This window comes from Microbacterium rhizophilum (genome assembly GCF_039605615.1).
Lineage (GTDB): Bacteria > Actinomycetota > Actinomycetes > Actinomycetales > Microbacteriaceae > Microbacterium > Microbacterium rhizophilus.
In genome coordinates, this window is record NZ_JBCNUN010000009.1 from 108651 (window position 1) to 164831 (window position 56181).

The 56181-nt window shown below is 71.1% G+C and carries 54 protein-coding genes (2 of these 54 running past the window's edge); 29 read left to right on the plus strand and 25 right to left on the minus strand.

All coding sequences use genetic code 11. The features are described 5' to 3' along the window. The 7 genes from AAD528_RS14235 to AAD528_RS14265 all read right to left on the minus strand — a co-directional run. Positions 1 to 73, minus strand: the 5' portion of a protein-coding gene (locus tag AAD528_RS14235; protein WP_345752738.1) for a hypothetical protein. The gene continues 1157 nt to the left of window position 1, outside the view; 73 of the gene's 1230 nt are visible here — the first part of the coding sequence; it begins with the start codon at positions 71 to 73; its stop codon lies beyond the left edge, outside the window. Beyond that, positions 70 to 945, minus strand: coding sequence for a glycosyltransferase (locus AAD528_RS14240; RefSeq protein WP_345752739.1), 876 nt, complete (start codon positions 943 to 945; stop codon positions 70 to 72). The genes AAD528_RS14235 and AAD528_RS14240 overlap by 4 nt, the downstream gene beginning before the upstream one ends. After that, complete coding sequence (locus AAD528_RS14245; RefSeq protein WP_345752740.1) at positions 942 to 1919, minus strand: glycosyltransferase family protein; 978 nt, start codon at positions 1917 to 1919, stop codon at positions 942 to 944. The genes AAD528_RS14240 and AAD528_RS14245 overlap by 4 nt, the downstream gene beginning before the upstream one ends. Before the next feature lie 5 nt (positions 1920 to 1924). After that, complete coding sequence (locus tag AAD528_RS14250) at positions 1925 to 3733, minus strand: glycosyltransferase (RefSeq protein WP_345752741.1); 1809 nt, start codon at positions 3731 to 3733, stop codon at positions 1925 to 1927. A 14-nt stretch (positions 3734 to 3747) separates the two neighbouring features. Continuing rightward, positions 3748 to 4800, minus strand: coding sequence for a glycosyltransferase family 4 protein (locus AAD528_RS14255; RefSeq protein ID WP_345752742.1), 1053 nt, complete (start codon positions 4798 to 4800; stop codon positions 3748 to 3750). Between the two features lie 67 nt (positions 4801 to 4867). Further along, positions 4868 to 6037 (minus strand): glycosyltransferase, encoded by a 1170-nt coding sequence (locus tag AAD528_RS14260; protein ID WP_345752743.1) that lies wholly within the window; start codon positions 6035 to 6037, stop codon positions 4868 to 4870. A 188-nt stretch (positions 6038 to 6225) separates the two neighbouring features. Further along, positions 6226 to 7023, minus strand: coding sequence for a CPBP family intramembrane glutamic endopeptidase (locus AAD528_RS14265; protein WP_345752744.1), 798 nt, complete (start codon positions 7021 to 7023; stop codon positions 6226 to 6228). 82 nt (positions 7024 to 7105) lie between these two features. On the opposite strand from AAD528_RS14265, the gene AAD528_RS14270 reads away from it, so the two are divergent. From AAD528_RS14270 to glmM, 7 genes are all read left to right on the plus strand, one after another. Next, a complete protein-coding gene (locus AAD528_RS14270) occupies positions 7106 to 7708 on the plus strand; it encodes an arsenate reductase/protein-tyrosine-phosphatase family protein (RefSeq protein ID WP_345752745.1) in 603 nt (200 codons plus the stop codon). A gap of 60 nt (positions 7709 to 7768) precedes the next feature. Then, positions 7769 to 9301 (plus strand): tyrosine-protein kinase domain-containing protein, encoded by a 1533-nt coding sequence (locus tag AAD528_RS14275; RefSeq protein WP_345752746.1) that lies wholly within the window; start codon positions 7769 to 7771, stop codon positions 9299 to 9301. A 7-nt stretch (positions 9302 to 9308) separates the two neighbouring features. Further along, a complete protein-coding gene (locus AAD528_RS14280; RefSeq protein WP_345752747.1) occupies positions 9309 to 10253 on the plus strand; it encodes a hypothetical protein in 945 nt (314 codons plus the stop codon). A 1-nt stretch (position 10254) separates the two neighbouring features. Beyond that, positions 10255 to 10932, plus strand: a complete 678-nt coding sequence (locus AAD528_RS14285; protein WP_345752748.1) for a hypothetical protein — start codon at positions 10255 to 10257, stop codon at positions 10930 to 10932. A gap of 142 nt (positions 10933 to 11074) precedes the next feature. Continuing rightward, positions 11075 to 11521, plus strand: coding sequence for a 50S ribosomal protein L13 (rplM, locus tag AAD528_RS14290; RefSeq protein ID WP_221858776.1), 447 nt, complete (start codon positions 11075 to 11077; stop codon positions 11519 to 11521). 23 nt (positions 11522 to 11544) lie between these two features. Further along, on the plus strand, positions 11545 to 12012 hold the full coding sequence (gene rpsI, locus AAD528_RS14295; protein ID WP_375339632.1) for a 30S ribosomal protein S9: 468 nt from the start codon (positions 11545 to 11547) through the stop codon (positions 12010 to 12012). Between the two features lie 16 nt (positions 12013 to 12028). After that, the gene (gene glmM, locus AAD528_RS14300; protein ID WP_345752749.1) at positions 12029 to 13384 is read left to right on the plus strand and encodes a phosphoglucosamine mutase; all 1356 of its coding nucleotides are present in this window, start codon (positions 12029 to 12031) and stop codon (positions 13382 to 13384) included. Between the two features lie 84 nt (positions 13385 to 13468). Here the strand turns inward: glmM and AAD528_RS14305 are convergent, their stop codons facing one another. From AAD528_RS14305 to AAD528_RS14320, 4 genes are all read right to left on the minus strand, one after another. Beyond that, positions 13469 to 14890, minus strand: coding sequence for a type II toxin-antitoxin system HipA family toxin (locus AAD528_RS14305; RefSeq protein WP_345752750.1), 1422 nt, complete (start codon positions 14888 to 14890; stop codon positions 13469 to 13471). Then, complete coding sequence (locus AAD528_RS14310) at positions 14883 to 15122, minus strand: helix-turn-helix domain-containing protein (RefSeq protein WP_345752751.1); 240 nt, start codon at positions 15120 to 15122, stop codon at positions 14883 to 14885. Before AAD528_RS14310 ends, AAD528_RS14305 begins: the two co-directional genes overlap by 8 nt. Before the next feature lie 108 nt (positions 15123 to 15230). Beyond that, positions 15231 to 16163 (minus strand): Ppx/GppA phosphatase family protein, encoded by a 933-nt coding sequence (locus tag AAD528_RS14315; protein ID WP_345752752.1) that lies wholly within the window; start codon positions 16161 to 16163, stop codon positions 15231 to 15233. A 4-nt stretch (positions 16164 to 16167) separates the two neighbouring features. Further along, the gene (locus tag AAD528_RS14320) at positions 16168 to 17412 is read right to left on the minus strand and encodes an MFS transporter (protein ID WP_345752753.1); all 1245 of its coding nucleotides are present in this window, start codon (positions 17410 to 17412) and stop codon (positions 16168 to 16170) included. Between the two features lie 56 nt (positions 17413 to 17468). Here AAD528_RS14320 and coaA point away from each other — a divergent pair, with 56 nt between their 5' ends. From coaA to AAD528_RS14370, 10 genes are all read left to right on the plus strand, one after another. Then, positions 17469 to 18425 carry a type I pantothenate kinase gene (coaA, locus tag AAD528_RS14325; RefSeq protein ID WP_345752754.1) on the plus strand — a complete coding sequence of 319 codons (957 nt, stop codon included), beginning with the start codon at positions 17469 to 17471 and terminating at the stop codon, positions 18423 to 18425. A 76-nt stretch (positions 18426 to 18501) separates the two neighbouring features. Further along, entirely contained in the window at positions 18502 to 20355 is a 1854-nt protein-coding gene (gene glmS / locus AAD528_RS14330; protein ID WP_345752755.1) for a glutamine--fructose-6-phosphate transaminase (isomerizing), read from the plus strand. A 5-nt stretch (positions 20356 to 20360) separates the two neighbouring features. Next, entirely contained in the window at positions 20361 to 20792 is a 432-nt protein-coding gene (locus AAD528_RS14335) for a holo-ACP synthase (protein WP_345752756.1), read from the plus strand. A 5-nt stretch (positions 20793 to 20797) separates the two neighbouring features. Continuing rightward, entirely contained in the window at positions 20798 to 21883 is a 1086-nt protein-coding gene (gene alr / locus AAD528_RS14340; protein WP_345752810.1) for an alanine racemase, read from the plus strand. Positions 21884 to 21930: 47 nt separating this feature from the next. Continuing rightward, positions 21931 to 22353, plus strand: coding sequence for a tRNA (adenosine(37)-N6)-threonylcarbamoyltransferase complex ATPase subunit type 1 TsaE (tsaE, locus tag AAD528_RS14345; protein WP_345752811.1), 423 nt, complete (start codon positions 21931 to 21933; stop codon positions 22351 to 22353). A 118-nt stretch (positions 22354 to 22471) separates the two neighbouring features. After that, the gene (locus AAD528_RS14350; RefSeq protein ID WP_345752757.1) at positions 22472 to 23353 is read left to right on the plus strand and encodes a hypothetical protein; all 882 of its coding nucleotides are present in this window, start codon (positions 22472 to 22474) and stop codon (positions 23351 to 23353) included. Positions 23354 to 23408: 55 nt separating this feature from the next. After that, a complete protein-coding gene (gene tsaB / locus AAD528_RS14355; RefSeq protein ID WP_345752758.1) occupies positions 23409 to 24047 on the plus strand; it encodes a tRNA (adenosine(37)-N6)-threonylcarbamoyltransferase complex dimerization subunit type 1 TsaB in 639 nt (212 codons plus the stop codon). Further along, on the plus strand, positions 24044 to 24541 hold the full coding sequence (rimI, locus tag AAD528_RS14360) for a ribosomal protein S18-alanine N-acetyltransferase (RefSeq protein WP_345752759.1): 498 nt from the start codon (positions 24044 to 24046) through the stop codon (positions 24539 to 24541). Before tsaB ends, rimI begins: the two co-directional genes overlap by 4 nt. Further along, on the plus strand, positions 24538 to 25620 hold the full coding sequence (gene tsaD / locus AAD528_RS14365) for a tRNA (adenosine(37)-N6)-threonylcarbamoyltransferase complex transferase subunit TsaD (protein WP_345752760.1): 1083 nt from the start codon (positions 24538 to 24540) through the stop codon (positions 25618 to 25620). Before rimI ends, tsaD begins: the two co-directional genes overlap by 4 nt. After that, positions 25617 to 25997: a hypothetical protein gene (locus tag AAD528_RS14370; protein ID WP_345752761.1), complete on the plus strand. Its 381-nt coding sequence runs from the start codon at positions 25617 to 25619 to the stop codon at positions 25995 to 25997. The genes tsaD and AAD528_RS14370 overlap by 4 nt, the downstream gene beginning before the upstream one ends. A gap of 259 nt (positions 25998 to 26256) precedes the next feature. Here the strand turns inward: AAD528_RS14370 and AAD528_RS14375 are convergent, their stop codons facing one another. After that, positions 26257 to 27459, minus strand: coding sequence for a class I SAM-dependent methyltransferase (locus tag AAD528_RS14375; RefSeq protein WP_345752762.1), 1203 nt, complete (start codon positions 27457 to 27459; stop codon positions 26257 to 26259). Positions 27460 to 27647: 188 nt separating this feature from the next. On the opposite strand from AAD528_RS14375, the gene groES reads away from it, so the two are divergent. The 3 genes from groES (at position 27648) to AAD528_RS14390 (ending at position 30583) form a co-directional block, all read left to right on the plus strand. Continuing rightward, positions 27648 to 27944, plus strand: coding sequence for a co-chaperone GroES (gene groES / locus AAD528_RS14380; protein ID WP_017203655.1), 297 nt, complete (start codon positions 27648 to 27650; stop codon positions 27942 to 27944). A 137-nt stretch (positions 27945 to 28081) separates the two neighbouring features. Then, positions 28082 to 29029 carry an EamA family transporter RarD gene (gene rarD, locus AAD528_RS14385; RefSeq protein WP_345752763.1) on the plus strand — a complete coding sequence of 316 codons (948 nt, stop codon included), beginning with the start codon at positions 28082 to 28084 and terminating at the stop codon, positions 29027 to 29029. Positions 29030 to 29257: 228 nt separating this feature from the next. Continuing rightward, positions 29258 to 30583 carry an ABC transporter substrate-binding protein gene (locus AAD528_RS14390; protein WP_345752764.1) on the plus strand — a complete coding sequence of 442 codons (1326 nt, stop codon included), beginning with the start codon at positions 29258 to 29260 and terminating at the stop codon, positions 30581 to 30583. 163 nt (positions 30584 to 30746) lie between these two features. Here AAD528_RS14390 and AAD528_RS14395 read toward each other — a convergent pair whose 3' ends face one another. The 5 genes from AAD528_RS14395 to AAD528_RS14415 form a co-directional block, all read right to left on the minus strand. Beyond that, positions 30747 to 31565, minus strand: a complete 819-nt coding sequence (locus tag AAD528_RS14395; protein WP_345752765.1) for an endonuclease domain-containing protein — start codon at positions 31563 to 31565, stop codon at positions 30747 to 30749. Positions 31566 to 31848: 283 nt separating this feature from the next. Beyond that, complete coding sequence (locus AAD528_RS14400; RefSeq protein WP_345752766.1) at positions 31849 to 32619, minus strand: ABC transporter ATP-binding protein; 771 nt, start codon at positions 32617 to 32619, stop codon at positions 31849 to 31851. After that, positions 32616 to 33590 (minus strand): ABC transporter ATP-binding protein, encoded by a 975-nt coding sequence (locus AAD528_RS14405; protein WP_345752812.1) that lies wholly within the window; start codon positions 33588 to 33590, stop codon positions 32616 to 32618. The genes AAD528_RS14400 and AAD528_RS14405 overlap by 4 nt, the downstream gene beginning before the upstream one ends. 10 nt (positions 33591 to 33600) lie before the next feature. Next, a complete protein-coding gene (locus AAD528_RS14410) occupies positions 33601 to 34581 on the minus strand; it encodes a branched-chain amino acid ABC transporter permease (protein WP_345752767.1) in 981 nt (326 codons plus the stop codon). Positions 34582 to 34590: 9 nt separating this feature from the next. Then, positions 34591 to 35898, minus strand: coding sequence for an ABC transporter permease subunit (locus AAD528_RS14415; RefSeq protein ID WP_345752768.1), 1308 nt, complete (start codon positions 35896 to 35898; stop codon positions 34591 to 34593). Positions 35899 to 36198: 300 nt separating this feature from the next. On the opposite strand from AAD528_RS14415, the gene guaB reads away from it, so the two are divergent. The 4 genes from guaB (at position 36199) to AAD528_RS14435 (ending at position 40236) form a co-directional block, all read left to right on the plus strand. Beyond that, a complete protein-coding gene (gene guaB / locus AAD528_RS14420) occupies positions 36199 to 37701 on the plus strand; it encodes an IMP dehydrogenase (RefSeq protein ID WP_345752769.1) in 1503 nt (500 codons plus the stop codon). 177 nt (positions 37702 to 37878) lie between these two features. Then, on the plus strand, positions 37879 to 38148 hold the full coding sequence (locus tag AAD528_RS14425) for a DUF2277 domain-containing protein (RefSeq protein WP_345752770.1): 270 nt from the start codon (positions 37879 to 37881) through the stop codon (positions 38146 to 38148). Positions 38149 to 38276: 128 nt separating this feature from the next. Then, a complete protein-coding gene (locus AAD528_RS14430; protein WP_345752771.1) occupies positions 38277 to 39401 on the plus strand; it encodes a GuaB3 family IMP dehydrogenase-related protein in 1125 nt (374 codons plus the stop codon). Next, on the plus strand, positions 39388 to 40236 hold the full coding sequence (locus AAD528_RS14435; RefSeq protein WP_345752772.1) for an SURF1 family cytochrome oxidase biogenesis protein: 849 nt from the start codon (positions 39388 to 39390) through the stop codon (positions 40234 to 40236). The genes AAD528_RS14430 and AAD528_RS14435 overlap by 14 nt, the downstream gene beginning before the upstream one ends. Positions 40237 to 40242: 6 nt before the next feature. Here AAD528_RS14435 and AAD528_RS14440 read toward each other — a convergent pair whose 3' ends face one another. From AAD528_RS14440 to AAD528_RS14460, 5 genes are read right to left on the minus strand one after another with little or no spacing between them, the layout of a single operon-like run. Further along, positions 40243 to 41562 carry an LLM class flavin-dependent oxidoreductase gene (locus AAD528_RS14440; RefSeq protein WP_345752773.1) on the minus strand — a complete coding sequence of 440 codons (1320 nt, stop codon included), beginning with the start codon at positions 41560 to 41562 and terminating at the stop codon, positions 40243 to 40245. Further along, the gene (locus AAD528_RS14445) at positions 41559 to 43472 is read right to left on the minus strand and encodes a dipeptide ABC transporter ATP-binding protein (protein WP_345752774.1); all 1914 of its coding nucleotides are present in this window, start codon (positions 43470 to 43472) and stop codon (positions 41559 to 41561) included. The genes AAD528_RS14440 and AAD528_RS14445 overlap by 4 nt, the downstream gene beginning before the upstream one ends. Beyond that, positions 43472 to 44371, minus strand: coding sequence for an ABC transporter permease (locus tag AAD528_RS14450; RefSeq protein ID WP_345752775.1), 900 nt, complete (start codon positions 44369 to 44371; stop codon positions 43472 to 43474). Before AAD528_RS14450 ends, AAD528_RS14445 begins: the two co-directional genes overlap by 1 nt. Continuing rightward, entirely contained in the window at positions 44368 to 45372 is a 1005-nt protein-coding gene (locus AAD528_RS14455) for an ABC transporter permease (RefSeq protein ID WP_345752776.1), read from the minus strand. Before AAD528_RS14455 ends, AAD528_RS14450 begins: the two co-directional genes overlap by 4 nt. Next, on the minus strand, positions 45369 to 47078 hold the full coding sequence (locus tag AAD528_RS14460) for an ABC transporter substrate-binding protein (protein WP_345752777.1): 1710 nt from the start codon (positions 47076 to 47078) through the stop codon (positions 45369 to 45371). The genes AAD528_RS14455 and AAD528_RS14460 overlap by 4 nt, the downstream gene beginning before the upstream one ends. 193 nt (positions 47079 to 47271) lie before the next feature. Here AAD528_RS14460 and AAD528_RS14465 point away from each other — a divergent pair, with 193 nt between their 5' ends. From AAD528_RS14465 to AAD528_RS14475, 3 genes are read left to right on the plus strand one after another with little or no spacing between them, the layout of a single operon-like run. Beyond that, on the plus strand, positions 47272 to 48786 hold the full coding sequence (locus AAD528_RS14465) for a GntR family transcriptional regulator (RefSeq protein WP_345752778.1): 1515 nt from the start codon (positions 47272 to 47274) through the stop codon (positions 48784 to 48786). Next, positions 48783 to 50609, plus strand: a complete 1827-nt coding sequence (locus AAD528_RS14470; RefSeq protein ID WP_345752779.1) for an ABC transporter ATP-binding protein — start codon at positions 48783 to 48785, stop codon at positions 50607 to 50609. The genes AAD528_RS14465 and AAD528_RS14470 overlap by 4 nt, the downstream gene beginning before the upstream one ends. After that, positions 50606 to 52444 (plus strand): ABC transporter ATP-binding protein, encoded by a 1839-nt coding sequence (locus tag AAD528_RS14475; RefSeq protein ID WP_345752780.1) that lies wholly within the window; start codon positions 50606 to 50608, stop codon positions 52442 to 52444. Before AAD528_RS14470 ends, AAD528_RS14475 begins: the two co-directional genes overlap by 4 nt. A 150-nt stretch (positions 52445 to 52594) precedes the next feature. Here AAD528_RS14475 and AAD528_RS14480 read toward each other — a convergent pair whose 3' ends face one another. Further along, positions 52595 to 53089, minus strand: a complete 495-nt coding sequence (locus tag AAD528_RS14480; protein WP_345752781.1) for a nitroreductase/quinone reductase family protein — start codon at positions 53087 to 53089, stop codon at positions 52595 to 52597. Between the two features lie 129 nt (positions 53090 to 53218). On the opposite strand from AAD528_RS14480, the gene AAD528_RS14485 reads away from it, so the two are divergent. Together AAD528_RS14485 and guaA are read left to right on the plus strand one after the other, a co-directional pair. Then, the gene (locus AAD528_RS14485; RefSeq protein WP_345752782.1) at positions 53219 to 53698 is read left to right on the plus strand and encodes a DUF3817 domain-containing protein; all 480 of its coding nucleotides are present in this window, start codon (positions 53219 to 53221) and stop codon (positions 53696 to 53698) included. Continuing rightward, complete coding sequence (gene guaA / locus AAD528_RS14490) at positions 53695 to 55314, plus strand: glutamine-hydrolyzing GMP synthase (RefSeq protein WP_345752783.1); 1620 nt, start codon at positions 53695 to 53697, stop codon at positions 55312 to 55314. The genes AAD528_RS14485 and guaA overlap by 4 nt, the downstream gene beginning before the upstream one ends. Before the next feature lie 189 nt (positions 55315 to 55503). Here the strand turns inward: guaA and AAD528_RS14495 are convergent, their stop codons facing one another. Both AAD528_RS14495 and AAD528_RS14500 read right to left on the minus strand, forming a co-directional pair. Continuing rightward, positions 55504 to 56094: a ClpP family protease gene (locus tag AAD528_RS14495; RefSeq protein WP_345752784.1), complete on the minus strand. Its 591-nt coding sequence runs from the start codon at positions 56092 to 56094 to the stop codon at positions 55504 to 55506. Then, positions 56091 to 56181 carry the final stretch of a ClpP family protease gene (locus tag AAD528_RS14500; RefSeq protein WP_345752785.1) on the minus strand. 530 nt of this gene lie beyond the right edge of the window, so 91 of the gene's 621 nt are visible here — the last part of the coding sequence; its start codon lies off the right edge, out of view; it ends in the stop codon at positions 56091 to 56093. Before AAD528_RS14500 ends, AAD528_RS14495 begins: the two co-directional genes overlap by 4 nt.

The following is a 56181-nucleotide window of genomic DNA, read 5'->3' on the forward strand; positions in this document are numbered from 1 at the left end:
GCTGCGCGACGCCGATGCCCTGCGAAGTAATCGACAGCAGTGGGGCAAGTGAGTGCGCCCAGTTCTTGATCACGAACGCCCGCCAACTGCGCGTCGAAGTCCACTCGAAGTCAGTATGCGAGTTACGCCATATGCCGCACCCCGGATGATGGCACCAGCCTTCGCTAGACGATTGTTCTCGTAGAGAAGAATCAGGGCAGTCTTCCGCGCGAGAACCATGGCCACGCCGAAAGGGCTGGTGCGGGGAGGTCGCAGGCCCGGCGGAGTCCGGCGATGCTTGATCGCGAAATGCACCATGTCGCGTGCCATGTGCTCAAGGCGCTGCGGCGGATAGTTGTAGATCACTCCGAGCCGACGCTTCTCTGCGCGGCCGATTGTGTGTGAGATCGCGGCGCGGTCGCTCCGCACGATCCGGTGTCCAGCGATGCGGAGTCGAGCGCAGTAATCGAAGTCGACGAAGTCGATGAACATGTCCTCGTCGTAGCCTTCCAAGTCCCGCCATGTCGACAGCCGTAACAGCGAGCCGGAGGAGATGCAGTAGTTCACGTCGACCTGTCCCCGCTGCGTCGTGCCGGTGCGCCGTTCCTGGACCGATGCGGTCGCAATGCCCACCGCGGGTTGCAACGTGTTCGAACGGAGGGCTTCGACAGAGCCGGCGCGGAGGACGGAGTCCTGGTCGAGCAGAAGCGCGAAGTCCATGCCGAGGCTCGACAGGTTCTCGAGGCCGGTGTTCAGCGCCCGGGCGATGCCGTGATTGCTGCCGAGTTCGACGAGCGTCGCGTCATGTGCGACGCAAAGACGCCGGACGTCAGCCACATTCGCGGAGCCATTGTCGACGATCAGCAGGGCAGACACCTCCCGCGCCGCGTGGCCAAGACACTCATCAAGGAGATCGATGTCGGGGTTATAGGTGACCACGACCGCGCCGGTATCGGGGCGAGTCATGCGTCTTCCGATCCCCGCGCAGGCGAAGCGTCCGGGAGGAGCTCGTTGAGAATGACGGCGAGTCGCGACATCAGGGCACGTCGCGAGTAGTGCTTTTCCCAATACGCGCGGATCGCCGAGCGGTTGTGCTTCTCGTCGATCACGTGGACGAGCTGCTCAAGTATGTCGCGATCACTGTCGGCCCAACGGACGTAGGTACCGTCGATGTATTCGCTCATGCCGACGTTGAGCGAGGCGACAACGGGAATTCCCAGCTGGAGGGCGCCGACAGTGAGCATGTGCCCCGCGGCGCGGCCGCCCTCCACCAGCGGCAAGTAAGCGACGTCGGCCGCGCCGAGGAGGCGGCCGAACTGCTCCTGAGGGAGGCGGCCATGGCTCACAACGCTATTGCGGCCACGCGCCATCTCACCAGGCTCTGTGCCGACCGCGATATCAAGACGGGTCGGCAACGGAGAGTTGAGCACTTCTGTAATGAGGTGATCTATGAGAGCGCCGTCCCGGTCGGAAGAGCCGCCGATGAATATACGTCTCTGCTCACTTGGCTTCCGAAGCGGAGCGAAGTCATAGGGGAAGGTGTTGCCGTAATGCGTGAAGGTGGCTATTCCGCCCTCGGCCGCCCACGCTTCGGCTTCGACCCCCGTCCAGGTGATCACCGGTGTGCGACGCAGGATGTTGCGTAGCATCTCCCACTGCCGGGTACCGGACGCCGCGTATAGGCCGGTGACGACGAGCGGGCCGCGACGGATTGCGCGTAGCGCGACGCCGATCCACGGATTGGTCGCGAGGGTGAGGTCGGTGCGTCGATGGAAGAGCGACTTCGCCGTGACAAAGACTGCGTCTGCGCCGAGGCCGAGGGCCCGGCTGCCAAGACGACGGCCGTCGGGCCGCGCGCGATCCAGGGTGACGATGTCGCTGACCTGCTCGATTTGGTGCCACTCCGCGGCCGCCGCGCGGGGGCCCAGGGTCACCACCATGACACTCATCTTCTCTGTCCGATCAGATCCGACCAGCTCTCCCGGCTACGAGTCCGATACTCGGTCCGCAGCGCGGCAACATCCTCGGCGGACATTTGCAAGGCGGCTCTCACTGCCCGGACCCACGATTCCACGGAGTCGGCTGCCAGCAACGACTTCGCATCCCCCAGGAGATCCGCTAGCGCGGAGGAGCGCGGGCCGACGACGGGCACCCCGTTCTCCAGTGCCCTCACAGCGACACCACTCTGATAGAAGCGGCGATACGGGATGAGGACGACGTTCGCGTCGCCGATCTCGCGCGTGAACTCCGCCTCTGATAGGAAGCGCGCCTCGACGTCCCAGCCCGGCAGCTCAGGCCAGCCCTTTCCGGCAATCCGCAGGTCGACGGCGTCATGCATCTGCTTTGCCAGTTCGAGGAGGAGCTCACTGTCGCGCTCGGACTTGTACTGTCCGAGCACGGCGATCCGCGGACGCGCATTTCGTTCTGGGCCGACGACTGCCGCCCCGAAGCGAATCGGATGCAACACCTGCCCGACGCGATTCGCCGGCAGCGTCCGCGTGACTTCTTCGAGGGCGCGTTTGCTGTGCGCGATGACAGTCACGCCCCGTCCGAACAATCGCGCAACGGCCTTCGCCCCTGAGCCGTAACCGACAGCGCGCACCAGTGGCGTCGGATCGTGCATGATCAGCGCTCCTCGTCCGCAGATTGCTTTGAGCAGAAGGACATCGAAGAAGCCGAGGACCGGCCAGAGGACAATGATCTGTCCGCCTGGCTTCCGAAGGCGACGCGCCTGCGCGAGAGCTCTTACGTGATTCGTCAGCCACTTGGCACGGCTGATTCCGCCGAAGGAGGGCTCCGCGTACGCGATCTCTCGGACCTCGCCGAAGTCCGGCCCGATGGTCTCACGCAACTCGATGCCGTAGTGGGCGAGCGCCCCGCGGAGCGGATTCACGATGACAGTCGCAGCTCGGCGATCAGGTAGCGGAGCACGTGCCCCCTCCCATAGGCGCCGAATCCCATGGATGTCTCGGGAACGGACCAACTGGAGCATGCGGCGCGCCAGCCCATAACCGACCCCCAGCGTGCGCCTCGCGATGTTGCCATGCTTGCGAGCAAGCAAGCGTGTGTTCCTCGCAAAGTAGAACGGAGGGGTGCCCCCCGTGCTCTGCCAGGCGCTTGCACGGTGCACGCTCAGAACACGCCATCCGGCCGCGGCGAGGCGGAGATGAAGATCTACTTCTTCCACGTACATCACAAACGTCTCGTCGAACATCTCAGCGGGAAGCGCCTCATCGCGGTACATCACCAACGCGCCATCGACCCACTTACTGATCGAGACCTCCGATACCGCGTGCGCTCCTCGATGATGGAAGGGAAGTCCGCTCAAGGGACGGAGGCCGCCGCCGGTTGACCACACTGTGGCCTGACCTGGCTGGTTTTCCGTATGAAGTGTGGGACCCGCGGCGGCAGCAAGAGGATCTTCAGTCAGCGCTGCCTTGAGCAGCGAGATGCAGTTCGACTCGAGGCGCACTTCGTGCGTGCTGATCACGAGAAAGTCGTATGTGAGTCCTCGTTGCTTTAGGTAAGCTCGCCCGGCATTCGCAGCAGCACCGTATCCGTGATTCTCGACGAAGAGGACCTCGGTCGCTGACGGGAGCGCGCGGACGAGATCGTCGTCACGGTCAGGCATATCCGAGTTGTCGACCACGACGATATGGGCAGGCGCAACGCCCTGATCGACGAATCCGGCGACAACTGCCCCGATGCCGGAATGCCGTCGATGATGGACGACAACTACCGCGACGTCCCGCATGTGCGGTTGCTCCTTCACTCTCGTAGCCAATCGTGCGCGACGCGCCTGCCATCGACGACAGGGAGCGCCCTCCGAACGACCTGCGGATCGAGTGGAGCCTGCAGCGCAGATAGCATTGCTTCGGCGAGCTGGCTCACGTATTCGATCACTACGTGCCCCTGGTCGTCGAGCCACGCCGCGAGGCCAGTCTCCCTGGTGGTGACCACTGTGAGTCCGTGCTGGAGTGCCTCCTTGATGGGAAGTCCGACTTGCTCTCTCCAGCGACCGTCCCTCACCGAGGGGGCGGCGAGCACCCGATGGTTTGCGTAGATTTCCGGTAGCTCGATGTGCGGAACATGGCGGCGATACGTGCGTCGCGTCGGATTTCGCTCGGCCCACTCCTGCACGGCCGCACGTTCCGGCCCGTCGCCGATCACCGTGATGCTCGCGTGGCATCGCGCCTCGATCGCTTCCCACGCGGCAAGCAGCTCGTGGATGCCCTTACGGTGCTCGAGCCTGCCGACAAACAGCGCATCCGAGGCGCTCCCGGAAGCAGAGCGCGCTGCGGGGGCCGCGAGCTCGAGGAAGAGGCGAGTCCGCGGGCGGGCGCCACGCGTCAGAGCCGCGTATGTCCGTTGCGCGTCGGGGGTGCCGTAAGCGAGTCGGTCGAACAGCAACGCGACCATCGCGGCAAGAGGCTTCGTCAGCGCCCACCGAAGTGAACGCCCGCGATATGACATCAGGGTGCTGAGCTCGCTGTTCTCGATGCAATACGAGACGACGAGAGGGCGGGCCCCCGGTACGATCCGTGCCGCGGCGCCTGCCACTGCCGTGAGCGGTAGGGCGCGCAGCCACAGTGGCTCGGGCAATTCGACCACGGTCGGTCGGAGGTGACGCAATGTCCGGGCCACGGACCAGAGAGTCACCTGTCGGCAGTAATCGGGCATGGCCTCGCGCAGGTCGGGGTTGGTGTGCCGGTAGAGCACTATCTCAGTGGGGTCCCAGACATGGCGTGCGAGGTGTGCCGCCCGAAGTTCCGGTATGACTCGCACCGACAATCGACGATCGCTATCGGTGTGCATACTCATTGACCCTTGGGTGGTTCGAGCTCGGAATGACAAGCCCGCGTGCGTAGTTAGCTCCTGAATCGCGTACTCAGCGAAGAGGGGCGCTCGCGTGTCCCTCGGCTCGATGATCGATCCGTGCCTCCGCCAAGTTCATCAGCGAGTTCTCGTACAGCGCGTTGACCACGTCCCACGTATACACGCCGACGGCGCGCTCAGCGGCGCCTTCGGCCAGCGCGGTCTGGAGTTCGGTGTCGGTCAGCACCTGACGAACGGCGGCGGCGATCGCGATGGCGTCGGGCTGCGTGAAGACCGCCGCCTCGCCGAGCACCTCACGGTTGTAGACCGTGTCGCGCGCGATCACCGGGGCGCCCAGAGCCATCGCCTGCACGAGTGCGGGGTTCGTGCCGCCGACGCTGTGGCCGTGGAAGTACGCGCCGGCGTGCTGCCACAGCGCGTGCAGGCGGTCGTCGTCGCTCACGTGGCCGAGCCAGCGCACGCGCGGCTCGCGGGCCGCCAGCTCGCGCGCGTGGTCATCGAAGTCGCTGCCGTATCCGCTCGACCCCACGATCACGACGTCCGTGTCGACCGCGAGCCGCTCGGCGGCGTCGAAGAACTCGGCGACGGAGTTCTCGGGCACGAAGCGGGCGACGTAGAGCGCGTACTCGCGCGAGGTTAGGCCGGGCTCGACCGGGAGCGGGTCGCGGGTGTCGCCGCCATATGGGATGAAGTCGCCGTCGCGACGGAACTCGGCGTGCCAGCGGCGCGCGATCTCCTCGGAGTCATAGACCAGTCGGCTGCCCCAACGGGCGGCGGCGTGCGCGCCCAGCTTGAAGACGGCCTTGGCGATGCGGCCCCACTTGGCGCGCTCCCACTCGATGCCGTCGACGTTCACGAGCGTGGGGATGCCGCGCATCGCCAGCAGCGGCAGGATGAAGCCGTTGGCCACGTTCATCACGATCGCCAGATCGGGCTTGCGGCGCATCGCGTCGAGTGCGGAGAAGAACCCGTAGGAGAGGGTGCTGAACGACTTCGTGTCGATGCCCCGGGTGATCACCGAGCGCACGCGCGGATCCAGGTCGATGTCGTCCGGCGCGACCGCGCCCTCGCGGCCGTAGACAGTGACGTCCCAGCCGCGGTCAGCGAGGTAGGGAGCGAGCTTGCGGACGGCCGTCTCGAAGCCGCCGTAGTAGCTCGGGTAGCCTCGCGTGCCGATGATCGCGACCGATCTCGTAGTCGAGCGGTGGTCGGCCTGAGGCATTTGGGGCATCCTTCGGGGGAGAAATGCATACGCCGTGGTTGCGGCGGGTATCAGCGGGGGGAGCGGGGCCGTCCTCGTTGAATGCCCAATCATGAAGGTTAAACGCTCGTGACAAACGCCGTGTCCCTATTCTGATATGTTGCCCGCTGCCCGGGCACTTTGACGCGATGATGTCCCACTTATCGAGATCACGCGAGCATTGTCCCGATGAGCGCAAGGCCGACGGCGCTCGCGTTGAACACGACATGAGTCAGCACCGCGCCCCAGATGCGACCCGTCAGCAGGACGAGCAGCGCGCACGTGAGCCCGACGAACGTGAGCGATACGGGCTCGGCCCACGACGCCATCCCGCTGATCGCGTGGAGCGCGACGAATGCCGCCGTCGAGGCGACGAGGGCCAGCGCGCCGCCGTCGAGGCCGCGGCGCGCGAGGCGGAACACCGCGACGAGGACGACACCGCGGAAGAGGAACTCCTCGAGCAGGGGCGCGATCGCCACGGGCCCGACGAGCGAGGTCAGCCACCAGAGGTCGGGGAGTCGCCCGTCGACAAGCGGATACGTGGGAAAAGCGCCGCTGTCACCGGCGGCGACCGCGAACCAGCCCTGGATGATCCTGAGCGCACCGCCGAGCACGATCGCGTAGAGCACGTCCACCCAGCGGAATCGCAGCAGCCCGCGCGGGCGGCTGCGGCGGAAGGCGAGGACGACCGGCGCGGCCATGCCCGCCCACATCGCCAGCGCGCTCATCAGCGATCCGGCAGTGGTCGGGATCAGCGTGCGCAGCAGGATGGATGCGATGGCGCCGCCGCCCACGCAGAGGGCCGCCCATGCCAGCAGCTCGGTGTCCCAGCGACGTGCCGTGCGGCTTCCATCCCGCCACGTGCGAGTGCTCGAGACGTGCGAAGAACGGCGCGAGGGCGGATCGATCTTCGCAATGCGAGCCTGGATATCGGCACCGCCCGGTTCGCTCGCATTCTGCGGATTCATGGGACCTCGATTCGAGCGATAACATCGCGGGACAAGCAGGATTAAACGTAGCCGGGAGGCGGTGATGTTGCGGATTCTCACGGTGTGCACCGGCAATGTCTGCCGTTCTCCGCTGGCCGCGCTGCTTCTCGCGGAACGGCTGAAGGGCCTTCCCGTGATGGTGGAAAGCGCCGGAATGCGCGCGCTCGTCGACGAGCCGGCGACCGAGGAGACCGGCCGCATCGCGCTCGAGAGCGGGGTCGCCCCCGAAGCCCTCGAGGCGCACCGCGCCCGCTTGGCCGTCGAGTCGGTCCTGGGTGACGCGGACCTGATCCTGGGCATGGCGCGCGAGCATCGGCACGCGATCGTCGACCTCGTGCCGAACCGCCTCCGCGCCACGTTCACGCTGCGCGAGCTCGCGCGCCTCGGCCGCGAGGCGACCGACGCCGAGCTCGAGGAGGCCGTGGCCGGCATCGCCGATCCGCAGGAGCGACTGCGGCGCGTGCTCGCATTCGTCTCGAGCCTGCGCGGCGTGATCGACCCGCCGCCCGCGGCCGTCGACGACGACGTGATCGACCCGTACCGCCGCCCGTGGGAGACGTATGTGCTGAGCGCGTCCCAGCTCATCCCGGCCATCGAGGACGTGGCCCGCGTCATCCGCGTCGCGGCGGGAGGACCGGCCGCCTCCCACACAGTGGCGGCGTGAGATGACCACCCGCCGCGTCAGCGGCACAGCGCCCGGGCACTCCCGTTCCCGTGTGGGAATATGGGCGTCGATCGAAAGGCACTCGTGGAACTGAGCGACTACATCCGGATCCTTCGAAAGAACTGGATCATCATCGTCGTGATCGCCCTCGTGGGCGTCGGGGCCGCGGCGGTGTACTCGTTGACGCGTACGCCACTGTACGAATCGACGAGCGAGATCTTCGTCTCGTCGCAGGCGGGTGCGACGATCGGCGAGCAGCAGCAGGGCAACATGTACACGCAGCAGCGTGTGACCTCCTACGTGCAGCTCGCGACCGCGCCGAAGGTGCTCGATCCCGTGATCGCCGACCTCGGGGTGCCGGTGACCGCCGCTGAGTTGGCGGAGGCCGTCGCCGTGAGCAGCCCGCTCGACACGACGATCGTGCGGATCACCGTCACCGACGCGTCCGCCGCGCTCGCCGCGGACGTCGCCAACTCCATCGCCTCCGAGCTCACCGCCGCGATCGACGAGGTCGAGACCCTGCCTGGCACCGAGACGAGCCCGGTGAAGGTGACCCCCATCACGTCGGCTGTTCCCGCCGAGACCCCGGTGAGCCCCAACGTGCCGCTCAACCTCGCTCTCGGTGCGCTCGTGGGCCTCGCGCTCGGTGTCGCCTTCGCGGTCCTGCGCACGGTACTCGACACCCGCATCCGCTCCAGCCGCGACATCACGGCGCTCACCGACCGTGCGATCATCGGCGCGATCCCGCTCGACCCGCGCGCCAAGGAGCGGCCGATCATCCTGCAGGCAGATCCGCTCAACCCGCGCAGCGAGGCGTTCCGCGCGCTGCGCACGAACCTGCAGTTCCTCGACTTCGAGGGCGGCAAGAGCTTCGTGATGACCTCCAGCATGCCGAGCGAGGGCAAGTCGACCACCGCCGTGAACCTGGCGATCGCGCTCGCGGATGCGGGCAAGCGCGTCGTGCTGATCGACGCGGATCTGCGCAAGCCGAAGGTGGCCGAGTACCTCGGCATCGAGGGCGGCGTGGGCCTGACCGACGTGCTGATCGGCCGCGCCGAGCTCACCGACGTGCTGCAGAAGTGGGGCCGCAGGTCGCTGTACATCCTGCCGTCGGGCAAGATTCCGCCGAACCCGAGCGAGCTGCTCGGCTCGGCGCAGATGGCCCAGCTGCTCGAGGACTTCAGCCGCGACGCCGACATCGTGATCCTGGATGCGCCGCCGCTGCTGCCCGTCACCGACGCGGCCGTGCTCGCCAAGCGCACGAGCGGCGCGATCCTGGCGGTCGCCGCGAACTCGACGCACCGCAACCAGCTCGCCGGCGCCCTGGACGCGCTCGAGACGGTCGACGCGCGCGTCGCGGGTCTCGTGCTGACCATGGTGCCCACGCGCGGTCCGGATGCCTACGACTACGGCTACGGGTACGGCTATGGCTACGGGTACGCCGCCGAGGAGGCGCCGCAGTCGGGCCGCGAGCGCCGTCGCGCGGCGAAGGCCGCTAAGGCGGCGCTGGCCGCCCAGACTGCGCACCACGCGGCCCCCGAGGGCGCTCGACGCCGCTCGAACGCGGCTCAGAACGTCCGAGACTCGGCCTGACCCGACCGTGGTCCGTCAGCCTTCCGCCCGAGCGTGGACGGGCATCGCGGTCGTCGCGGTGCTCGCCGTCGTCGTGGGCGCGCTCGCCGTGATGGCGATGCAGCGGGTGTCGGCGCCGCCGTCCTCCGAGCCCGCCAGCGATGCCGACGGGACCGCGCCCCCGACGCCCGCGCAGAGCGCGCTGCCGACCCCGGTCGGCTCGGCCACGGCCCCGGCCGTCGTGCCGCGCGAGGCGGAGCGGTTTCTCGCCGCCGGGGTGAACGGCGTGCTGTGGCGCGTGACCGCCGGCTCGTGCCAGCTCGACATCCCGCCCGTGCTCGAGCGCTCGGGCGACGACGGCGTCACGTGGGCCGACGTCACGCCGGCGTACCGCGGCATCACCCAGGTGATGAGCCTGGAGGACTTCGCCGATGTGCAGGCCGAGGCGGTGGCGACCGTGCTCGACGACGCGTCGGCGGGTGATCCGTGCGATCCGCGGGCGATGCGCACGTTCAGCGACGGCTCCTTCTGGAGCGACTATCCCGAGGTGCTCGCGGCGCGCAGCTACCTGACCCCCGACGGCGTCCTGGTCACGCCCGGCGGCGAGACGGAGGCTCCGTGCGCCGAGCCGCGCAGCGTGCGCAGCTCGGGCGCCGTCGTCGCGCTCGTGTGCGACGGGCAGGTGTCGTGGTGGGACGGCGCGACGTGGACCGCGGAGGCCGTGCCCGCGTCGATCGCCGTGGCGGTCGGCGCGGAGGGCCTCTACATCGCGCACGTGGATCCGGAGTGCGACGGGGTGCAGCTGTCCCTCGTCGCCCCGGATGAGGAACCGGTTGCGGTCGTCTGCGAGACGGGTCTGGACCCGGCGCTGCCGCTCGCACTGGACGCCACCGACGCCGGATCGCTGTGGCTGTGGTCGGGCGACGAGGTGCGCTCATCCGGATCCGCCGTCGCGTCCGCCGGAGCGAGCTGACATGTCTCGCATGATGGTTCTCGGCCGCTGGGTGCGGTACGCGCTGCTCGCGGTCGTCGGCATCGCGGCGATCGCCTGGATCGTCACGATCCCGATCCGCGCAGAAGTCGTGAGCGCGCCGGCTCCCGCGGCGAGCGTCGAGCCCGCCGTCGTGGTGACGCCGACGCCGACCGCGACGGCCGACCCCCGCCGACGGTTCCTCGCGCTCGACGGCGGCGGTGTGCTGTGGCGCGGCACCGCCGGGTCGTGCGCCGAGGGCATCGCTCCGAAGCTCGAGCGCACCGCCGACGCCGTCACGTGGCGCGTCGCGACTCCCGGCGACGCGGCCGAGCTGCTCGCGCTCACCCCGGGTGACGCGGTCGACCAGGCGTCCGTCGTGATCGCGACCGGCGACGGATCCTGCACCGTCGCGGGGCGGCACACCAACTCCGAGGGCGACGCGTGGGAGGAGAGCCCGAAGGTGGACGTCCCGACCCTGCCCGAGGGGGCGCTCGCCGTCACCGAGGGCGGCTACGTCGCTCGCGAGACGGAGGGCTGCGACGGTGTCGCGTTCTCCGGCGATTCTTGGGAGACGTGCGAGACGGGGATGGACCCGGCGGATCCGATCGCGATCGACTACGCCGATGGCCGCCTGTATGTGTGGAGCGGCGACGTGCTGGCCGCCCTCGAGGTGGGTTGAGCGCCGCGGCCGTGTTAAGGTAGATCCTTGGTGCCCACTGCGGGCCCAGCGAACGTGAGCCCTCCACCGGCTGGTTCTCATCGAGAACCGCCCCGGAGTGGGATTCACGAACGACTCCGTTCGATAAGAAAGCAGCACTACTGTGACGCGCACTTACACCCCGAAGGCCGGTGAGGCCCAGCGCGAGTGGCTCGTGATCGATGCCACCGACGTCGTCCTCGGACGCCTCGCCTCGCACGCCGCCGCGCTCCTGCGTGGCAAGCACAAGGCCACCTTCGCTCCCCACATGGACATGGGCGACTTCGTCATCATCGTGAACGCCGACAAGGTCGCGCTCACGGGCCAGAAGCTCGAGCAGAAGAAGGCCTACCGTCACTCGGGTTACCCGGGCGGCCTCAAGGCCGTCTCGTACTCCGAGCTCCTCGAGAAGAACCCCGTCCGCGCCGTCGAGAAGGCCATCCGCGGCATGCTCCCCAAGAACTCGCTGGGTCGCCAGCAGCTCTCGAAGCTGAAGGTGTACGTCGGTGCCGAGCACCCGCACGCCGCGCAGCAGCCCAAGACCTTCACCCTCGACCAGGTCGCCCAGTAAGCGCCGGCATCCAAGGATTCAACGTGACTGACATCGACACTCAGAACTACTCGACGGAGACGCCGGCCACCGAGGCCGTCGACGCCCCCCGTCCCGTCCTCAACGTTTCCGGCGCCGCCGTGGGCCGTCGCAAGCAGGCCATCGCCCGCGTGCGCGTCGTCCCGGGCTCGGGCACGATCACGGTCAACGGCCGCACGATCGAGGACTACTTCCCGAACAAGCTGCACCAGCAGCTGATCAACGACCCGTTCACGGTGCTCAGCCTCGGCGGCGCCTACGACGTCGTCGCGCGCATCTCGGGCGGCGGCCCCTCGGGTCAGGCCGGCGCGCTGCGCCTCGCCATCGCCCGTTCGCTGAACGAGATCGACCGTGAGAACAACCGACCGACCCTGAAGAAGGCCGGCTTCCTCACGCGCGACGCGCGCGTCATCGAGCGCAAGAAGGCCGGTCTCAAGAAGGCCCGCAAGGCGTCGCAGTTCTCGAAGCGCTAAGGCGCACGAGGCTTCTATGCCCCTCTTCGGCACAGACGGTGTGCGAGGGCTCGCCAATGGCACCCTCACCGCCGACCTGGCTCTGTCCCTGGCCCAGGCGACCGCGGTCGTCCTGGGCCAGGGCCGTTCGGCCGAGGCCCGCCGGGCCGCGGGTCGCCGTGCGGAGGTCGTCATCGGCCGCGACCCTCGTATCTCAGGGCAGTTCCTGTCGGCTGCCGTGTCGGCCGGTCTGGCCGCATCCGGCATCGACGTCTACGACGCCGGCGTCATCCCCACCCCGGGTCTGGCGTTCCTCGTCGCCGACCGCGACGCGGACTTCGGCGTCATGGTGTCGGCGTCGCACAACCCCGCGCCCGACAACGGCATCAAGATCTTCGCCCGCGGCGGCGTGAAGCTCCCCGATGAGGTCGAGCAGCGCATCGAGGCCGCGCTGGACGCGCCCAAGCTGCTCCCCACGGGAGGCGACGTCGGCCGCATCCGCGTCTTCGCCGACGCCGAGGACCGCTACGTCCTGCACCTGCTGCAGTCGCTGCCGCACCGCCTCGACGGCATCCACGTCGTGCTCGACTGCGCGCACGGCGCCGCCGCCGGCGTCTCGCCCGAGACGTTCCGCGACGCGGGCGCCCGCGTGACCGTGATCGGCGCGGAGCCCGACGGCATCAACATCAACGACGGCGTCGGATCGACGCACCTCGACCAGCTCGCCGAGGCGGTCGTGCGCGCCGGCGCCGACATCGGCATCGCCCACGACGGCGACGCGGACCGCTGCCTCGCCGTGGACGCGCAGGGTCGCGTCGTCGACGGCGACCAGATCATGGCGATCCTCGCCGCCTCCATGCAGGAGCGCGGGGTCCTCAAGGACGACACTCTCGTCGCCACCGTGATGAGCAACCTCGGCCTGCTGATGGCCATGCGCGAGCGCGGCATCGCGGTGCTGAAGACCGCGGTCGGCGACCGGTACGTGCTCGAAGAGATGAACGCCGGGGGCTACTCGCTCGGCGGCGAGCAGTCGGGCCACGTCATCATGAGCGACTTCGCCACGACCGGCGACGGCCTGCTCACGGGCCTGCACCTCGTTGCCGAGATGGCGCGCACGGGCAAGTCGCTCGCCGAGCTGGCCTCGATCATGACCGTCTACCCGCAGGTGCTGATCAACGTCCGCGACGTGGATCGCACGCGCGTCTCCGACGAGGGCGTGCAGGACGCCGTCCGCGCCGTCGAGACCGAGCTCGGCGACAGCGGCCGCGTGCTGCTGCGCGCCTCCGGCACCGAGCAGCTCGTGCGCGTGATGGTCGAGGCCGCCGACGAGACGACGGCCCAGCGAGCGGCCGAGCGGCTGGCGGACATCGTGCGGGAGCGGCTCTCGCTATAGGGCTCTGGGCGGCCGGGTGGTTCGACTCCCTCGGTTCGGTCGATCGCTCAACCAGTGCGACACTCGTCGCTCAACCGGCGAGAGTCACGAGGGGCGGCGGCGGGACCGCCAGTGTCCGTCCACCTTTCGCCCCCGCCGGATGTGGGGGCCCACCCAGACCTCGCCGGGGCGCGATTCCGGCACCGGTGCGCGATCCTGAACCGGGTTCGCCCACGCCCATCCCCCACGGTCGGCGCGCTCCGTGCGGAGAGGCGCATGAAACGTCCCCGACCCGTCGTCGCCTGCTGCGCGGCCGGCGAGGAGGTTGTCGATGATGCCGATCACGACGTGTTGCAGCCCGGGATGCGCGGCGGGGTGAGGCCGCTCCTCGTCCGCGATGCGACGCGCGTCGACGAGCACCTCGGAGATGAGCTGCATGGGGCTCCGCATTCCCCAGCCCGCGAGCTCCGCGACGAGATGCTCCCGGGTGAGCAGGCGGTGCTCGAACTCACCGTTGATCGAGAACGCCATCTCGCCATCATTGGGCTGGAACGTCTGGGGGACGACGTCGTACATCGGAGCGAGCTCCACTCGCCCGTCGAGGAGGTGCAGCAGCGAGATGTTCTTGGCGTGAAGATCGAGGTTGCCGAGCGCCACGGACAGGACGACCATGCGGGCAAGGGTCCGCCGGTCCTGCCTGCCCAGGTGCGAGGCGACCTCGCCGAGGCCCCGTCTGCGGTCCGGGGCGTACCTTTCGTACTTCTGATTCTTCGAAAGCCCGAGGACCTGATTGAAGTCCTCCTGGTGAACGCGGTTCTGGGGGATGTCCGGGGACCGGTCGTACCGCTCGATCACGAGCGCCGTGAGGCCGGCGAACGCCTCGAGGGTCGTCGCGAAGCCCGCGAGCTGCAGTCGTCGGGCGAACCTGCTGCCGTACTCCTCATCGAAGATCATGCTTGGATACCGCGGCACGATGGGCTTGACGATGTGCGTCGACGGATACCCGTCGAGAGCCTGCGCCCATCCGTCCGGAGTCCTGACGAGCACGATCTTCGTCTGGACTCCGGGGAGCGAGGTCTTGCCGCGACGCCCGTGCGCGTCAGCGGGCTTGTTCCCCAGGGGAGTGCGCGAGACGTCTTCGAGAAGCGTGCGGACGTCCGCCTCGCTGAGAGGCTGCAGTGCAGGCGTCGAGGGCTCGCCCGGTGACTCGGGATCCCAGATCTGGAGGGCCCCCGCGACGTCGCGTCCGTACACGCGCAGCAGGCCGACCACGTCGTCCTCGGCGAGTCCCGCCTGTCGGGCGAGCGCTTCCCGCTGGTCTCCCTCCGGCAGCAGCTCAGAGAAGAAGTTCCTGGCGCGCTGGCGCGACGCCGTCGTAGCCGGCGAACCGAGAGGGATGGCGAGCGAGAGGATGGTGCTGTTCAGGCCGAAGCGCTTGATGGCCGCGTCGTGCGCGACGAAGTCGCCCGTCGCGGCGACGAGCGTGCCGACGAGTTCTCCGTAGAGCTCGACCCGCAGGTCACCCACGGTGCGCAGCCTCGTCTGGGACGTCGACGTACATGACCGCGCCGACTTCGTCGAGAAGTTCAAGGATGCGGACGAGGACCTTCGCGTTCTTGCCCGACTCGAGCTCCCAGATGTACCGCTGACTGATCTCGAGCCGCTCCGCGAGCTCTTCCTGCGTCAGGCCCGCCCGTACCCGCGCCTCGCGCAAGGTGAGACCGAGGATGCGGGGATCGGTGATTCGTGCCCTGTCCATCGGCTCCCGCCTCACTACGTTTTTCTCATTGTAGCTCAAAACTACGAAAATGTAGTCACATGCTAGAACTACGTTTTCGTAGTCCAGCCGAAGCTCGGCGTTGCGCTCCTACGCCCAGCCGAGCTCCTCGATGTAGCGGAGCATGACGCCCTCGCGGAGCGCCCAGGGTGAGACCTCGAGCTCGTTCACGCCGAGGGCCTTCATGGCCTCGTGCAGCACGACCGCGCCCGCCGTGATCTGCACCGTGCGCTCGGGCGTGATGCCCGGCAGCTCCTTGCGGACAGCCGCGGGGATCTTCGCCAGGCGCGGGATCCACTGACCCAGCGACTGGCGCGGCAGCACCATGCGCTCCACGCCCGACCAGCCGGGACGCGGATGCCCCGCGAGCTTCGCGAGCGAGCGGATCGTCTTCGACGACCCGACCACGTGATCCGGCTTCGGCCGGCCCTTCAGGTGCTTCGCGACCGGCGCGAGCGTCTCGGCGGCGTGCTCGCGCAGCTTCGCGACAGCCTTCTCGCCCGGCGGATCCTCCATCAGGTACGCCAGCGTCATCCGGCCCGCGCCGAGCGCGACCGATTCGGCGTAGTCGGGGAGGTCCTCGTCGCCCGCGGCGATCTCGAGCGATCCGCCGCCGATGTCGAACAGCAGGATGCGTCCCGCCGACCAGCCGAACCAGCGTCGCACCGCGAGGAACGTGAAGCGCGCCTCGGTCTCGCCGCCCAGCACCTGCAGCGGCTGGCCGAGAGCCTCCTCGATGCGCGCGATGACCTCCGGGCCGTTCGCGGCCTCGCGCACGGCGGAGGTCGCGGTCGGCAGCAGCTCTTCGACGTTCTCGGCCGCGGCGAGGTCGCGGGCGAGGGTCACGGCGGCCACGAGGGCCGTGACGCCCTCCTCGGAGATCGCGCCCGCCGGCGTCAGGTACCGCATCAGGCGCAGCACCGTGCGATGGCTGGACGCGGCGAGCGGGCGGCCGCCGGGATGCGCCTCGGCCACCAGCAGGTGGACCGTGTTGGATCCGATGTCCAGAACTCCGAGGCGCATGGGGTCAGGGTATCGGCGCGGGCTTCTCGACCTGCACGCGCGGCAGTCGCCAGACCGCGGGCACGCACAGCGCGGCGAGACACACGACGAGGTAGACGACGGCGCTCGTGCCGAAGACATTCGCGGCGCCGAACGCCACCGCGAGGGGGCCGTACGCGAGCTGTCCGACCGGCATCGCGGCGAAGGATCCGAGCGCATCGTAGGACGACATCCGCGACAGCATCTTCTCGGGGATGTTCTCCATCATCGCGAGGTTCCACCCGAGGCCGAACACCTGCATCCCCGCCCCCGCAGCCGCCATCGCGAGGATCAGTGGGATCCGCTCGGGCCAGACGGACAGCATCAGCAGCGGGACGGACATGAGCGCCATGCCGATCATCCCCGCCCGCAGCGGATGCCGCAGCGTCATCCGCATCAGGACGAGCGTCATCAGCAGCAGTCCGACGGCCTCGGCGGAGGCCGCGAGGCCCCATCCGCCGATGCCGATCGTCTCGGTCTGCTTCGCGAACGCCGGAGCGAGCACGCCAATGGCACCGGTGTGGATAGCGTTGAGCACGAAGAACGCCGCGACGATCACCCAGAGCCACGTGGTGCGGCGGAACATCGTCCAGCCCTCGCGCAGCTCGCGGACCAGGCTGGGTGACGCGGCCGGCTGCTCGCGCGACGGGATCCGCACTCCCGCCAGCAGCACGGCCGCGATCAGCCAGGTCGCCGCGTCGATCGCGAGGGCCCAGCCGCCGCCGACCCCCACCACGAGCGCCGCCGCGACCGACGGTCCGAGGATCGTCAGGGCGCCGCGGCTCATCGACAGCAGGAGGTTCGCCTCCTTGAGGTGGGCCGGAGTCACGAGCTGCGGCACCAGTCCCTGCATCGCGGGGAACGTCGCCGCTGAGGCCACGCCGTGGATCGTCGACAGGACCACGAGCATCCAGATCTCCGCGACGCCCGTCAGGACCAGCGCGGCGAGCGACGCCTGCACGAGACCGCTCAGGACGTTGCCGAGCTGGATGACCACGCGACGCGGGAAGCGGTCGGCGATCACGCCGCCCACCAGCAGCAGCGCGACCATCGGAATCGTGTGCGCGGCGATCACCTGGCCGAGCGCCGTAGGGGAGTCGGAGACCTCGAGCAGCGCAAACGCCAGGGCGATGTGCGACATCGCACTGCCCGCCATGTTGACGAAGCGGCTGGCGAAGAACCAACCGAAGTTGCGCTGGCGCAGGATCGCGGCGCTCTCGCGGAAGCCCATCCGCCCATCCTCGCCGACGCGGGAGCGCTCGGGTCGTCGCCGCGGCGGCCGATACCATGGGTCCGATGAGCGCTGCATCCTTCCTCCCGACACAGCTCTCGCTGTACGGCGAGATCGCGCGCGAGGACTGGTCGCGCCTCGCGGCGGGCATGGATCAGCCGCTCACCGAGGCCGAGGTCGTGCAGCTGCGGGGCCTCGGCGACCGCCTCGATGTGACCGAGGTTCGCGAGGTGCACCTGCCGCTCAGCCGGCTGCTGTCGATCTACGCGAAGACGACGCGGCGCCTCGGCAGCGAGGTCAGCGGCTTCCTGGGCCGCGACGACTCGACCACGCCCTTCGTCGTCGGCGTGGCGGGATCCGTCGCCGTCGGCAAGTCGACCATCGCCCGCCTGCTGCGCGAGCTGATGAGCCGCTGGTCGGACACGCCCCGCGTCGAGCTCGTCACCACCGACGGCTTCCTGTACCCGAATGCCGAGCTCGAGCGGCGCGGGCTGATGGAGCGCAAGGGCTTCCCCGAGTCGTACGACCGGCGCGCGCTGGTGGACTTCCTCACGAAGGTGAAGAGCGGCGTCGAGGAGGTGCGCGCGCCCTTCTACTCGCACATGAAGTACGACATCATGCCCGACGCGCACGTGGTCGTGCGCCGGCCCGACGTCGTGATCGTCGAGGGCCTCAACGTGCTGCAGCCGCCGCCCGCGCCCAACGACGTGGCGATCAGCGATCTGTTCGACTTCTCGATCTATGTCGACGCCGACGCGGCGCACATCGAGCAGTGGTTCATCGACCGGTTCAAGGCGCTGCGCGCCGCCGCGTTCTCGAACCCCGCGTCGCACTTCAACGTGTTCGCGCACCTCACCGACGCCGAGGCCATCGAGACCGCGCGCGGGTACTGGAACGACATCAACTTGCCGAACCTCATCGAGAACGTGCTGCCGACCAAGCACCGCGCGTCGCTCGTGCTGCGCAAGGGCGCGGATCACTCCGTCGAGTCGGTGCTGTTGCGCAAGCTGTAAGGGCCAGGGCGTCGGCGCGCGTGACCAGCGGCGGCCGCGCGCGCTTCTCTCAGAAGTGCGCCATAGGATCGACCACATGTGCGGAATCGTCGGATACGTCGGTCCTCGGGACAGCCAGGACATCCTGATCGCGGGCCTCGCCCGTCTGGAGTACCGCGGATACGACTCCGCGGGCATCGCGATCATCGACGGCGACGGATCCCTGCACTCGGCGAAGAAGGCCGGCAAGCTCGCGATGCTGCGCGAGGAGCTCGCCGAGCGGCCCATCGCCGCGGGCACGACGGGCATCGGCCACACCCGCTGGGCCACGCACGGCGGCCCCACCGATACCAACGCTCACCCGCACCTGGCGGACGACGACAAGCTCGCCGTCATCCACAACGGCATCATCGAGAACTTCTCGGCGCTCAAGGCCGAGCTGGGTGGCGAGGGCTACACGTTCCGCAGCGAGACCGACACCGAGGTCGCCGCGGTGCTGCTGGGCCGCGAGTACCGCGCGCACGACGGCGATCTCGTCGCCGCGTTCCGTGCCGTCGTGAACCGCCTCGAGGGTGCGTTCACGCTGCTCGCGATGCACGAGGACCAGCCTGGCCTCGTGGTCGGCGCCCGGCGCAACTCGCCGCTCGTGATCGGCCTCGGCGAGGGCGAGAACTTCCTGGGATCGGACGTCGCGGCGTTCGTCGAGCACACGCGCAACGCGCTCGCGATCGGCCAGGACCAGATCGCCGCGATCACGCCCGAGGGCGTCACCGTCACGGACTTCGCCGGCAACCAGGTCGAGCCCGAGCCGTTCGAGGTGAAGTGGGACTCGAAGGCCGCCGACAAGGGCGGCTGGCCGAGCTTCATGGCCAAGGAGATCTCCGAGGAGCCCGAGGCCGTCGCCAACACGGTGCTCGGCCGCGTGCACGACGACCAGGTCGTCATCCCCGAGCTCGACGGCATGGACGAGCTGTTCCAGGGCATCTCGCGCATCGTGATCGTCGGCGCCGGCACCGCCGCGTACTCGGCCTTCGTCGGCAAGTACGCGATCGAGCAGTGGGCGCGCATCCCGGTCGAGGTCGAGCTTGCGCACGAGTTCCGCTATCGCGACCCGCTGGTCGGCCCCGACGTGCTCGTGATCTCGATCAGCCAGTCGGGCGAGACCATGGACACGCTCATGGCCGTCAAGGAGGCCACGCGCCTGGGCGCCAAGACCCTCTCGATCTGCAACACGCAGGGCGCCACGATCCCGCGCGAATCCGACGCGGTCGTGTACCTGCACGCCGGCCCCGAGGTCGCCGTGGCATCGACCAAGGCGTTCGTCGCCCAGATCACCGGCCTGTACCTGTTCGCGCTGCACGTCGCCCGCGTGCGCGGCACGGTGACCGCCGAGATCCAGGCGGACGCGATCCAGGAGCTGCACGACCTGCCCGAGAAGATCCGCTGGATCCTCGACAACGAGCAGGAGCGGATCACGCAGCTCGCGCACTGGATGGCCGACACCCGCTCGGTGCTGTTCCTCGGCCGCCACGTGGGCTACCCGATCGCGCTCGAGGGCGCGCTCAAGCTCAAGGAGATCTCCTACATCCATGCCGAGGGCTTCGCCGCAGGCGAGCTCAAGCACGGCCCCATCGCCCTGGTCGAGCCGGGTCTGCCCGTGTTCGTCGTGGTGCCGTCGCCGATCGGCGCACCCGAGCTGCACTCGAAAGTCGTCTCGAACATCCAGGAGATCCGCGCGCGCGGTGCCCGCGTCATCGCGATCGCGGAGGAGGGCGACGCCGCCGTGCTGCCGCACGCCGACGAGGTGCTGCGCATCCCGCTCGCGTCGCCGCTGTTCGAGCCGATCCTCGCCGTCGTGCCGCTGCACATCTTCGCGATGGGGCTCGCCAACGCCAAGGGCCTCGACGTCGACCAGCCGCGCAACCTCGCCAAGTCGGTCACGGTCGAGTAGGCCGGATGATCGTCGGCATCGGGGTCGATCTGGTCGACATCCCGCGGTTCGAGCGCACGGTCGAGCGCACGCCGAAGCTGCTCGAGCGCCTGTTCACGGCGCACGAGCGCGAGCTGCCGCTGCGCTCGCTCGCGGCGCGCTACGCGGCGAAGGAGGCGCTGATCAAGGCGCTCGGCGGATCCGACGGGATCCACTGGGTCGACATCGAGATCGCGCGCCTCGGCGAGAGCCTGCCGCCGCGCTTCGCGCTGTCCGGATCGACCGCCGAGGTCGTCGCGGCCCGGGGCATCGGCACGCTGCACCTGTCGCTGTCGCACGATGCCGGCCTGGCGATCGCGTACGTCGTGGCGGAATCGGGCGGCGCCGCGGACGACGCCGAGCCCGTCGAGGGCGGCCTCGACGTGCCCGAGCCCGAGGACCCGGAGGAGCCCCGGTGACGGGGATGCGCGAGGCGCGCATCGACCTGACCGCGATCGAGCACAACGTCCGCACGCTGCGGGAACTCACCGGCACGCGCGAGTTCATCTCGGTCGTCAAGGCCGACGGCTACGGCCACGGCGCCGCCGACGTCGCGCGCGCCGCGCTCGCTGGGGGAGCGACCCGCCTGGGCGTCGCCGACCTCCGCGAGGCCGTCGCCCTGCGCGAGGCGGGCGTCGCGGCGCCGGTCATCGCGTGGCTGCACGCGCCCGACGAGACGTTCGCCGCGGCCGCGGCGCACGACATCCAGCTCGGCATCTCGAGCCTGGACCAGCTGAACGCCGCCGCGACCGCCGGACCGCTGACCGTGCACCTGAAGCTCGAGACCGGCCTCAGCCGCAACGGCATCGCCCCGCAGGACTGGGCGACGGTGTTCGCCGAGGCCGCCCGCCTCGAGCGCGACGGGCTCTTGCGCGTGGACGGCGTCTTCAGCCACCTGTCGAACACCACGCCCGACGACGACCGCGTGCAGGTGCGCCGCTTCGAGGTCGGCGTCGCCGCGGCCGAGGCCGCGGGCCTGCGCCCGAGCGTGCGCCACCTCGCGGCGACCGCCGCGGCGATCGACCTGCCCGAGGCGAGGTTCGACGCCGTGCGCGTCGGCATCGGGATGTACGGCCTGTCGCCCTTCGCCGACCGCCCCCCGGCCGACCTCGGCCTGCGCCCCGCCATGACGCTGCGCGCCCGGGTGGCCGCCGTCCGCCGCGTGCCGGGCGGCCGGGGCGTGTCGTACGGCTACGCGCACCGCACGAGCGGCGACACCACGCTCGCGCTCGTGCCGCTCGGGTACGGCGACGGCGTGCCGCGGCAGGCATCCGGATCCGGTCCCGTCCTGCTCGCGGGGGAGCGCTTCCACGTCGCCGGCCGGATCGCCATGGATCAGTTCGTCGTCGACGTGGGCGATCATCCGGTGTCGGTGGGCGACGAGGTCGTGCTGTTCGGCGACCCCGCGACCGGCGCTCCGTCCGCGGATGAGTGGGCCGACGCCGCGGGCACCATCAACTACCAGATCGTCACCGGCATCGGCGCGCGCGTGCCGCGGGTGGTCGCGTGATCCCCGACGCGCTGCTCGGCCGCCACGAGATCGCGACGTCGGCCGACATGGAGGCGCTGGGCGAGCGGATCGGATCGAGTCTGGTCGTCGGCGACCTGATCGTGCTGACGGGGCCGCTGGGCGCCGGCAAGACCACCCTGACTCGCGGCATCGCGGCGGGCCTCGGCGTGCGGGGACCCGTGCAGAGCCCGACGTTCGTGATCGCCCGCACCCACCCGTCGCTCGTCGGCGGAGCGCCCCTGGTGCACGCCGACGCGTACCGCCTCGGCTCGGCCCTGGAGCTCGACGACCTCGACGTCGACGTGGACGGCTCGGTCACGATCGTGGAGTGGGGCCGCGGCAAGGTCGACGGCCTCCGCGACACCTGGTTCGACATCGAGATCGAGCGCCCGGTCGGCGCCGCCGGCTCCCCCGAGGACCTCGACCTCGACGCTCCCCGCGTGGTGACGATCGCGAGGGCGCAGGCGTAAGGCTTCCGGCCGGTCCTGTCCCCCGAACGGCTGCCAGCCGAAAGGCCGACAGACGGCATGTATGCCCGCACGCCATCCTGATCCTGCGCGGCGTCGCGCGGAGATCGGGGAGTCGGACATGGGCACCATCACACGTTCCATCGCCGTGGTCGGCGTCGTCGTCGCGGCGCTGCTCGCGTCGGGCTGCGCGGTTCGCGACCCCGCGCCCGCGGGCGATGCGGCGGCGGCGGTCGAGCTGCCGGATCGCGACCTGCTCGAGCTGATGCGCGTGGCGGCGGCGATCGACTCGTGTCTGGCGGCCGGTGCGGACACACCGGATACCGGCGTGGACATCACCTGCCGACCGCGCGACGTGGAGGTGTCGGTCATCAGCCCGGACGCCGAGATCGCGCGGATGCCGCAGCGGGCGCTGGGTGGGGCGGTGGCGATCCTCGCCGACCAGTCGACGTGCACCTGGTACCTGCCGGTCGACGATGACCACGTCGTGTCGTTCTCGAACGGCGGGCCGATGATCACCGACTGCTCACCCGCCGAGGAGGCCGCCGCCGCGTTCGCCGAGCGAGCGCTGGCCGGCGACGAGACGCTGCTGCGCCCGGTGGCCGCGGAGCGCGTGACGGCGTGCGACGTCGTGGCGGCGGCCGGCTATACGCCCGTCGCCGACGACGACCTGATCGTGAGCTGCGGCGCGCAGGGGCAGGACTGGAGGCTCTCGCGCCTGTCGTCGATCTCCCCCGGACCCGCTGCCGATCGGGATCGCGACGTCCGGATCGACGGCACCGTCGTCTCCGTGCAGGACGTCGGCCTGGGCGGGTGCACGACGGTCTGGACGGGTCCCGACGAGGCCGGCGTCGGCCGGTACCCGATGGGCGGCCTCGCCGTGCCCGGTCGGTGCACGCCCGCGATCGACGAACTGCTCGCCGAGCTCGTGCCCGCGTTCGTCGCGGTCCGGCCCGCCGACGTCGACCTGTCGTCGTACCTGATCCCCGCTCCCGCGCAGTGACGCCGCGCGTCGGCGTCCCAGGCTTCCCGTCAGCATGCGTCGATACCCTGGATCGGTGATCCTCGCCATCGACACCTCGATCGGGTCGACCGTCGCGGTCGTCGAGCCGGACGGTGCCGTGCGCGCGGTCGCCCAGAGCGAGAACACCCTCGGGCACGCCGAGATCATCGGCACGCTGCTCGAACGCGCGCTGGATGAGGCGGGCGGCGGGATCACGCATGTCGCTGCGGGCATGGGCCCCGGCGCCTTCACCGGACTGCGGATCGGCATCGCCGCCGCGCGCGCGTTCGCGCTCGGCCGCGGGCTCCCGGTCGTGCCGGTGCCGAGCCACGACGCCGCGGCCCTGGGGCACCTGGACGCCGGGGCATCCGGCCCGTTCGCGATCGTCACCGACGCCCGCCGCCGCGAGAACGCCGTCACCGTGTACGACGGCGTCGACGGGCGCGGCCTGCCGCGCCGCGTCGCCGGGCCCGAGCTGCGCCCGCAGACGGCCGACCTGTCCGCCGACCCGCTGACGTCCGGCGCGGAGATCGTGCACGCCCCGTCGATCCGCGCCGCGGACGTCGGTCGCGTCGCGGCGCTCATGCTCGCCGCCGGATGGCAGCCCACGGGCGGGCTCGCCGAGACCGAGCCGCTGTACCTGCGCTCGCCGGATGTCACCGTCGGCCACGCTCCGAAGAAGGTGCGCGCGTGAGCATCCGGCCGGCGACTCCGGACGATCTCGGTGGGATCATGGCGCTCGAGCGCGCCTCGTTCCCGACCGACGCATGGTCGGAGCCCATGATGCGCGAGGAGCTCGCCGCCGAGCACACGCGCTACTACGTCGACGAGCTCGCGGGCCGCGTCGTCGGGTACGCCGGCCTGCGGGCGCTCCCCGGATCGCGCGACGCCGACGTGCAGACCATCGCCGTCGCCGAGGCCTCCCGCGGGCGCGGCCGCGGGCGCGCGCTGCTCACCACGCTGCTCGAGGACGCCGCGGGTCGGCGCGTGCGCGAGGTGTTCCTCGACGTGCGCGCGGACAACCCCGTGGCCCAGGCGCTGTACGCGTCGGAGGGCTTCGCCGAGCTCGGCCGCCGCCCCGGCTACTACCAGCCCGACGACGTCGACGCCGTCGTGATGCGCCTCGACCTCGAGGCCTGGGCCGCCGCCCGCACCCCCGACCCCGCCGACGCAGGAGCGTGCACATGACCGGCCCCCTCGTCCTCGGGATCGAGACGAGCTGCGACGAGACCGGCATCGGGATCGTCCGCGGCCGCACAGGCCCCGGCGAGCGGAACATCCTGCTCAGCAACACGATCGCCAGCAGCATGGACGAGCACGCCCGCTACGGCGGCGTCGTGCCCGAGGTCGCCGCGCGCGCCCACCTCGAGGCGCTGCAGCCCGCGATCGAGCGCGCGACCGCGGAGGCCGGCGTCACGCTGCAGGACGTCGACGCCGTCGCCGTGACGAGCGGCCCGGGCCTCGCCGGCGCGCTGATGGTCGGCATCGGCGCGGCCAAGGCCCTCGCGGTGTCGCTCGGCAAGCCGCTGTACGCGGTGAACCACCTCGTCGGCCACATCGCGGCGGACATCCTGGACGCGGATGCGCCGCCGCTGGAGTACCCGACCGTCGCGCTGCTCGTGTCGGGCGGCCACACGTCGCTGCTGCTCGTGCGGGATCTGACCGGCGACGTCGAGCTGCTGGGAGAGACCATGGACGACGCGGCGGGCGAGGCGTTCGACAAGGTCGCGCGCATCCTGGGCCTGCCGTACCCCGGTGGCCCCGAGATCGACCGCGCGGCGGCCGACGGCGATCCCGCCGCGATCCGGTTCCCGCGCGGCCTGTCGCGCGCGAGCGACATGGCCAAGCACCGCTACGACTTCTCGTTCTCGGGGCTGAAGACCGCCGTGGCGCGCTGGATCGAGCAGCGCGAGGCCGCGGGCGAGCCCGTGCCGGTCGCGGACGTCGCCGCGTCGTTCCGGGAGGCCGTCGTCGACGTGCTCGTCACCAAGGCGCTCGACGCGTGCGCGCAGCACGGCGTGCCGCGGCTGCTGCTCGGCGGCGGCGTGATCGCGAACAAGCGGCTGCGCGACGTCGCGGTGGCGCGGGCCGAGGCGGCAGGCGTGACTGTGCGGATCCCGCCGCTGAGCCTGTGCACGGACAACGGCGCGATGATCGCCGCGCTCGCCGCGGAGCTGATCGCGGAGGGACGGACGCCGTCCACGCTCGCGTTCGGCGCCGACTCGACCCTGCCGGTCACGCGGATCCAGGTGGCGGGAACGTCATGACGGACCCCGCGGTGCTGCACCCCGCCGATCCGGACGCCCAGGCGAGCTCGGTGCGTCCCGCGCGCACGGTTTCGCGCGACGCGGGGGCGGCGTCCATGCCGGTCGCGCCGCCCGCCGCCGCGCGTCGCTCGCGCGGGCGGCTCGCGACGTGGGCGCTCGCGATCGCGATGATCGGCCTCAGCCTGTCGTGGTTCGGCGCGTGGGCGCTGCCCGTGGCGATCGTCGCCATCCTGCTCGCGCTCGTGGCGCTCATCGCGCGCCGGGCGCAGCCGGGCCTGGCTTGGTGGGCGCTCGGCCTCGGCCTCGGCGCCGTGGCGTGCAGCGCGTTCTGGATCGCCTGGGGCATGCAGCGGGCGGCGGAGGCCGTGGGGGTCTGAGCAGTTCTTTCTAGGCCGCGCGTGATCGATCGCGTGTTTTTTTCTTGGCCGCGCGTATCGATCGCTCGACCGACGCTTCGCGCCGGCGCTCGCGATCGATGGCTGTCGCAGGCTCCATCCGCGCGCTGGTTGGCCGCATCCGCGGCACGGTCGCTTCGCTCCCCCATGGGGGACACCGGCCGACCCGGTTATCGAGCGGGCGCAGCGAGTCGAGATGACTCGCGTAGCCTCGCCCGCGCGCGGCCGAGAAGAGAACGCCTCAGGCGCGGGGGACGCGGTCGGCGAGGATCGCCAGGCGCTTGCCGCTCACGCGCGTGAGCAGCAGCGTCGCCGACTCCGGCCCCTTCAGCGCGAGGCGCTTGCGGAGCGCGGCGGGATCGATGTCGACGCCGCGCTTCTTGATCTCGAGCGTGCCGATGCCGCGGGCGCGCAGCGCCTTCGCGAGCAGCTTCGGATCGGCCGGCAGCACCTCGCGCACGCGGAAGGACGACACGAACGGGCTCGTTGTCGCCGCGTCGCCCGTGAGGTAGGCGATCCCGGGGGCGATCGGGCCGGCGTCCAGGGCGCGGGCGACCTCGCCCACGAGACGCGCGCGGATGACCGCGCCCTCGGGCTCGTGCACATACGCGCCGAGTTCCCGCACCGGCTCGTCCGGGGCATCGGCGGGCGCGGTGAGCTCGTGCGCCGCGTCGCCACGCAGCACCAGGGCGGACCGTCCCACGCCCGGCCGCGCGAGCGATCCGGTCCACACGACCAGCTCGACGGTCGAGCCGTCCACGCTGATCCACTGCGTCTCGACGTCGTCGCCCACGGGGAGGGCGTCGCGGTCGTGGCCGGGACCGAGTTTGACGCCCGCCGGCATCTGCGCCGCGAGCGCGAACACCCAGTCCAGCGGAGGGGAGTAGTCGGACACCGCGATCCGCGCGGTCTCGGAGTGACCGGCCGTGCGGCGCGCGGGATCGAGCCACACGGCGTCGACGCCCTCGAGGTCGACGTCCTGGGCGAGCGCCGAGCGCACCTCGACGTCGCTCCCGAACGGCGCGAGGTTGTACGCCGCGAGGGCCGCCGTGACGGGATCCGCGTCCACCGCCAGGACGCGCAGGCCCACGGCCGCGAACGCGAGGGAATCGCCGCCGATGCCGCATCCGAGATCCGCGACGCGGCCGATCGCGGCGCCGCGCATCCGGTGCGCGTGATGCGCGGACACGGACATCCGCGTCGCCTGCTCGAGGCCCGCGCGCGTGAAGAGCATGCGCGAGGCGAACTCGCCGAACTTGCCCGCCGCGCGCCCGCGCAGGCGCGCCTGGCCGACCACCGCCGACACCAGGTCGGGGGAGTGCCCCGCCGCTCGCAGCCGCGACACCGTGCGGGCGACGTCGTCGGCCGAGTCGGTCGCCTCGAGCGACTCGAGCAGCGCGAGCCCGTCGCGCGTGAGCAGGGCGTCGAGCTCGGCCGAATCCATCCGTCCAGCGTAGGCGGGTCGCGGGGGGGCGCTTCGGCTCGCTTCGCTCGCTCGGCGGCCGGGAGATGACGAAGGTTGGCACTCGCGTTGCGTGAGTGCCAGCAAGCCTCATACACTGCTCTTGGCACTCTCCCCAGGAGAGTGCAAACAGTCTTCCCGTACGAAGCACACGAAAGAAGAGGTACACCGTGTCGGTTTCCATCAAGCCGCTCGAGGACCGCATCGTCATCAAGCAGGTCGAGGCCGAGCAGACCACCGCGAGCGGTCTGGTCATCCCCGACACCGCGAAGGAGAAGCCCCAGGAGGGCGAGGTCGTCGCGGTGGGCCCGGGTCGCATCGATGACAACGGCAACCGCGTTCCGCTCGACGTCGCCGTCGGCGACCGCGTGCTGTACAGCAAGTACGGCGGCACCGAGGTCAAGTTCGGCGCCGACGAGTTCCTCGTCCTGTCGGCCCGCGACGTCCTGGCGGTCGTCGTCCGCTGAGACGCTGCAGTCCTCGAAGGGCCCGGATCCTCGGATCCGGGCCCTTCTGCGTCGGCGGAGTCGCTTGGCAGGAATGCCGCGATGGATGGCAGAGCCCGCGGCGCTTCGGGCCTCCGGGCCGGGCGTAGGCTGACTCGGTGACCCAGACTCCCCTCGCCCGCTCGAACCAGGGGGAGACCGCCGGCACCCTGTACGCGCTCGGTGCGTACGTGCTCTGGGGCATCCTGCCGCTGTACTTCGTGGCCCTCGCTCCCACCGGCTCGTGGGAGGTCGTCGCCTGGCGCGTCGTCCTCTCGCTCGTGTTCTGCGCGCTGCTGCTCACCGTCACGCGCGGCTGGGGCCGCTTCCTCGCCGTGCTGCGCCGTCCGCGCCTGGCGCTGCTGATGGGGCTCGCCGGCGCGCTCATCTACGTCAACTGGCAGGTCTTCGTCATCGCGACGCAGAGCGACCAGGTGCTCGAGGCCAGCCTCGGCTACTTCATCAACCCCATCACCACGGTGCTGCTCGCGGTGCTCGTGCTGCGCGAGCGCCTGCGCGTCCTGCAGTGGACGGCGATCGGCGTCGCCGCGGTCGCGGTGATCCTGATCATCGTGGCCTACGGTCGCGTGCCCTGGTACGCGCTGCTGCTGACGGCCTCGTTCGGCCTCTACGGCCTGGTGAAGAAGCAGGTCGGCGGCACGGTCGACGCGATCAGCGGCCTGGCGCTCGAGACGCTGTGGCTCGCGCCCCTCGCGATCGCCCAGCTCGGCGTCGTCGCCGCGACCACCGGCATCACGCTCGGCACGGCCGGCGCGTGGCACACGATCCTGCTGCTGTCGGCGGGCGCCGTCACCGCGATCCCGCTGCTGCTGTTCGCCGCGGGCGCGAGCCGCGTCCCGCTCGCGACCATGGGCCTGCTGCAGTTCGCCGGCCCGATCCTGCAGTTCATCGTCGGCGTCGCGATCCTGCACGAGCCGATGCCCGCGTCGCGCTGGATCGGATTCGCGATCGTCTGGGTCGCGTGCATCCTGCTCACGATCGATCAGGTGCGCTATGCGCGCCGCCCGCGGCCGGTGCCCGTCGTGGCGATCGACGGGGGCGTGTAGCCCGGATCGAGGGCCCCGCGAGGTCACCATGCGTCGCAGGATGACAACCGCGGTAACGATTTGATCGCGAATGTCTGTGCAGTCTGCTCAGAAGGGCATCCGAAAACACAGACGTAACAAATCGCAGGTAGATTTCCGTCCATTACCCGCGGCCGTCGTCTCGCTCCCTGGGCGCGTCGGCACCAGTCCCCCTCATCCGCGGGTCCTTACCGAAAGGACGGAACCACAATGGTTCGATCCCGGAAGCTGATCGGCGCCTTTGTCCTCACAGGCGTCGCAGCTCTGACCCTCGCCGGCTGTGCCGGCGGCAGCGGAAGCGGCTCCTCGGCCGCCCCCAGCGACGAGTCCGAAGAGTCGCCGGTCGCCGAGGCCCCGGTCTGCGAGCCCGCGACCGAGCCCGTCGGCGAGGTCGGCGGCGACCTGTCGCTGAAGATCGGCACGGCCCTGCCCGTGACCGGCACGCTCGCCTTCCTCGGCCCGCCCGAGATCGAGGGCGTCAACTACGCGACGTCGCTCATCAACGAGTACACCGAGACGTCGGGCCTGTCGCTCGACGTCGTCCACGGCGACTCGGGCGACACCGACAACAAGGCGTACGAGACGGAGATCCCGCGCCTGCTCAGCGAGGACGTCTCGGCCATCGTCGGCGCCGCCTCGTCGGGGACGTCGCTGCAGTTCATCGACCAGGTCGTCGGCGAGGGTGTCATCCAGTTCTCGCCCGCCAACACCTCGGACGCCTTCACGACCTACGACGACGACTGCCTCTACTTCCGCACCGCTCCGTCGGACGTGCTGCAGGGCGCCGTGCACGGCAACTTCATCGCCTCCGAGGGCTACCAGACCCTCGGCCTCATCGTCCTGAACGACGCGTACGGCACGGGTCTGGCGAAGTACATCACCGAGGCGTTCGAGGGCGCCGGCGGCGAGGTCGTCGCGGCCCCGACGTTCAACACCGGTGACACGTCCTTCGACGCGCAGATCTCCGAGGTCCTCGCGCAGGACCCCGAGGCCATCACGGTCATCAGCTTCGACGAGGCGGAGACGCTGCTGCCGAGCCTGATCGAGAAGGGCTTCGACCCGGCCGACCTGTTCCTGGTCGACGGCAACATGGCCGCGTACACCGACCTGGAGCCGGGCCTGCTCGAGGGCGCCCGCGGCACCTACCCCGGCCCCACGCCGGACGACGTGCAGGCGTTCATCGACGGCCTGAACGGCTTCGTGGAGGAGTCGGGCACCGACGCGCTGAAGGACTACACCTACGCGCCGGAGTCGTTCGACGCGGTGAACCTGATCGCGCTGGCCGCCCTGGCGAGCGGATCGACCGACCCCGAGGCGATCTCCGGCAAGCTGCAGGAGGTCTCGGGCGGTGTCGACGGTGGTGAGAAGTGCACGACGTTCGCGGACTGCGCCGACATCATCCTCGGCGGCGGCCAGGCGGACTACGACGGCGTCTCGAGCCCCGTCACGTTCGACGAGGTCGGCGACCCGACCGAGGGCATGATCAACATCTACCAGTACGGCGCGGACAACACCTACGCGCCGTACGAGGGCTGATCCCCTTCACCCCGTGAAGCGCCCCGTCTCCCTCGGGAGGCGGGGCGCTTCCGCGTCCGGCCGTGGCGTCCCGTCTCGGCGCCGGGTTCTCCGGAGATTCCGGGTTCTCAGGATCCGGATCCGCCCTGTCGCCCTGAGAAGTCGGCATCTCCTGAGAAGCGGCTCACGCCAGGTGCAGGCCCTGCGCGACCGCGCGGGTGATGAGATCCTGCACCGTGGCCCAGTCCTCGAAGAGCTGCCAGTAGCCGATGCGGATCACGTGGTAGCCCATGAGCTTCAGCTGCGCGTCGTGGCGGTTGTCCGCGAGGCGCTGCGCATCGACGTGGTGGCCGCCGTCGATCTGGATCACCAGGCGGTCGCCGATGAGGAGATCCACGGGACGCCCGGCGATCACGATCTGCCGCCGCATGGGGAGCTTCATCCACCACAACCGCGTCGTGATCACGGTCTCGGTGCCCTGATCCGCGAGCGGCCGGGCCTCGGCGAGCAGGCGGCGCGCAGCCGGACCCAGCGGCAGACGGCGCATCACGTCTCGGTCGAGCAGCCCGAGCCGCAGCGCGGACTCCCAGATGGCGAGTGACTCCTCGTGCGGGCGGCACTCGGCGACGAGCGCGAGCACGTTCTCGACCGGGTCTGTGAGAGCGCCGGGCTGCCGGGGCACGAGCGGCGAAGCCCAGTGGATGTGGCCTACGAGCGGTCGCACCACATTGCCGTGCGGTCGCGCGGCGACGTGGAGCTCGTCCGTCATCGACCACAGCCTCAGCCGCTTCGCCTGCGTCACGCACGTGAGCACCACGCCCGCTCTCGCCGCGGCGACCAGCAGAGGATCGGCGTCCGGCCGCGCCACCCAGTCGCGACGCACGCGCACCAGCTGCCCGCCGGCGAGGGCCTTGCGGATCGCGCGGTCGCCGATCCCGAGATCGAGGAGGGCCCGCACACGGGAGACGCCGTCGGCGCGGGCGAGGGCTGCTGCCAGGTCCATGAGCCCACGATGTCCGGCGCGGCGCCTGCCAGAGGGGGGACCGGGAGGATTGTGGACGGATCCGCGGATGCTCGAGCCTGGGGACGGCAGGAGCGCGGGAGGAGCGCGGATGGGTTCTGCGGAGATCCCGGGTTCTCAGGGTCCGGATCCGGGATCTCGCCCTGTGAAGGCGGCATCTCCGGAGAAGCCGGGCGGCGGGGCGGCGCGGGGCGGCGCCCGGCAGGCCCATCCCACGCAGGAGCCCCGGGCCGCGTGAGGCGGACCGGGGCTCGAGGCGGGGGTGTCAGGCGCCGAGGGTGCCGAGGTAGAGCTCGGTGACCTTGGGGTCGTTCAGCAGCTCGCGGCCCGTGCCGGTGTAGGCGTCGCGGCCCTGGTCGAGCACGTAGCCGCGGTCGCAGATCTGCAGGCAGCGGCGGGCGTTCTGCTCGACCATGATGCAGGTCACGCCGGCCTTGTTGATCTCCGAGACGCGCAGGAAGGCCTCATCCTGACGCACGGGGGACAGGCCCGCGGAGGGCTCGTCGAGCAGCAGCACCTTCGGGTCCATCATGAGCGCGCGGCCCATCGCGACCATCTGGCGCTCGCCGCCGGAGAGGCCGCCCGCGCGCTTCTTGATGCCGGCGCCCTTCGCGAGATCCGGGAACAGGCTCGTGACGAAGTCGACGCGCTCGGCGAACAGTCGCGGCTTCTGGAACGCGCCCATCTGCAGGTTCTCCTCGATCGTGAGCGAGGGGAACACGTTGTTCGTCTGCGGGATGAATCCGACGCCCTTGGCGACGAGCCTGTCGGCCTTGAGACCGGTGATGTCCTCGCCCGCGAGCGTGATCTTGCCGCCGCGGACCTTCACCTGCCCGAAGATCGCCTTCAGCAGCGTCGACTTGCCGGCGCCGTTCGGTCCGATGATGCCGATCAGCTCGCCCTGCTGGGCGACCAGCGAGCAGCCGTTCAGGATGTTGATGCCCGGCAGATAGCCCGCGTGCACGTCGTCGACGAACACCACCGGCTCCTGCGTCGTCGTGGCGCCCTGCGGCGCGGGCGCGGTCTGCTCGCTCACTTGCTGTCCTCCTTGCCGGACTCGGCGGCCGCCTCGGCCTCGAGGGACGTGACGTCGACGGCGGCGGATGCCTCGGCGTCGGTCGTAGGGTCGGCGTCGATGACCGCGATGCGGCCGGTCACGACGCCGAGGTCGAGCTCCTGGTGCGCGCCGAGGTAGGCGTCGATCACCGCGGGGTTCTTCATGACCTCGTCGGGCGCGCCCTCGGCGACGACCTTGCCCTCGGCCATCACGATCACCCAGTCGGCGATGTGACGCACCATGTGCATGTCGTGCTCGACGAACAGCACCGTCATGCCCTCGTCCTTGAGATCCAGGATGTGGTCGAGCAGCGACTGCGTCAGCGCGGGGTTCACGCCGGCCATCGGCTCGTCCAGCATGACGAGCGTCGGGTTCGACATCAGCGCGCGCGCCATCTCGAGCAGCTTCTTCTGGCCGCCCGACAGGCCCGCGGCGAGGTCGTCGCGCTTCGCGTCGAGCTTGAACTTCACCAGCAGCGCGTCCGCCTGCTCCTCGATGTCGCGATCCTGCTTCCGCCACAGCCCGGGGATCAGGCTGTGCCAGAAGCGCTCGCCGACCTGACCGGGACGGCCGAGCTTCATGTTGTCCATGACGCTGAGGCGGCCGAGGGCCTTGGTGAGCTGGAACGTGCGCACGAGGCCCATCCGGGACACCTTGTGCGCCGGGACGTGCGCGAGGTCCTTGCCGTCATACGACCAGCTGCCCGTGCCGGGCTTGTCGAAGCCCGTCAGCAGGTTGAACAGCGTGGTCTTGCCGGCGCCGTTCGGGCCGATCAGCGCCGTGATGGCATTGCGCGGGATCTCGAGGTGCTCGACGTCCACGGCCGTGAGGCCGCCGAACGTGCGCGTGACGTTGTCGGCCACGATGATCGGGTCGACCTTCTCGACCCCGGGGCGCGCGTCGCCGACGTGCAGGCCCGTGGTCTTCGGGCGCTGCACCGGCGCCGTCATGGGGTTGCTGTTATCGGACAAAGGTCAGCTCCTTCTTGTCGCCGAGGAGACCCTGCGGCATGAAGACGACGAGCAGCATGAGCGCGACGCCGACGAGGATGAACCGCAGCGTGCCGGCCTGGACCGTCGACATGAAGGGCAGCACGCCCGCCTCGACCAGCGCGGGGAGGACGTTCGAGAGGAACGTCTGGATCACCCAGAACACGAGCGACCCGAGCAGCGGACCGAACACGGTGGCCGCACCGCCGAGCAGCAGCGCCGTCCACACGAAGAAGGTCAGCGACGTGACGTACACGCCGGGGCTCACGGCCGAGGGGAGGGCGTAGACGACGCCGCCCGCGGCCATGATGACGCCGCCCAGCACGAGCGACTGCATCTTGTAGGAGAAGACGTTCTTGCCGAGCGAGCGGATCGCGTCCTCGTCCTCGCGGATGCCCTTCATCACGCGGCCCCACGGGCTGTGCGTGAGCATCCACACCACGAGCGCGGCGAACGCGACCGTCAGGATGCCCATGATGCGCACCCACCATCCGGTCTCGTTGTAGGTCCACGGGCCGAAGCCGTAGGTGCCCTGCGGGATCGGGTTCATGGAGCGGAAGCTGTTGTGGTAGCCGGAGAGGCCGTCGGCCGATCCGGTCACCTCGGCGAACTGCGTCGTGAGGAACAGCAGGCGCAGCACCTCGGCGGCCGCGATCGTCGCGATCGCCAGGTAGTCGCCGCGCAGGCGCAGCGTCGGGATGCCCAGGATGAGCGCGAACACCGCGGCGGCCGCGAGACCGATGAGCGCGGCGAGCCACCAGGGCAGGCCGAACGTCAGGATCGAGATGGCGTAGCCGTATGCGCCCAGGGCCATGAAGCCCGCGACGCCCATGTTGATCAGGCCGCCGTAGCCGAAGTGCACCGCGAGTCCGAGTGCCGCGATCGCGTAGCCGAGCGTGGCGGGGCTGAGGATCGAGGACAGCGTGTTGTCGAAGATCTGGAACCAGTTCATGAGCGGCGCCTATCCGATTCGCTCGCGGCGACCGAGGATGCCCTGCGGCCGGACCAGAAGGATGATGATGAGGACGATCAGTGCGCCCGCGTACCGCAGGTCGGCGGGGATCCAGAGGCTCGACGCCTCCGTGAGCACGCCGATCACGAGCGAGCCGATGAGGGCGCCGAACGCCGTGCCGAGACCGCCGAGGGTCACCGCCGCGAACACGAGCAGCAGGATCTGCGCGCCCATGTCCCACCGGATGCCCGGGCGGTAGTACGCATACAGGATGCCCGCGAGGCCCGCGAGCGCGCCCGAGATGATCCACACGACGCGCACCACGTGATCCACGTCGATGCCGGACGCCGACGCGAGCGACGGGTTGTCGCTGATCGCGCGGGTGGCCTTGCCGAGGCGGCTGCGGGTGAGCCAGAGCGCGAAGGCGACGATCACGACGATCGAGATGCCCATCGAGATCAGGTCGTTCAGCGTCGTGGTCACGGCGCCGAACAGGGGGATGGACACCGCCGGCACCATCGCCGGCAGCTGCTGCGTGTCGCCGCCGATGAAGTACTGGAAGACGTACCGCATCGCGAGCGAGAGGCCGATCGACAGGATCATCAGCTGCACGACGCCCGTGCCCTTGCGCCGCAGCGGGCGCCAGATGATCACGTCGAGCACGAAGCCGAGCACGGCGCTCAGGACGATCGCGATCGGGATGCCGAGCCAGACCGGCAGCGCGAGGCTCGCGGGGCCGACGAGGAACAGCGCGGTGATCGCGCCGAAGGTCACCATCTCGGCGTGCGCGAAGTTGGAGATGCCGGTCGTGCCGAACACGAGCGACAGGCCCACCGCGGCGAGTCCCAGCATCAGGCCGAAGTTGATGCCCTGGAACACGCGCTGCATCAGCTGGTCCAGGAAGCCGGTGACGTTGCGCTCGGCCTCGCCGATGAAGAAGTTCGCGGCCGTGATGCCGCCGGGGCCGACCGTGACCTCCTTGACGTTCGGGGTCTCGTCCTCCCCACTCTCGTCGACCACGGCGATCCCGTCCGGCAGCGTCGACTCGTCCAGGGTCACGACGTAGACCGAGTCGTTCTCGGGCACGTCCACGCTCCAGCGGCCGTCGGCGTCCGTGACGACCTCCTGCACGCCCCCGGCGCCGTCGATGCTCAGCGCGACACCCTCGAGCGGCTCGCCGTCGTGCTTGACGTTTCCGCTGATCGAGTACGGGTCGCCCTCCGCGGCGTGTGCGGCCGATGGCAGCAGCACGCTGGCGAACAGGGCGGCGAGGAAGGTCGCGAGAGCGACGATCGCGCCGAATCGGGTACGCCTCATCGAGGCGGTTCTGGGGTTCATTGATCCTCCGGTCCACGGGCGGCGGGTGGGGTGGCGCCGCACCGAGGTGCGTGAACGGGCCGTTCAAAGGTAAGACCCTAATATGTCGGGTTCGTTTCCGGAGAGTCCCAGGCTGTCGACGTGAGCATTCTGCGTATGCGGCATCGCGCGTCTTCGAGCGATCTGCACCCGGAATATCTCCAGCCTGCGGAGCCTTAGAATCCGTATACGGGGGAGGATGGCACACCCGGCCCCCTCCGCGTAACGAGCTCATCCATATCGCTCAGGCGGGAGAACGTCATGACTGACTACGATCCGTTCGGCTTCGTCGGACTCACCTACGACGACGTGCTGCTTCTGCCCGGCCACACGGACGTCATCCCCAGCGAGGCGGACACGTCCTCGCGCCTGACGCGCAACATCCGCGTGGCGGCGCCCCTGGCCTCGAGCGCGATGGACACCGTGACCGAGGCCCGCCTCGCGATCGCGATGGCTCGCCAGGGCGGCATCGGCATCCTGCATCGCAACCTGTCGATCCAGGATCAGGCGAGCGCCGTCGACCGCGTCAAGCGCAGCGAGTCGGGCATGATCACCGACCCCATCACGACGCGCCCGGAGGCGACGATCGAGGAGGTCGACGGCCTCTGCCGCAAGTACCGGATCTCCGGTCTGCCGGTCGTGGACGACGAGAACCGCCTCGTCGGCATCGTCACGAACCGGGACATGCGCTTCGTCTCCGACTTCGAGCGGACCACGACGCTCGCCAAGGACGTCATGACGGCCGAGGGCCTCGTGACCGGCCGCGTCGGCATCACCCCGGAGGAGGTCGTGGCGCTCTTCGCGAAGCACCGCGTGGAGAAGCTGCCGCTGATCGACGACGAGGGCAAGCTCGCGGGCCTCATCACCATCAAGGACTTCGACAAGAGCGAGAAGTACCCCAACGCGACGAAGGACGCGCAGGGCCGCCTGCGCGTCGGCGCGGCGATCGGCTTCTTCGGCGACGCGTGGGAGCGCGCCGAGGCGCTGCGCGACAAGGGCGTGGACGTCATCGTCGTCGACACCGCCAACGGCCAGTCGCAGGGCGTGATCGACATCGTGCGCCGCCTCAAGGCGGATCCGACGTTCGCGCACATCGACGTCATCGGCGGCAACGTCGCCACGCGCGAGGGCGCGCAGGCGCTGATCGACGCGGGCGTCGACGCCGTCAAGGTCGGCGTGGGCCCGGGCTCGATCTGCACCACGCGCGTGGTCGCGGGCGTGGGCGTGCCGCAGGTCACCGCGATCTACGAGGCCTCGCTCGCCGCGCGTCCGGCCGGCGTGCCGGTCATCGCCGACGGCGGCCTGCAGTACTCGGGCGACATCGCCAAGGCGCTCGTGGCGGGCGCGGACACCGTGATGCTCGGATCCCTGCTGGCCGGTACGGAGGAGTCGCCCGGCGACGTCGTGTTCCAGGGCGGCAAGCAGTTCAAGCTGTACCGCGGCATGGGCTCGCTCGGCGCGATGCAGACGCGCGGCAAGCAGACGTCCTACTCGAAGGACCGCTACTTCCAGGCGGATGTGCCCAACGACGACAAGCTGATCCCCGAGGGCATCGAGGGCCAGGTGCCGTACCGCGGCCCGCTGTCCGCCGTGGTGCACCAGCTCGTCGGCGGCCTGCGCCAGTCGATGTTCTACGTCGGCGCGCGATCGATCGACGAGCTCAAGGCCCGCGGCAAGTTCGTGCGCATCACCTCGGCGGGGCTCAAGGAGTCGCACCCGCACGACGTGCAGATCGTGGTCGAGGCGCCGAACTACCGGCGCTGATCCGCTCTCCGGAAGGCCCCGCCGCATCGCGCTGCGGGGCCTTCCGCTCCCTCTCTGAGAACACGTGCTCTCAGCGAGGACATGCCTGATCGGATCGGATGAGGCATGTCGCCGCTCACAACACGTGTTCTCAGAAGGGGGTGTCGGCGGGGCGCCCCGCGAACTAGCGTGACCGGCATGTGCCGGAACATCCACACCCTCCACAACTTCGAGCCGGCGGCGACCTCCGACGAGGTGCACGCCGCGGCGCTGCAGTACGTGCGCAAGATCGCGGGCACCACCAAGCCGTCGAAGGCGAACCAGGGCGCCTTCGACGAGGCCGTGCACGAGATCGCGCACATCACGCAGCACCTGCTCGACGCTCTCGTCACGAACGCGCCGCCGAAGAACCGCGAGGTCGAGGCCGAGAAGGCCCGCGCTCGCGCCGCCGGGAGGTATGCGGCCTGACCCGCCCCGCGGATCCTGCGCGATCTGCAGATCCTGAGTCCGAAGGATCCGGATCCTGCTCAGGATCGGCGGATCCGTCGAGTTCTGCGGGACGGGGGAGCGGACGGGGCGCCGGGTAGGCTGGGACGGTGACGACGGAGATCGAGCTGGGCCGCGGCAAGCGGGCACGACGGGCATACGCGTTCGACGACATCGCGGTGGTGCCCTCGCGCCGCACGCGCAACCCCGAGGACGTCACGACCGACTGGTCGATCGATGCCTTCCACTTCGACATCCCCGTGCTCGGCGCGCCGATGGACTCGGTCGTCAGCCCGCAGACCGCCATCATGCTCGGCCAGCTCGGCGGCCTGGGCGTGCTCGACCTCGAGGGCCTGTGGACGCGGTACGAGGATCCCGAGCCGCTGCTCGCCGAGATCGCCTCGCTTCCCGACGAGGTCGCCACCAGCCGCATGCAGCAGCTGTACGCCGAGCCGATCAAGCCCTCCCTCGTCACGGCCCGCATCAACGAGATCCGCGCGGCGGGTGTCACGGTCGCGGGATCCCTCACGCCCCAGCGCACGCAGGAGCTCTACGAGACCGTGGTCGCGGCCGGCGTCGACCTGTTCGTGATCCGCGGGACCACGGTGTCGGCCGAGCACGTCTCGAGCGAGTCCGAGCCGCTCAACCTCAAGAAGTTCATCTACGACCTGGACGTCCCGGTGATCGTCGGCGGCGCGTCGACGTACACCGCGGCCCTGCACCTGATGCGCACGGGCGCGGCGGGCGTGCTCGTCGGCTTCGGCGGCGGAGCGGCGTCGACCACGCGCGCGACGCTCGGCGTCCACGCGCCGATGGCGACCGCGGTCGCGGATGTCGCCGGCGCGCGCCGCGACTACCTCGATGAGTCGGGCGGGCGCTACGTGCACGTCATCGCGGACGGCGGCGTGGGCACGTCGGGCGACATCGTCAAGGCGCTCGCGATGGGCGCCGACGCCGTCATGCTCGGCGTCGCGCTCGCGCGCGCCACGGATGCGCCGGGTGCGGGGTTCCACTGGGGCCCCGAGGCGCACCACCCGAAGCTGCCCCGCGGCCGCCGCGTGCGCGTCGAACAGGTCGGCACGCTCGAAGAGGTGCTGTACGGCCCCGCCGTGCTCGCCGACGGCACCGCGAACCTGATCGGCGCGCTGCGCAAGTCGATGGCCACGACCGGGTACTCCGACCTCAAGGAGTTCCAGCGGGTCGAGGTCGTCGTCGCCCCGTATGACCACCACTGAACCCGATGAGCTGAACTTCCCGCCCACGCTGCGGGAGGTCCTGCTGCGGCCGCGGTGGCTGCTGCTGCTGCTGCTCGCGCTCGTCGTCGCCGGCGTGTTCGCGTGGCTCGGCCAGTGGCAGCTCGCCAGCGCGATCGACACGGATCCGGTCCCCGAGGGCGCGACCGAGGAGATCCGGCCGATCGAGGAGGTTGTCGAGCCCGGGACCTATCTCGCGGAGCCGCTCGTCGGGCAGCGCGTCGAGGTCGCGGGCAGCTGGGTGCCGGGCGACTTCATCGTCGTGTCGTCGCGGTACAACGACGACGTCTCGGGCTTCTGGGTCACGGGCCAGTTCCGCGTCGAGGCCGAGCGCCCGACCGCGATCGCCGTGGCGGTCGGCTGGGTGCAGACGCGCGAGCAGGCGGATGACGCGGTCCGGGCGCTCGACGACGCAGCGCGCGGCGCGGATCCGGTCACGCTGACGGGCCGCATCATCTCGGACGAGGGTCCCGTTCTGCCGCGGGGCGCCGACGCGTTCGAGCTGACCCGGATGTCGCCCGCCGCGCTGCTGAGCCGCTGGCAGGAGCCGGACGGATCGCCGCTGGCCGCGATCGACGTCTACCGGCCGTACCTGACGTCGACGGATCCGACGGGCGCGCTCGTCGACGCGGGCCTGGATCCGATCTCCTCGCCGGCGCCCGAGCTCGCCAGCCCCATCAACTGGCTCAACATCTTCTACGCCGTCGAGTGGGCGGTGTTCGCGGGCTTCGCGTTCTACCTCTGGTACCGCCTCGCGAAGGACGCCTGGCAGCGCGAGCTCGAGGAGCTCGAGGGCGTCGACCCCGACGAGGACTGACCGCCGTCAGACCAGCGCCGGGGTCTCCACGGGGAGACCGAGGTGGTGACGGAGCGTGGTGCCGGTGTACTCGTGGCGGAAGAGGCCGCGGCGGCGCAGCTCGGGGATGACGTGGTCGACGAAGATCGCCGCTCCCGAGGGGAACGCGTCGGGCATGATGTTGAACCCGTCGCCCGCGCCCGCGCGGAACCAGCGCTCGAGCGTGTCGGCGATCTGCTCCGGCGTGCCGACCGCGAGGCGGTGACCGCTGCGGATCCGCTTGGTCAGCTGGCGCGGCGTGAGGTTCTCGCGGCGGGCGAGGTTCAGCTGCGCCTCCAGGAAGCCGTGGCTCGAGCGCACGGCGTCGGACGGCGGCGGGAACGACTCCCACGGCAGCGGCTTGTCGAGATCGAGCTCGCGCACGTCGATGCCGAGGCGCTGCGAGATCTGGGCGAACTCCTGGTCGAACGAGAGGTGGCTGTCGAGCTCGTCCCAGCGGCGCTGCGCCTCCTCCGAGGTGCTGCCGATCACGGTCGACAGGCCGGGCAGGATCTTCAGGTGCTCCGGGTCGCGCCCGAAGCCCGCCGCCCGTGCCTTCATGTCCCGCGCGAACAGGATCGCGTCCTCGAGCGTCGTCTGCGCCGTGAAGATCGCGTCGGCGTGCCGCGCGCCGAGGTTGCGCCCGCCCTCCGAGGCGCCGGCCTGCAGGATCACCGGCTTGCCCTGCGGGGTGCGCGGCAGCGTGCCCGCGCCCTCGACGGAGAAGAACTCGCCCTCGTGCGCGATGGGGCGCACGGCGTCGGGCGCGCGGTCGATCAGACCGTCCTCGCCCAGCCGCGTCGCGTCCGGGCCCCACGATTCCCACAGCTTCGTCACGACCTCGAGGAACTCGTCCGCGCGGCGGTACCGGTCGGAGTGGAACGCGGCCCCGTCCTGCCCGAAGTTGCGGGCCGCGGCGTCGCCCGCCGTCGTGACCGCGTTGAAGCCGGCGCGGCCGCCCGAGATGTGGTCGAGGGACGCGATGCGGCGGGCCACGTTGTACGGGTGGTTGTAGGACGTCGACACGGTCGCGACCACGCCGATCCGCTCGGTCGCGGCGGCCACCGCCGTCAGCAGCACGATGGGATCGAGCTTGCCGCCCGACGCCCGCCCGCCCTGGTACGCGGGCCCGTCGGCGAGGAACACGCCGTCGATCGCGCCGCGCTCGGAGATCTTCGCGATCTCCACGAAGTAGCCCACGTCGGTCGTCGCGGTGGGCGGCACCTCGTGCAGGTGCGCGGCGGCGGCGTGGCCGCCGAGACCGAGGATGTTCATGCCGATCGACATCTGGCGGGGGGCGTCGCTCATGACGGGGTTCCTTCGGAGGGGGAGGTCGGATCGGCCGCGGGCGCCGGGCGGGGGACCGCGCTGGCGGGAAGGAAGACGACGGGCGCGCGATGCGGCCCGACGACGGGCGCCGCGGCCGGCGGGGCGGCGGGCGGGTCCGCGGGGGCGGCGGGGGCGGCGGCGAGCCGACGCTCGTCCAGGTGCGGGATGGCGGCGAGCAGCTCGCGCGTGTACGCGTGCTCGGGCGTCGTGAACACGCGCTCGACGTCGCCGGATTCCACGACCCGGCCGCCGCTCATCACGAGCACGCGGTCGGCGAGGTGGTGCACGACCGCGAGGTCGTGCGAGATGAAGAGGATGGCCACGCCCGTCGCGCGCTGCAGATCGACGAGCAGGTCCAGGATCTGCGCCTGCACCGACACGTCGAGCGCCGACACCGGCTCGTCCGCCACGATCACGTCGGGCGAGGTCGCCAGCGCCCGCGCGATCGCGACGCGCTGGCGCATGCCGCCCGAGAGCTCCAGCGGACGGCGGTCGAGCGTGGCGCGGTCGAGCCCGACCAGGTCGAGCAGCTCGAGCGCGCGGGCCGTGCGCGCCGCGCGGGGGTAGCCGGCGACGCGCAGCGCCTCGCCGAGCACCGCCCGCACGGTGTAGCGCGGGTCGAACGAGCCCAGCGGATCCTGCGACACCGCCTGGACGCCCAGGCGCAGCGCCGCGCGCTCGCGGCGGCCGAGCCCGGCGACGTCGCGGCCCGCGAGCAGCACCTGCCCGCTCGTGGCGGTCTCGGCCCCCAGCGCGATGCGCGCGGCCGTGGTCTTGCCGGATCCGGACTCGCCCACGATGCCGAGCGTCTCGCCGCGGTGCAGCGCGAAGTCCACGCCGTGCAGCACCCGGCGGTCGGTGCCATCCGGTCCGCGGAAGGTCTTCGCGAGGTCGCGCACCTCCACCAGCGGCGTGCCCTGCGGCGCGACCTGGGCGAGCCGGCCGGCGCGGGGCGCGGGGCCCACGCGGTCGCCGACGGCCTCGGGCGGCAGGTACCGCGTGGCGCGGGACGTCGGCGCGAGGCGCGCGCCGCGCTTCGCGCGCGCCGGGATCGCCGCGAGCAGCTGCTTCGTGTACGCGTGCTGCGGGTCGTACAGCACGCTCTCGGTCGTGCCCTGCTCGACGATCTCGCCCGCGCGCATGACCGCGATCCGATCGGCGATGCGGGCCACGACCGCGAGGTCGTGGCTGACCACGAGCGTCGCGCCGGCGCGACGCTTGAGGCGCTCCAGCAGCTGCAGGATCTGCGCCGCGACGGTCGCGTCGAGGGCGGTCGTGGGCTCGTCCGCGATCAGGATCTGCGGATCCGCCGCGATCGCCGACGCGATCAGCGCGCGCTGGCGCAGGCCGCCCGACAGCTCGTAGGGATACTGCCGGGCGCGGATCTCCGGCTCGGGCACGCCCACGTCGGTCAGCAGCTCGATCACGCGATCGGCCCGCTCGGCCCGCGTGAGCGACGTGTGCAGCTCGAGCGTCTCGGAGATCTCCGCGCCGACGTGCCGCAGCGCGTCGAGCGAGGCCAGCGCATCCTGCAGCACGAACCCCACCCGCGACCCGCGGATGCCGCGCCAGTCCCGCTCGCCGTGACCGCGCACGTCGCGGCCCTCGAGCTCGAGCCGGTCGGCCGTGACCCGGGCGCTGTCCGCCGCGAGGCCGACGAGCGAGCGGGACGTGACGGACTTGCCGGATCCGGACTCGCCGACGAGCGCGAGGCACTCGCCCGGGTGGATCCGGAACGACACGTCGCGCACGACGCGCACCCAGCCGCGGCCGACGGGGAAGTCGACGTTCAGCCCGGCGACGTCGACGAGCGGTGCGAGCGCGGACGCATCCCGCACCGCCGGATCCTGCGCCGCCACGGGGGCGGTCGTGAGCTCGGTCGCGGACATCAGTCGGCCCGTCCTTCCAGACGCTGCTTGATCTCTCGCGCGACGACGCCGATCGCGAGCACCGTGACGGTGACGGCCAGGGCCGGCCACAGCACGAGGTAGGGGTCGTTCACGAGGAAGTTGCGGCCCGCGGAGATCATCGCGCCCCACTCGGCCTGCGGCGGCTGCGCGCCGAGGCCGAGGAAGCTGAGGCCGGCGCCGGCGCCGATCGCGCCGCCGACGCGCAGCGCGATGACCGGGATGAGCGGGCGGAACGCGTTGGGGAACACGTGCCGCGCGGCGACGTCGAGGCCCGACAGGCCCAGCGTGCGGGCGGCCTCGATGTACGGGGCGACCTTCACCTGGTGGGCCTGGGCGCGGATGATGCGCGCGTAGCTCGGGATCGACGCGATGCCGACCGCCACCAGGGCGTTGAACGTGCCGCCGCCCGCGATCGAGATCACGATCAGGGCCAGCAGGATGTCGGGCACGGCCACGAGGCAGTCGACCGCGCGCATGATCACGGCGTCGAGCCAGCGCGGGCCGAGGCCCGCGACGATGCCGAACATGCAGCCGCCGATCGCGCCGATGACCGTGGCGCCGAAGCCGATCGACAGCGAGGCGCCCGCGCCGTGGATGAGGCGGCTGAGCACGTCGCGACCCGCGTCGTCGGTGCCGAGCGGATGCGCGGGGCTCGGCAGGGCGAGGATCGCGCGCAGGTCGACCGCGAGCGGATCGTACGGCGCCAGCACGTCCGGGGCCACCCACGCGACGCCGAGCAGGGCGAGGAAGGCGACCGAGGCCCAGAGGGCGACGCGCGCCAGCACGGGCCGGCGCGAGGCGGCCTGCAGGGCCGCGGCCTCCGGCGTGCCGTTGAGGACGAATGCCCGGCGGGCGTCGGAAGCGGTGACGGCGGTCATGCGGTGGCCAGCCTCGGGTCCAGAGCTACGTAGAGGACGTCGACGACGAAGTTCACGACGCTGAACACGAGCGCGGCGAACAGCACGACGCCGAGCACGAGGGGCAGATCCTGGTTCTGGACGGCCGTGAGCGCGAGGCGGCCGATGCCCTGCCGGCTGAATACGGTCTCCACCAGCACGGCGCCGCCCAGCAGGTTCGCGATCACGAAGCCCGTCATGGTCGCCACGGGGATGAGGGCGTGCCGCAGCGCGTGCTTCAGCTTGACCGCGGCGATGCTCAGCCCGCGCGTGCGGGCCGTGAGGATGAACGGCTGCTCCAGCACCTCGTCGAGCTCGGTGCGCAGCACCTGCACGAGCGAGGCCGCGATCGGCAGCGACAGCGTGAGCGCGGGCAGCACCAGCCGCTCGATGCCGTCCGTGCCGGAGGACGGGAAGATCGGGATGATCGCCGCGAACAGGAACAGCAGGATGATGCCGAGCACGAAGCCGGGCACGCTCGCGAGCGTGACGGAGGCGCCCGACGTGAAGCCGGTGATCCAGCGACCGCGCTTGGCCGTCGCGAGCGAGACGACGAGCGCGAGGATCACGGACGTCGCGGCGGCCGCGAACGCGAGCACGACGGTCGGGCCGAGCTGGATGGCGAGCGCCTGCGCGACCGGCATGCGCTGCTGGTACGACGTGCCGAGGTCGCCGGCGATCAGGCGCCCGAAGTAGCGGATGTACTGGATCCAGATCGGCTGGTCGAAGCCCCACTCCGCGCGCACCTGGGCGAGCACCTCGGGGGTCGGGTTGGCCTCCATGCCGCCGAGCAGCATGATCGCGGGGTCGCCCTTGGGGATGTGCAGCGCGAGGAACGTGAGCGTCGCGGCGCCCCACAGCACCAGGACGCTGCTGATGATCCGCCGGCCCACCGTGCGCAGCACCGCCTGCCCGGTCCGGGTGATCCGGATCCGGGAGGCGGCCTGCGTCCAGCGGGGCGCCGGGGCGGTCGAGGTCGTCACTGTCCCAGCCAGGCGAGCGTGAACAGCGGGACGCCGTGCGACGAGTCGGCCAGCACGCCGTGCACGTTCTCGCGCACCGCCCACGGCGTGTAGAAGTCGTACAGCGGGATGGCGGGGACGAGCTCGGCGAGCTGCTCCTGCGCGCTCGTGTACAGCTCCTCGAGCTCGGCCGGATCCGTCGTCTGACGCGCCTTCAGCAGCGTCTCGTCGAGCGTCGGGTCGGCGATGCGTGCCGTGTTCTGGCCGATGCGCTGCTTCGACGTGATCTCGCCCGAGGCGTACACGACGTACAGCGCGTCGGGGGTGTTGGTGTGCCACACACCCGTGCCGATGTCGTACTGCCCGTTGCGGCGGCGCTCGGTGGCCTCCGCCGTCGGCAGCTGGATCAGCTTCAGCTCGACGCCCAGCTTCTTCAGCTCGGACTGGATCAGGTCGTTGAGCGATCCGGGCGCGGCCGTCTCGGTCACGGGGAACTCGGCCGTCAGGCGCGTGCCGTCCTTGACGCGGTAGCCCTCGGCATCCGTCTCGTCCCAGCCGGCCTCGTCCAGCAGCTCCGCCGCCGCCTCGGGGTCGTACGTCCAGTCCTCCTCGGCCGCGGCGTCGTAGTACTGCGTGGTCGGGGAGAGGAACGCATGCCGCGGCTCGTACTCGCCGAAGCCGACGGCCGCGGCGATGCCCTCGGTGTCGATGCCGAGCGCGAGCGCCTGGCGCACCTTGAGGTCGTCGAACGGCGGGCGGGCCGTGTTGAGCGTGATGCGCTGCGGGTTCCCGATGCGCGAGATGTTGTTGTACGTGATCGCCGGGTCGGCCTTGACGGCCGCGGCGTTCTGCGGCGCGATGTTGTCGGTCGCGTCGAATTCGCCGCTCGTGAGCGAGCTGAAGCGCACGGCCGGCTCCGCGACGAAGCTGATCTCGATCCGGTCGAGGTAGGCCGCGCCCTCGTGGTTGAGGTAGTCGGCCGACCAGGCGTAGTCCTCGCGCTTGGTGAGCGTGAGGCCCTCGCCCGGCGTGTACTCCTCCACGACGAACGGGCCGGTGCCGACCGGGGCGAGGCAGATGCCGTCCGGGTCCTCCGCGATCTGCTTCGGGGAGTCCAGGCCCAGCCAGCCCTGCGCGAGGACGTAGAGGAACGGGCTGTAGGCGTACTCGAGGTTCACCTTCAGCGTCAGGTCGTCCACGATCTCGGTGCTCTCGATCGGGTCGATGTACGCGGCCGCGAGCGGCGACTTCGTCGCGGGGTCGGCCATGTGGTCGAAGTTCGCCACGACCGCGGCAGCGTCGAGCTTCGCGCCGTCCGAGAAGGTCACGCCGTCCTTGAGGTGGAAGGTGTACTGCCTGCCGTCCTCGGAGATGTCCCACGACTCGGCGAGCCATGGCGTCGGGGTGCCCGTCGCGTCGAGGCTCACGAGGTTGTCGTAGTAGAGGCGCCCGAGCAGCTGCAGCGCGGCGCTCGAGACCTGGTGGCCGTCGAGGCAGGCCGGATCCTGCGACGACGACAGGCGCAGCGTGCCGCCGGCGACCGCGTCGGGGTCGTCCTGCTCCGGCGGCACGGCGAGCGCGGCGGCCTCGGCGACCTGGGTGGCGGGATCGACCGGCGCGGCGGTCGTGGCGGGGCCGGCGCAGCCGGTCATCAGGGCCGCGGTCGACATCAGCGCGATGCCGCCGAGCAGAAGCCGGTGGGCAGGGAGTGCAGGTCGTGCGGTCATGAGAGGCCTTCGGATCGGGGCGGGTGCGGCGGGCGGAGGGCCCGTTGGGTCGTCAAGCTACGCGGGGGTGCGGGGGGCCCGGCAACTGTCGGTTACGGATTGTGTAGTTATGTGTCGTCATGTGCGGCGCGGTCGAGCGGGCTATTGTGTGGTGATATCTGAACACTTCTGAACATATGGAGTGAGAGTCCCTGTGCCTGTCACCATCGATGCGCCCGGCTCCGCGCTGAGCGCCGAGCAGCTCGCGGAGCGCCTCGGCGCCACCGGCGCGGAGGGCATCCGGCGCGCGCTCGGCGACCTCATCGCCTCGGGCGCCCTGCCCCCCGGCGCGCGGTTGCCCACCATCCGCGCGGTCGCCGGCGCGCTCGGCGCGAGCGTCGGCGCGGTCGCCGACGCGTGGTCCGAGCTGCGGCGCGAGGGGCTGCTCGAGACCCGCCGCCGCGGCGGCACGATCGTCGCCGCGCGGCCGGCCGAGCGGCCCGCGGCGGACCCGCGCGGCATGGTGACGCTCGCCGGCGCCCGGCCCGACCCCGCGCTGCTGCCGCGGCTCGATGCCGCGCTCGCCGCGGCGCTCGAGGGCGACGCCGGGCTGTCCTCGCGCACGCCGATCGTGCCGGCGCTGCGCGACGCGGTGGCCGCGCGCTTCGGGGCGCGCGGTGCCGAGATGATCGCCGCCGCCGGTGCCGCCTCGGCCATGCACCTCGTGCTGTCCGAGCTCGCGCGCGGCTCGGGCGACGGCCGTGTCCCACTTGCGGCCGTCATGAAGGCCGGATTCGGGCAGGAAGTGGGACACGACCCGGGGCGCCCGGCCGGGGAGGTCGGCATGCGCGGGGCTGATGTCCCACTTGCGGCCGTTGCGGGGGCTGGATTCGGGCAGGAAGTGGGACATCAGCCGGGAGAGGTGGCCGTCGCGATCGAGGATCCGACGTGCAACCGCAACCGGGGGATCCTCGCGGGGCTCGGTGCGCGGCCGGTGCCGTTCGCCTCGGATGCCGAGGGCCCGGTCGTGGAGGCGGTGCGGGATGCGCTCGCGGCGGAGCCTGCGGTCGTGACGTTCCAGACCGCGGCGGCCGTGCCTCTGGGCTCCACGCTCACCCCGCGGCGGCGCGACGCGCTCGCGGACGCGCTGGCCGGATCCGGCGCGTGGATCGTCGAGGAGCACTCCGCGGGCGGGCTGGTCGACGGCGCGACGCTCGCCGACGTCCTACCCGAGCGGGTGATCCGCGTCATCGACCTGTCGCGCGGCTACGGCCCGCGCCTGCAGACCGCCGTCGTGATCGGGCCCGCGGCCGCGCTCGAGCGGATCGCGGCGCGGCAGGCGCGTGAGGGCGCGCGGCCCAACCCGCTGCTGCAGGGCGCCCTCGCACGCGTGATGGCGGATGCCGGCCCGGTCGTCGCGCATGCCGCGCGCGTGTACCGGGCGCGGGGCGCCGCGCTGCACCGCGCGCTGGCGGCGCGGGGCGTGCGGGCCGCGGGCGATGGCGGCTTCTTCGCGTGGGTGGCGGTGCGCGACGAGCGCGACGCGCTGCTCGCGCTCGCGGAGGAGGGGATCGCCGCGAGCGCCGGATCGCGCGGCACGTTCGCACCCGGCGAGCCGCGGATACGGATCGCGACCACGCGGCTGCCGGACGACGCGGCCGAGATCGGCGCGCTCGCCGACGCCATCGCGCGCGCGGCCGAGTGGCAGCTCACGACGGAGGACGAATGACCAGCCGCGGCCACGCCTCCGACGCTCCGCAGACCTCGTTCGCCTCGTCGCTGCTGCGCCTGCACCCCTTCGCGCGCGCCATCGTGCCCCGCCTCGTGCTGGGCCTCGTCACCGCGGCGCTCGCGAGCATGGTCGCGCTGTCAATCCCGCAGGTGCTGCAGTGGATCGTGAACGGGCCGCTGTTCGATGCGGACGACGCATCCGGGCTGTGGTGGGGTGTCGCGATCGTGCTGGCGCTCGGCGTGCTCGAGACCGCGCTGCTGACCGCGCGCCGGCAGCTCGTGCTCGCCCCCGGCACGAAGCTCGAGGCGGACCTGCGGGTGCGGCTCTACGAGCACCTCGCGCAGCTGCCCGTCGGCTTCCACGACGAGTGGGGCAGCGGCCAGCTGCTGTCGCGCTCCTTCAGCGACATCCGGCGATTCCGGCGCTGGCTGAGCTTCGGCATGATCATGATCTGCGTCAACGCGATCACGATCGTCACCGGCCTGATCTTGATGTTCGCGGCGAGTCCCGCGCTCGGCGCCGTCTACCTCGTGGCCGCGATCCCCGTCGTGATCGTGAGCTTCCGCTTCCGTCGGCGGTACCGGATCCTGTCCCGTCACAGCCAGGATCTCGTGGGCGATCTCGCGACCGTGATCGAGGAGTCGGTGCGCGGCATCCGGATCCTGAAGGCGTTCGGCCGCGCGCGGCAGGCCGGCGACGACTTCCACGCCCGGGCCGACCGCGTGCGCGAGGTCGAGCTGCAGAAGTCCCGCGCGCTGTCGACCGTGTCGATGGTGCTCGCGCTGCTGCCCGAGACCGGCTTGTCGATCGCGCTGGGACTGGGGATCACGCTCGTCGCGCAGGGCGCGCTGTCCGTCGGCGCGGTGGTGGCGTTCTTCGCGACCGCGAGCCTGGTGAACGGGCCGCTCGGACGCCTGGGCGAGCAGTTCGCGATGTCGATGGACGCCAAGACCGCGATCGACCGGTACTTCGAGGTGCTCGACGTGGAGGACACGATCCTGGATCCGGCCGAGCCCGCGGAACCGGGGAGGGGCGCCGACCTGGTGTTCGAGGGCGTGCGCTTCGCCTACCCCGACGCCGTGGACGGCCGTGAGGTGCTCGAGGGCGTCGATCTGCGCATCGAGCCGGGGGAGACGATGGCGCTCGTCGGCGTGACCGGCAGCGGAAAGTCGACGCTCGTCGAGCTCGTGCCGCGCTTCCACGACGTCACGGGCGGCAGCGTGCGGATCGGCGGCGTCGACGTGCGCGACCTCGCGCGCCACGAGCTGCGCGGCCTCGTCGCGATCGCATTCGAGGAGCCCGTGCTGTTCTCCTCGACCGTGCGCGACAACATCCTGCTCGGGGTGCCGGACGCGGGCGACGACGTGCTCGAGGAGGCGATCGACGTGGCCGGTGCCGAGTTCGTGCGCGACCTGCCCCACGGCGTCGACACGCAGATCGGCGAGGAGGGGCTGAGCCTGTCGGGCGGCCAGCGCCAGCGCGTCGCGCTCGCCCGCGCGATCGCGGCGCATCCGCGGATCCTGGTGCTGGACGACCCGCTGTCGGCGCTCGACGTGCGCACCGAGGCGCGCGTGACCGAGCGCCTGCGCGAGACGCTCGCGGGGACCACGACGCTCGTCGTGGCGCACCGCCCGTCGACCGTCGCGCTCGCCGACCGCGTCGCGCTGCTCGACGAGGGGCGCATCGTCGCGGTCGGCACGCACGAGCGGATGCTCGCCGACGAGCCGCGCTACCGCGCGGTGATCGCGCGGCAGAGCGGCGAGCACCTCGACGACGCGCTGGAGGCGGCCGGCGCGGGCCGCGAGGAGGCCATGCGATGAGCGGCATGAACCCCACCCCGTCTGCCGGGGGGACCGCGGATGCGACCGCGGCGTTCGAGGACGAGATCCACCTCGCGCGCGGCCACCGGCGCCTCGTGCGGGCGCGCTCGCTGCGGCTGCTCCGATCGCTGCTGGGGCCGATGCGGTGGCGCTTCGCCCTGATGCTGGTGCTGGTCGCGTCGGCGCAGGTGTCACGCGCGGCGGGCCCGCTGCTCGTCGCCTCGGCGATCGACACGGCGCTGCCCGCGCTGCTGGCGGGCGATCCGTCGCGCATGCTGCTCGACGCCGGTCTCTACCTCGCGAGCGCCGTGCTCGGAGGCATCCTGACCCTGCTGTACATCCGCCTGAACGCCCGGATCTGCCAGGACGTCCTGCTCGAGCTGCGCGACCGCGTCTTCCGGCACACGCAGCGGCTGAGCCTCGAATTCCACGAGCGGTACACGTCCGGGCGGATCATCGCGCGCCAGACGTCCGACCTCGACGCCGTGCGCGAGCTGCTCGATTCGGGCATCAACTCGCTGCTGAGCGGCTTCCTCTACATGGTCGCGATCGCCGCGATGCTGGTGATGCTCGATCCGATCTCCGGCGGCGTGCTCCTGCTCGCGGTGATCCCGGTCGCGCTGCTGACGTGGTGGTTCCAGCACCAGTCGCAGCTGCACTACCGCTCCACGCGCGTCGCCTCGGCGAACCTCATCGTGCAGTTCGTGGAGACCATGACCGGGCACCGCGCGGTGCAGGCGTTCCGGCGCGAGCGGCGCAACACCGACGAGCACGCGCGGCTGTCGGAGGAATACCGCGTCGCCGACCAGCGGGCCGTCGGCCTCATCGGCGTGTACGACCCCGGCCTGGTGCTCGTCGGCAACCTCACGGTCGCCGCCGCGCTCGTGGTCGACGGGTTCCGCGTGCTGAGCGGCGACCTGCCGCTCGGCGCACTGGTGGCCGCCGTGCTGTATGCCAAGCGGTTCTTCACGCCCGTGCAGGACATGGCCCGCTTCTACAACTCCCTGCAGTCGGCGCTCGCGGCGCTGGAGAAGATCTCGGGCTACCTCGACGTGCGGCCCTCCCTCACGGATCCGCGCGTGCCCGTCCCCCTGCGCGACGTGCGCGGCGCGATCCGGTTCCGCGGCGTCCGCTTCGCGTACGGCGAGGGGGCGGATGTGCTGCCGGGCCTCGACCTCGGGATCGACGCAGGGCAGACGGTCGCGCTGGTCGGCACGACGGGCGCGGGCAAGTCGACCATCGCCAAGCTCATCGCGCGGTTCTACGACGTCAGCGACGGCGCGATCCTGATCGACGGCGTCGACCTGCGCGACGCCGAGCCCGCCGACCTGCGCCGCGCCGTCGTGATGGTGACGCAGGAGGCGTTCCTCTTCAGCGGCACGGTCGCCGAGAACATCGGGATCGGACGCGCCGGGGCGAGCCACGACGAGATCGTCGCCGCCGCGCGCGCCGTGGGCGCGCACCGGTTCATCGAGCAGCTGCCCGACGGCTACGACACCGACGTGAACAAGCGCGGCGGCCGCCTGTCGGCGGGCCAGCGCCAGCTCGTGTCGTTCGCGCGCGCGTTCCTCGCCGACCCGGCGATCCTGATCCTGGACGAGGCGACGAGCTCGCTCGACCTGCCGAGCGAGGCGCTCGTGCAGCGGGCGCTCGGCACGCTGCTCGCCGGCCGCACGGCGATCATCATCGCCCACCGGCTGTCGACCATCGACATCGCCGACCGCGTGGTGGTGCTGGAGCACGGCCGCGTCATCGAGGACGGATCGCCCGCCGCGCTGGTCGCGCGCGGGGGCGTCTTCGCCCGCATGCGGGGCGCGTGGGACAGCGTCGTCTAGGAGCGTTCTCGCTCTCCTCGGGCGACGCTCCGCGCCGCCGCTCGGCGAGCGAGGGCTGTCGCTGCGCGCCAGCCGGCAGCGCTGCGCGCCGCGGGGCCGCTTCGCGGCACGCTCGCTTCGCTCGCACCGGGCGCCCGAACTCCGGTGGGATCAGGGGTGCGGCCGCAGGACGATCACGGGAGTCTCGCGGGAGCGCAGCGCGGCGAGGTCGTCGAGATCGGCGTCGTAGCTGTCCATGCGGCGGAACACGTCCCAGAGCCGGTCGCGCTCGGCGCCCTTGGCCTCGCGGGCGATCACCTGGCGATGCGCGCCGCCGGGCAGGTCCACGCTCGCCATCGGGTTCGCCTGCAGGTTGAGCCACCAGGCGGGCGGCGGATCGCCCCACCCGTTCATGGCCATCGTGACGAGGTTCGGCCCGTCGTCGAAGTACGCCACGATCGCGATCCGCTCGGCACCGGAGCGCCGCCCGATCGTGTGCAGCCGCATCATGCCGAACACCGTCGCGGTGGGGCGGCGCAGGCCGAAGCGGCCGCCGGAGACGCGGTACAGCGCGCGATGCACGCGCCAGGCCGTCGTGATGAACCAGCGCGGCGGGACGCGCGCGGGGCCGCGGTCGGGGCTCTTCTGCTCGGTGTCGGGCGCCACGAGCGGACCTCTCTCTTCCCCCTTGCTCGAATGCTAGCGAGGCGGCGGGATCGCGCATAGGGTCGACCGGGTCGAAGCGGCGCCTGCGCGCGGATCGGACGCCCAGGAGCCGCCGATAGACTGGACCTCATGCCGCAGCCCAAGCTCGCCACGTTCCCGCAGATCCGGGGCGCGCTGCGGTTCTACCAGATCTGCTCGGTCATCACCGGCGTCGGCCTGCTGCTGCTGTGCCTCGAGATGGTCCTGAAGTACACGCCCATCGGCGTCGAGCTGTTCTTCCTCGACTCGCAGGGCCTGTTCGCGTTCCGCGAGGTCGTGCCGCAGGGCGACGAGCTCGTCTCGACCGGCGACGGCGTGAACCTGTCGCTCGGCATCCTGATCGTGCACGGCTGGTTCTACGTCGTGTACCTGTTCGCGTGCTTCCGCGTGTGGAGCCTGATGCGCTGGCCGTTCTGGCGGTTCATCCTGCTCGCCGGAGGCGGCGTGATCCCGTTCCTCTCCTTCATCATGGAGTTCGTCGTCGCGCGCGACGTGAAGCGCTACCTGGCCGAGCGCGAGGCCGCGGCCGCCGAGAAGAAGGCCGCTCAGGCTCAGGAGGTCGCCGGATGACCCAGCAGGATGCGACAGAAGCCCCCGTCGGAGCGGACGTCTCCCACGACACCGTCCAGCGCCCCGTGCTGGTCGTCGATTTCGGCGCGCAGTACGCGCAGCTGATCGCGCGCCGCGTGCGCGAGGCCGGCGTGTTCAGCGAGCTGATCCCGCACACGGCCACGGCGGAGGAGATCTCCGCGCACGACCCGGTCGCGATCATCCTGTCGGGCGGTCCGTCGTCGGTGTACGAGCCGGGCGCCCCGACGCTGGATCCCGCGGTGTTCGACCTCGGCGTCCCGACGCTCGGCATCTGCTACGGCTTCCAGGTGATGGCCCAGGCCCTCGGCGGCGAGGTCGCCAACACCGGCCTGCGCGAGTACGGCGCGACCGACGCGGCCCTCGTGGGCGACGGCGGCGTGCTGCTCGGCGGCCAGCCGGCCGACCAGAACGTGTGGATGAGCCACGGCGACCAGGTCGCGCAGGCGCCCGAGGGCTTCGAGGTGCTCGCGTCGACCGCGGCCACCCCGGTGGCGGCGTTCGGCCACGCCGAGCGGAAGTTCTACGGCGTGCAGTGGCACCCCGAGGTCAAGCACAGCGACCACGGCCAGGAGGTCATCGAGAACTTCCTGCACAAGGCCGTCGGCCTGCCCGCCGACTGGAACGCCGGAAACGTCATCGCCGAGCAGGTCGAGCGCATCCGCGCCCAGATCGGATCCGCCCGCGTCATCTCGGCGCTGTCGGGCGGCGTGGACTCGGCCGTGTCGACCGCGCTCGTCCACAAGGCCGTCGGCGACCAGCTCACCGCGGTGTTCGTCGACCACGGCCTCCTCCGCAAGGGCGAGCGCGAGCAGGTCGAGAAGGACTACGTCGAGTCGACGGGCGTGCGCCTCATCACGGTCGACGCCGAGGACGTGTTCCTCGGCCACCTCGCGGGCGTCACCGACCCCGAGGAGAAGCGCAAGATCATCGGCCGCGAGTTCATCCGCGCGTTCGAGAAGGTGCAGAAGGACCTGATCGCCGAGGCGAAGGCCGAGGGCGAGCCCATCCGGTTCCTCGTGCAGGGCACGCTGTACCCCGACGTGGTCGAGTCGGGCGGCGGCGCCGGCACCGCGAACATCAAGAGCCACCACAACGTCGGCGGCCTGCCCGAGGACCTCGACTTCGAGCTCGTCGAGCCGCTGCGCACCCTGTTCAAGGACGAGGTGCGCGCGATCGGACGCGAGCTCGGCATCCCCGAGGCCATCGTGGGACGCCAGCCGTTCCCTGGCCCCGGCCTCGGCATCCGGATCATCGGCGAGGTGACGCGCGAGCGCCTCGACATCCTGCGGGAAGCGGACGCGATCGCGCGCGAGGAGCTCACCAAGGCGGGCCTCGACGGCGAGATCTGGCAGTGCCCGGTCGTGCTGCTCGCCGACGTCCGCTCGGTGGGCGTGCAGGGCGACGGCCGCACGTACGGCCACCCCGTCGTGCTGCGTCCCGTCTCGAGCGAGGACGCCATGACCGCGGACTGGACGCGCCTGCCCTACGACGTGCTGTCGAAGATCTCGAACCGGATCACTAACGAGGTCCGCGAGATCAACCGCGTCGTCCTGGACGTGACCTCGAAGCCGCCGGGAACGATCGAGTGGGAGTGATCCCACCCGCGGCCTGACCCGGCCCCCGCCGCGAAAGGACGTGTTCTCAACGAGGACACGTCTTTTCTGCGCGGAAAGGGCATGTCCTCGTTGAGAGGACGTGTTCTCGGCGGCGGGGACGGGAGCCACCGGCGGCGGGGAGGGAGCCACCGGGGGTGGGGAGGGGAGCCACCGGGGCGGAAGGGGATGTCACCCGCGCGCGGCGACCACGCGGTCTGCCAGGCCGTAGGCGACCGCGGCGTCGGCGGTGAAGACGCGGTCGCGGTCGGTGTCGTGGCGCAGCTGCTCGCGGGAGCGGCCCGTGTGGGCCGCGAGGATGCCCTCCATGTCGTCGCGCACGCGCACGAGCTCGTCGGCGTGCAGGATCAGGTCGGGGATCGCCCCACGGCTCTGCGCGCCGGGCTGATGCAGCACGACCCGGGCGTGCGGCAGGATGGCGCGCCGCCCCGCGGCGCCCGCGGCCAGCAGCACCGCGCTCGCGCCGACCGCCTGGCCGATGCACGTCGTCGCGACCGCGGGCCGGATGAAGCGCATCGTGTCGTGCACCGCCAGCGCGGCCTGCGGGTCGCCGCCCTCCGAGTTGATGTAGAGCTGGATCTCGCGCTCCGGGGCGTCCGCCTCCAGGTGCAGCAGCTGCGCGATCAGCGCGTTCGCGACGCCCGCGTCGATGCCGGTGCCGAGGTACACGACGCGCTCCGTGAGCAGCTCCGAGTAGACGTCCATGATCCGCTCGCCCCGCGCATCCCGCTTGATCACGCTGGGGATCGTGTACGAGCTCATGCCGCCACCTCCGCGCCCAGCCCGATCCGGTTCCGCGGCCGGGGCATCATCTCGTCGAAGCCCCGCACGATGCCGTCGATGAAGCCG

Excerpts from the sequence above, each read along its gene's own strand:
- AAD528_RS14315 (WP_345752752.1), bottom strand. The coding sequence starts at position 16,163 with ATGCGCCTCGGAGTTCTGGACATCGGATCCAACACGGTCCACCTGCTG.
- glmS (WP_345752755.1), top strand. The coding sequence starts at position 18,502 with ATGTGCGGAATCGTCGGATACGTCGGTCCTCGGGACAGCCAGGACATC.
- AAD528_RS14475 (WP_345752780.1), top strand. The coding sequence starts at position 50,606 with ATGAGCGGCATGAACCCCACCCCGTCTGCCGGGGGGACCGCGGATGCG.
- AAD528_RS14375 (WP_345752762.1), bottom strand. The coding sequence starts at position 27,459 with ATGGATTCGGCCGAGCTCGACGCCCTGCTCACGCGCGACGGGCTCGCG.
- AAD528_RS14275 (WP_345752746.1), top strand. The coding sequence starts at position 7,769 with ATGGGCGTCGATCGAAAGGCACTCGTGGAACTGAGCGACTACATCCGG.
- AAD528_RS14245 (WP_345752740.1), bottom strand. The coding sequence starts at position 1,919 with ATGGTGGTGACCCTGGGCCCCCGCGCGGCGGCCGCGGAGTGGCACCAA.
- AAD528_RS14265 (WP_345752744.1), bottom strand. The coding sequence starts at position 7,023 with ATGAATCCGCAGAATGCGAGCGAACCGGGCGGTGCCGATATCCAGGCT.
- AAD528_RS14350 (WP_345752757.1), top strand. The coding sequence starts at position 22,472 with ATGGGCACCATCACACGTTCCATCGCCGTGGTCGGCGTCGTCGTCGCG.
- coaA (WP_345752754.1), top strand. The coding sequence starts at position 17,469 with ATGGGTCCGATGAGCGCTGCATCCTTCCTCCCGACACAGCTCTCGCTG.
- AAD528_RS14320 (WP_345752753.1), bottom strand. The coding sequence starts at position 17,412 with ATGGGCTTCCGCGAGAGCGCCGCGATCCTGCGCCAGCGCAACTTCGGT.
- AAD528_RS14435 (WP_345752772.1), top strand. The coding sequence starts at position 39,388 with ATGACCACCACTGAACCCGATGAGCTGAACTTCCCGCCCACGCTGCGG.
- AAD528_RS14395 (WP_345752765.1), bottom strand. The coding sequence starts at position 31,565 with ATGGACCTGGCAGCAGCCCTCGCCCGCGCCGACGGCGTCTCCCGTGTG.
- AAD528_RS14440 (WP_345752773.1), bottom strand. The coding sequence starts at position 41,562 with ATGAGCGACGCCCCCCGCCAGATGTCGATCGGCATGAACATCCTCGGT.
- AAD528_RS14470 (WP_345752779.1), top strand. The coding sequence starts at position 48,783 with ATGACCAGCCGCGGCCACGCCTCCGACGCTCCGCAGACCTCGTTCGCC.
- AAD528_RS14450 (WP_345752775.1), bottom strand. The coding sequence starts at position 44,371 with ATGACCGCCGTCACCGCTTCCGACGCCCGCCGGGCATTCGTCCTCAAC.
- AAD528_RS14335 (WP_345752756.1), top strand. The coding sequence starts at position 20,361 with ATGATCGTCGGCATCGGGGTCGATCTGGTCGACATCCCGCGGTTCGAG.
- AAD528_RS14260 (WP_345752743.1), bottom strand. The coding sequence starts at position 6,037 with ATGCCTCAGGCCGACCACCGCTCGACTACGAGATCGGTCGCGATCATC.
- AAD528_RS14445 (WP_345752774.1), bottom strand. The coding sequence starts at position 43,472 with ATGTCCGCGACCGAGCTCACGACCGCCCCCGTGGCGGCGCAGGATCCG.
- AAD528_RS14370 (WP_345752761.1), top strand. The coding sequence starts at position 25,617 with ATGACGGACCCCGCGGTGCTGCACCCCGCCGATCCGGACGCCCAGGCG.
- AAD528_RS14390 (WP_345752764.1), top strand. The coding sequence starts at position 29,258 with ATGGTTCGATCCCGGAAGCTGATCGGCGCCTTTGTCCTCACAGGCGTC.
- alr (WP_345752810.1), top strand. The coding sequence starts at position 20,798 with ATGCGCGAGGCGCGCATCGACCTGACCGCGATCGAGCACAACGTCCGC.
- AAD528_RS14485 (WP_345752782.1), top strand. The coding sequence starts at position 53,219 with ATGCCGCAGCCCAAGCTCGCCACGTTCCCGCAGATCCGGGGCGCGCTG.
- AAD528_RS14460 (WP_345752777.1), bottom strand. The coding sequence starts at position 47,078 with ATGACCGCACGACCTGCACTCCCTGCCCACCGGCTTCTGCTCGGCGGC.
- AAD528_RS14240 (WP_345752739.1), bottom strand. The coding sequence starts at position 945 with ATGACTCGCCCCGATACCGGCGCGGTCGTGGTCACCTATAACCCCGAC.
- AAD528_RS14310 (WP_345752751.1), bottom strand. The coding sequence starts at position 15,122 with ATGGACAGGGCACGAATCACCGATCCCCGCATCCTCGGTCTCACCTTG.
- AAD528_RS14250 (WP_345752741.1), bottom strand. The coding sequence starts at position 3,733 with ATGCGGGACGTCGCGGTAGTTGTCGTCCATCATCGACGGCATTCCGGC.
- guaB (WP_345752769.1), top strand. The coding sequence starts at position 36,199 with ATGACTGACTACGATCCGTTCGGCTTCGTCGGACTCACCTACGACGAC.
- AAD528_RS14425 (WP_345752770.1), top strand. The coding sequence starts at position 37,879 with ATGTGCCGGAACATCCACACCCTCCACAACTTCGAGCCGGCGGCGACC.
- AAD528_RS14415 (WP_345752768.1), bottom strand. The coding sequence starts at position 35,898 with ATGAGGCGTACCCGATTCGGCGCGATCGTCGCTCTCGCGACCTTCCTC.
- AAD528_RS14495 (WP_345752784.1), bottom strand. The coding sequence starts at position 56,094 with ATGAGCTCGTACACGATCCCCAGCGTGATCAAGCGGGATGCGCGGGGC.
- tsaE (WP_345752811.1), top strand. The coding sequence starts at position 21,931 with ATGGAGGCGCTGGGCGAGCGGATCGGATCGAGTCTGGTCGTCGGCGAC.
- guaA (WP_345752783.1), top strand. The coding sequence starts at position 53,695 with ATGACCCAGCAGGATGCGACAGAAGCCCCCGTCGGAGCGGACGTCTCC.
- AAD528_RS14285 (WP_345752748.1), top strand. The coding sequence starts at position 10,255 with ATGTCTCGCATGATGGTTCTCGGCCGCTGGGTGCGGTACGCGCTGCTC.
- AAD528_RS14405 (WP_345752812.1), bottom strand. The coding sequence starts at position 33,590 with ATGACGGCGCCGGTGCAGCGCCCGAAGACCACGGGCCTGCACGTCGGC.
- AAD528_RS14255 (WP_345752742.1), bottom strand. The coding sequence starts at position 4,800 with ATGAGTATGCACACCGATAGCGATCGTCGATTGTCGGTGCGAGTCATA.
- AAD528_RS14410 (WP_345752767.1), bottom strand. The coding sequence starts at position 34,581 with ATGAACTGGTTCCAGATCTTCGACAACACGCTGTCCTCGATCCTCAGC.
- glmM (WP_345752749.1), top strand. The coding sequence starts at position 12,029 with ATGCCCCTCTTCGGCACAGACGGTGTGCGAGGGCTCGCCAATGGCACC.
- tsaD (WP_345752760.1), top strand. The coding sequence starts at position 24,538 with ATGACCGGCCCCCTCGTCCTCGGGATCGAGACGAGCTGCGACGAGACC.